The following is a 45,989-nucleotide window of genomic DNA, read 5'->3' as shown; positions in this document are numbered from 1 at the left end:
GGGCCGGCGGCATGTCCGCCAGGGCGGTTCAGGGCGACGACCCGAACTCCGGCTTGGACCCGAACTCCGGTTTGGGCGCGAGCTTCGGCTTGGATCCGAACTCGGCCGTGGACATGGAGAACCTCGCCTACGTCATCTACACCTCCGGGTCGACCGGGACGCCCAAGGGCGTGATGATCCGTCATCAGGCGATCTGCAACCGGCTGCGCTGGCAGGTCGACCTGCTGGGTCTCACGGGCGACGACGTCGTCCTGCACAAGGCGCCGCTGAGCATCGACATATCGATCAATGAGATCTTCCTGCCGCTGGTCGCCGGGGCGCGCATCGTGATCGTGCCGCCTGGGGCCGAGGCGGATCCGGGCGCGCTGCTCGAGATCATTTACGCGCATTCGGTGACGTTCTGCTATGTCGGGCCGTCCATGCTCGGGGCGATGCTTGAGCGTCCGGACGCTCGAGCGGCGGGACGTTCGTTGCGGCACGTCTGGTGCGGGGGCGAGGTCCTGCGCGACGAGGCATACCGGCGCTTGCGGGAGCGGTGGCGGGCCCGGCTGTACCACGGCTACGGGCCCGCCGAGGCGACGATCGGCGTCTCCTGCCGGGTGTTCGACCCGGACCAGGCCACCGCCCGCGTGTCGATCGGCCGGCCGAACCCGAACACCCAGATCCGGGTCCTGGACGCCGAGTACAACCCGGTACCCCTCGGCGTGGTCGGCGAGCTGTTCATCAGCGGGTTGCCGCTGGCCCGGGGCTACCTCAACGACCTGCGCCGCACCGCGGACCAGTTCTGCCCGACCCGTTCAGTTCGGAATCCGGCAGCCGGATGTACGCCACCGGGGACCTGGGCCGGTTCCGCGCAGACGGAGAGATCGAGTTTCTCGGCCGGGCCGACAACCAGGTGAAGATTCGCGGCTTCCGGGTGGAGCTGGAGGAGATCGAGAACGTGCTGTGCGGCCAGCCCGGAATCCGCCAGGCCGCCGTCGTCGTCCCCGGCGAGGCCGGGGAGGACGACGAGCTGCGGGCGTACTGCGTGCGCGCGGGGGCGAGCGGGCCGCCGAACCTGCGCGCCTGCCTGGCCGAACGGCTGCCGGAGCACATGGTCCCGGACACCTTCGTCGATGTCGCCGAGCTGCCGCTGACCGCGGCCGGCAAGATCGACCGGCGCGCGCTCGCCGCACCTGCCCCCCCACCGCAGCCGCAGCCGCAGCCAACGACCATTCCCGCTGGAGGAAGAACTCGATGATTTCGGACCAGACCACGGCGCCGCCCGGGTTCGACGACCTGGCTCGCCGGGTGGAGGCCGCCCAGCACGGTCCGGGCGCGCACGCGTTGGTGCGCTCGTTCGCGTCGAACCCCGCCTTCCGCCCGGCGCAGTGGGAGGAGCTGACCACCGAGGACGATCCGTACCGCCGCCTGGTCCGACCCGCCGACCTGGCCTGGCTGGACTACGCCACCGCGCTGGGGCCGGACGACACGCTCAAGCTCTCGGGCCTGCTCGGGCACCGGATGCTGCGCAACATCTACGATGCGGACCTGCTGTATCTGCCGCCGAACCGGAACGCGGCGGCCGATCGTGACGGCGCGGACTTCTACGGCGCGGCGAACCGGCTGCGCGGCGCGCTAGCCCAGCCGATCCTCGAACGCCACCTGTTCTCGTTCCTGGCGCACCAGCGCCCGAACCCACCGGCCGGTCTGTCCGTCGCCGGGTTGCTGGGCGAGCTGCGCGGCTACTGGGAGGAACGCCGGGACCGTCCGGGGGACGCGTTCGCGGTGCTGCGTGGCACCCGAGACCGGCGCGAGGCGACGACCTTCGCGCTGGTGCAGCTCTCGGCGTTCCTGCCCGCGGTACGCGCGGCGCCCGCCCGCGCGTCGCTCGGCGAGTACAACCCCACCCAACCGGTCGCCCGGGAACTGCTGCTCGACGACTATCGGCGCTGGGTGGCGGACTCGGATGCCTGGACGACGCTGCTCGCCGCGGCCGGGCTCACCCCGACGGTCGGGGCGTACTGGCAGCTCTGCCTGAACACCTCGTTGGCCCGCGGCAACTATCTTCACCACCTGTCCCGCGCGCCGCACCGGCACGCCGAACTGGTCGGCGCGTTCGTGCACCAGCGCATCGACGACGCGGTCGTCGCCACCGCCTGGGCGGACGCGGTCGAAGGCGGCCTCGGCGAGCAGCCGGCCTTCTTCACCTCGCGACCGCCGACGTTGCTCCCGGCCGTCCTGGACGACCTGGTCGACACGCTGCTCACCCCGCTGGTCGCGCTGTCGGGCGACGCGGCCCTGACCGCCTTCCGTGCCGGTTTCACCGACGCCGCCGAGCTCGCCCGCCGGTGGGACCGTGACCTCGCCGAGCAGTTGGCCTGGGCGGACTCGATCGAGGAGCACAAGGCGAAGGCGCGGGACATCGACACCTACCTCACGACCGAGGGGATCGAGGTGGACCTGGACACGTTCGTCGAGTCGTGTGACGAGACGTCGACGACGCACGTCCACGACGAGCACCGGCTGGTCATGATCGAGTCGGGTGACATGCACTTCTGGAACAACGTCACCCACAAGATCGCGTTGAGCGACGGCGACAAGATTCTCATTCCCAAGTCGCGGCTGCACGGATCCACGGTGCTGTCCGGATCGTGCACCTACCACCAGCCGATCATCCCGGACGACATGTACCTGAAGTTCTGATCGGGCCCGGACCTGCCCGACGCCGGCATTGATGGTTCTCGCTTCACCGTGCACAGATGGGAATGGTTGTGAGCCTGCGCTTTGAGGAATCCGCGCCGCCGGCCGGGTCGGCCGACCCGCCGACGACGCTCGAAGGCTGCAACGACGTCAGCCTGCCCGCGCTGACCACGACCGTCGCCGATCTGTTCACCGCCCAGGTGCGACGCTCACCGGACGCACCTGCCCTCGTGGCACCCGGGGTGCGGCTGACCTACGCCGAGCTCGGCGCCAGGCTGTTCCAGCTCGCCCGGGCGCTGCGGGCCCGGGGTCTCGGGCCGGAGGACATCGTCGGCATCCGGCTGGTCCGATCCGCGGAGATGATCGTCGCAGTGCTGGCGGTCATGGTCGCGGGCGGAGCGTTCGTCCCGGTCGAGCCGTCCTGGCCCGACCAGCGGCGCCGGCGGGTGCTGGCCGATGCGCGGGCCCGGCTGATCGTGACCGGTCCGGACGCGCCGACGCCGTCCGGCGGGCTGGTGGACTCGGGCGGGCTGGTGGACGGGGTGCCGGCCGTGCCAGTCGATCTCGGCGCCTGGGCCTGGGGCGCCGAATCGCCCGAGCCGCTCGACCTGCCGATCCCGCCGGCGGGGCTGGCTTACGTGATCTTCATGTCCGGGTCGGCCGGGACTCCCAAGGGCGTGATGATCCGCCATGACGCGATCGCCGAACGGCTGCGCTGGCAGGTGACGGATCTGTTCACCTTCGGCGCGGACGACGCGTCCCTGTTCAAGGCGCCGTTGTCGTTCGACATCTCGATCAACGAGATTCTGCTTCCGCTCGTCTGCGGCGGCCGGGTGGTCGTCGCGGAACCGGACGGTGAGCTGGACCCGGGATACCTGCTCGACCTCATCGAGGGCGAGCGGGTCACCTTCGTCTATCTGGTGTCGTCGATGCTGGACATTCTGTTGGAGGCGGCGGAGGGGAGGCCGGCGCTCAGCTCGTTGCGGCATGTCTGGTGCGGTGGCGAGGTGCTGACCCCGGCGCTTTTCGGCCGCTTCCGCGCCCAGGTCGACACCGCGCTCTACCACGGGTACGGCCCGGCCGAAACGACGATCGGCGTCTCCCACGTGATCTATCGGGACAGTGCCGAGCGGCTCGCAGCCTCGATCGGCCGACCGAATCCGCACACCCAGCTCCACGTCCTCGATGACGCGCTGACCCCCGTGCCGTCCGGCGCGGTCGGCGAGCTGTACGTGGCCGGTTTTCTGCTCGGCCGCGGTTATGTGAACAACGGGGCGCTGACCGCGTCGCGCTTTGTCGCCAACCCGTTCGCCGGTGATGGCGCGCGGATGTACCGGACCGGGGACCTCGCCCGGTGGAACAGCGCAGGCTGGCTGGAGTTCGTCGGCCGCGCCGACAACCAGGTGAAGATCCGCGGGATGCGCCTTGAGCTGGAGGAGGTCGAGGCGGCGCTGGCCGAGCATCCCCAGGTACGGCGGGCGGCGGTCGTGCTGTCCCGCGACGCCGCCGCGCCCCGTCTGCTCGCCTTCGTCGTCGCCGATGCCGTCGTCGCCGATGCCGCCGCCGTTCCCGATGCCGATCGGGCCGGTGGCGTGACGCTCGCCGGCGAAGTGCTGGCCTGGTGCGCCGACCTGCTGCCCCAGTACATGGTTCCGAGCGTCGTGACGGTGGTCGACACCCTCCCCGTCACCGCCGGTGGGAAGGCGGACCGCCGAGCACTCACGGTGTCGCCGCCCGCGGCTGCAGCGGCTCACGGACCTACCGGCGCGGTGGGCTCCTGATCGTCGCGGCGCAACCGCCAGCCGCGGGCGCGTTCGCGCCAGAATGCGGCGTACCGCCCGTCCTGGGCCAGGAGCTCGTCGTGCCGGCCGCACTCGACGACCCGGCCGCCGTCGAGGACGGCGATCTGGTCGGCCCGGACGATCGTGTCCAGCCGGTGCGCGATGACCAGGACCGTGCGGTGGACGGCGAGCTCGGCCAGGGCGGCGTGCACGGCGGTCTCGTTCTCGGTGTCGAGGGAGGCCGTGGCTTCGTCGAGGAGCACGATCGGCGCGTCCTTGCACAGGGCGCGGGCGATGGCGACGCGCTGGCGTTCGCCGCCGGACAGCAGCTGGCCGCCCTCGCCGACGCGGCTGGCCCAGCCGTCCGGCAGCCGGGCGACGATCGCGTCGACCCGCGCGCGGTGCGCCGCGTCGCGGACCTGCTCCGGGGTCGCGTCGGGGTTGCCGAAGCGGATGTTGTCCTCGACGGTGCCGTCGAGCAGGTAGACGTCCTGGAACACGAACGCGATGTGGTTGAGCAGCTCGCCGCTGGTGAGGTCGCGGACGTCGACGCCGCCGACGCGCACCGAACCGGAGCCGACGTCGAAGAAGCGGGCGATCAGCTTGGTGACGGTGGTCTTCCCCCCGCCGGAGGGGCCGACGAGCGCGGTGGTGCGCCCGGCCGGGATCGTCAGCGTCAGGCCGCTGAGCACCTTGGGGCTGAGCGCCTCGGGGCCCGGCGCTTCGGGACGCAGGTCCTGGGGGCCGCCGGGGTAGGCGAAGTGGACGTCGGTGAGCTCGATCCCGGCATGGTCGATCCGGCGGCTGGTCACGGGTTCCGGGAGTGGCTCGACCGCCAGGAGCTCATCGATCCGCCGGGGGCGGAGGCCTGGGCGGAGCGCAACGCGGCGCTGAGGCCGACCAGGGCGTCGAGTGGGCGCAGCAGGCTGATGCCCAGCACGACAAGGACGATCATCCGGGTCGGGCTGAGGTGATGATGCGTGGCCAGCGCGAGGCCGGCGAGGAACAGGGCGGTGAAGGCCAGCTGGATGCCGAGCTCACCGAGGTATTCGCCTGGTAGTGAGCCGACGACCTCGCGCCGGGCCGCGCGGTGCTGGGCGGCCAGCGCCGAGTCCAGCGCCGCCCGGCCGGCGGCGGTGTTGCCGGTGGCCCGCAGCGTCGGCTGGGCGCCGGCGAACTCGACCAGCCGGCCGCCGGCCTCGACGGTGGCGGCGTGGTTGGCCGCCTCGGTGCGCTCGGTGAGGCGGCTGCCGACCGAGAGCGCGACGAGCACGACCGGGACGGCGAGCAGCGCGGCGAGCCCGATCCGCCAGTCGAAGCCGACCAGGAACACCCCGATCGTGACCGGGGTCAGGACCGCGCCGATCAGGGCCTCGGCGAGGAAGACGGTGGTGGCGATGCGCGAGACGTCACCGATGATCAGTTGCGGGACCTGGCCGGCCGACGGACCGTCGAACCAGCCCAGCGGCAACGTCGGAAGCTTGTCGCCGATCCGCGCGTAGAGTGCGCGCCGCCAGGCCGAGGACAGCCGCAGCGCCCGCGATCCCAGGTAGTAGTGCGCGAACCAGCCGGCCGCCGCCGCGGCGGTGAGCGGGATCAGCCACCGGGCCGCGGTGGCCGTGCGGCCGTCGATCAGGGCGGTCAGCAGCGGGACGAGCACTGCGAAGGCGACGCCCTCGCTGACGGCGTAGCCGGCCACGGCCGCCAGGTACCGGCCGAGGGGCCGGTGCTGGTCGGCCGGGACGAGGCCGCGCAGGTGGCCGGTCACGCCCGACCGCCCTGCTGTGCCTGCTGTGCCTGCCAGAGCCGGGCGTAGCGGCCGCCGGCGGCGAGCAGCTCGTCGTGGCGACCGTGCTCGAGCAGGCGTCCGTCGTCGAGGACCAGGATCTGGTCGGTCTCGGTGACCGTGTACAGGCGATGCGCGATCACGAGCAGGGTCCGGTCGGCGGCCAGTTCGGCCAGCGCGTCCTGGATCGCGGCCTCGGAGTCGGGATCGGCGAACGCGGTGGCCTCGTCGAGGAGCACGATCGGTGTGCCGGCCAGCAGGGTGCGGGCGATCGCGACCCGCTGCGCCTGTCCGCCGGAAAGGTGAGCGTCCTCGCCGACCACCGAGTCGTAGCCTCGCGGCAGCGCGCGGATGCGGTCGTCGACGGCAGCCGCGCGGGCGGCGGCGCGCACCGCCTCCTCGGACGCCTCGGGGACGGCCAGAGCGATGTTGTCGCGGATCGAGCGGCGCAGCAGGACGACGTCCTGCAGCAGGAAGCCGACGTGGCGGTACAGGTCGTCCCGGTCGAGGTCGCGCAGGTCGACTCCGCCGAGGCGGATGGCGCCCCCGGTGACGTCGGCGAAGCGGGCCAGCAGCATCGCCAGCGTCGACTTCCCGGCCCCGGACGGGCCGACCAGCGCAAGTCACCGTGCCCGGCCGCAGCGTCGCGCTGACGCCGCGCAGGACGACGTGTCCGTCCGGGTAGCTGAAGTGGACGTCGTCGAGCTCCACCGTCAGCGGGGTGCCCACCGGACGGGCACGTCCGGGTTCGAGGACGGGCTGGCGGGGCTCGCGCAGCAGGTTGCCGATGCGGCCTGCCGCGTCCCGGGAGCGTTCCCGCAGGTCCTGGGCCAGGTAGATCGGGGTGATCTGGTCGAACAGCCCGACCACCGAGGACGCTGAAGGCCACGAGGTCCACCGGATCGCTCCACCCGGCCGCCACCAGCCCGGTGCCGACGGCGGCAACCACAAACACGATGGTCGCCGGGGCCACCGTCGCCCGGGCCACGCCGCGGGGCCGCAGGAAGATGCGCTGGGCCTGCTCGTCGGCATCGGCATACTCGGCCGCGGAGGCGGTGAACCGGGGCGCGCCCCGGCCGCGGGCGAACGCCTTGACGACGCTGATGCCCCGGACCGTCTCGAGCACGGCCGCGGTCAGCTCGTCGTTGGCCGCGGCGATACGGCTGACCTGATCGCTCGCGCGGACCGCGAGCCGCATCCGGATCGCCTGGGCTGCGGCGACGAGCGCCACCGTGACCAGTGCCAACGGCCAGTCGACCCAGAGCAGGTAGCCGACCACCACCGCCGGGCCGGCCACCGCCGAAGCCAGCTCCCCGCGGGCGTGGGCCACCGCGTGATGCAGCGTCGCCACGTCGTCCTGCACCGTCGCGCGGATCCGGGCCGAGACCCCGCCGGCGAACCAGCTCAGCGGTAGCGCGCTCACCTGCTCGGTGAGGCGACGGCGCAGCAGGTAGGCGAGGTCCGCGTCGGCGAGATGGCTGAGCAGGTTCGCCGCGGCGTACAGCGCGAAGCGCGCCACGAGCAGGCCGACCGCGAGCCAGGCCAGCGGCCACACGGGCCGCCCCGGTCCGCTCAGCAGCCGCCGCGCGATCTCCACCAGCACGACCGTCGGGGCGATCGCCAGCATCGTGGCCAGAGCCTGCAGCGCGGCCGCCAGCGTGACCCGACCTCGGACGGGACGTCGCAGCTCGGCCAGGTCGAGTGCGGCGGGGTCGGTCGCCATCAGGTGGCTGGGGCCGACGGCGAGGCCAAGGCCCCGGTCAACCCGTGGGGCGGGGCGGGTCGCGGCACTGGATCACTCCTCACAACCGATCTACGGGATGTTGAAGAGGTTAGGCTAACCTCATCCCATGTGCGCGGGATGGCGGTCCGGTGCTCGCGCCCCGCTGTCCGACCTGGGTGTCCCGCCTTCTGGGATCCGCTCACGGAGTCGAGTCACCCCGTCCATGGGTTGACGAGGCCGGAGTACTTAGGTTAACAATACCTAACTTTTATGGGCAGGCAACCGCTGCTTGCCGTCTCCGACCATGCGGGTACGCCACGGCATGCGGATGATCACGACAAACGAGAAAGTTGTGCTGGTGCGAAGAAGACTGAAACTGCTGGTCGCGGTGTTCCTGGCCGTCGCGGCGCTGGCTGTCGCAGCCGGCTGCGACAGCAGTGGCGGCGGCGGGACGTCGGCTGCGGCGAGCTCGTCGAGCGCCGCCTTTCCGGTGACGCTGAAGAACAAGTTCGGCACCGCGATCGTCAAGTCCCAGCCGAAGCGGATCATTGCATTCGGCTATGAGGAGGACACGCTGGCGACGCTCGGCATCACGCCGATCGCGTACGCGAAGAACGAGTACAAGTCCGACGGCGTCTTCCCCTGGCTGCAGGGGAAGATCGATCTGTCGAAGAGCGCCGCCCTCGACACCAGTGGGGACCTCAACCTCGAGCAGATCGCCGCGCTGCGCCCCGACCTGATCCTGGCCACGAACTTCTACAGCTTGGCCGACTACTACGACCGGCTCTCCAAGATCGCGCCGACCGTCGGCTACACCGACGACGCCGGCATCGCGACCTGGCAGGAGAACAGCACCATCATCGGCAAGGCCGTCGGCCGGAACGCCGACGTCCAGAAGGCGATCGCCGGAACTGCAAAGATCGTCCAGGGGGTCCAGGGGGTCCAGGGGGTCCAGGACGGCCTGCCCGGCCTGGCCGGCAGGACGTTCAGTTACTCCTTCTACTACGAGCCGGGTGGCCTGGCGGTCATCGATGACCCGAAGACGGTGTCGGTCCAGCTCTACGGCGAGCTCGGCATGAAGCTCGCGCCGGGGGTGACGACCAACGTGGTGGACCGGTCGCTGAGCATGGAGAAGATCGAAGCCCTGGACGCCGACTTCCTGCTGATCGGCTTCGCCACCCCGGCGCTGAAGACCGAGATGAACGCCAACAAGCTGTTCGCCGCGATCCCGGCGGTCAAGGCCGGCCGGGTCCTGCAGGTGGACGCCTTCATAGCGGGTGCGGTCAACAACCCGACGATCCTCAACATCCCGTGGCAGCTCGACCAGCTCAGGCCGACCCTGACGAAGGTCGCCGCGACCAGCTGACCTCCCGGACCCGGGGCTCGTGCGGCGCGCGCCCGCCACCGCACGCCGCACGAGCCCCGCTCCTCCCGGACGTCAGATCCGCGGGCGTCAGATCTGACCGGGGTCGATCTCCCTCGGGAGGGGAGCCGGGACCCTGACCATGCCGGGACCCTGACCATGCCCGGCGATGACGGCCCCGTGCTGGGAGGGGCGGTCGAGGAACGGTGTGGAACTACGGCCCCGGCTGGGAGGCGGTCCTGCTCGACGCCTACGGCGTGGACCCGGACGACGACCGCATCGCCTACTACCGCCGGCTGTGGCGCCTCGGTCCCTGACCCGCGGCGCAAGCCGCGTACCCCGGGCCTTGCCTTGCCCTTCCGCAGAGACGAATCGGGCGCGTAAGCCCGGAATGTCCTGTTCGGCTGGTAGTGTCCGCGACGGCAACGTTTGCGGGGTGCCTCGGGTGACCGGGGAGAATCGGGAAGCCGGTGCGAGTCCGGCACGGGCCCGCCGCGGTAACCGGGAAGCCGCCGTCCACGCGCGTCGCGCAGCCACTGGGCCTCCGGGCCTGGGAAGGCGGACGGCCTGGCGTTGATCCGGGAGTCCGAAGACCGGCCCCGCCTCGACGCCGCCCGCCCCTGCGCGGGTGGCCGGACAGCGGGAGCCTGCCTTGCCCAGCCATCACGACACCGGCACCACCCCCCGACCGGACTCCCCGGCATCGCCGGTCCCGACGGCCCGATCGGGCCCCGCGACCGGCTCGGGTGCCGACGCCCTCTACGACGCGATCCACCGTCGGCGCGACGTGCGCGGTCAGTTCACCGGGGCGCCGATCCCCGCCGACGTCCTCGGGCGCATCCTCGCCGCCGCCCACGCCGCGCCGAGCGTCGGGCTCAGCCAGCCCTGGGACTTCATCCGCGTCACCGACGACCGGACCCGCCGAGCCTTCCACGCGCACGTGCAGCACGAACGGACGGTGTTCGCCGCGACGCTGGCCGGTGAGCGCGCCGAACGTTTCGGCGGGATCCGGATCGACGGCATCCTGGCGGCGTCGATGTCACTGGTCGTCACCTATGACCCGGCGCGTGGGGAGCCGGCGGTCCTCGGCCGGCACGCCATCGCCGACGCGGGCCTGTACTCGGTGTGCCTGGCCATCGAGAACCTGTGGCTCGCCGCGACCGCCGAGGGCCTGGGGGTCGGCTGGGTCTCGTTCTACCGGGAGCCGTTCGTCCAGGAGCTGCTCGGCATCCCCGCCGGGATCCGCCCGGTTGCCTGGCTGTGCGTCGGCCCCGTGACCCATCTGGAGACCACACCTGACCTGGAACGACACGGCTGGGCACGGCGACGCCCCCTCGCCGACGCCGTCCACGCCGAACGCTGGCGCGGTCGCGACGATCAGCTACCGGTCGGATCTCGACGCGGGTGAGGCCACGGGCGGGGCGTCGGCTGGGGGGTGGGGCCTGGCCCGCAGGCCGTCGAGCAGGACCGTCGTGAGCGGGTCGTCGGGGCGGGCGCCGGGGCGGCAGACCGCCGTGTTGAGCAGTCCGACGACCTGCTCGCCGGTGAGGTCGGCTCGCAGCGACCCCTCGCGCTGGGCGTCCTCGACCATTGCCTGGAACATCGTGTTCAGCTCCTCGGCCAGGGCGGCGACGACGGGGTCGACCTGCGATCCGTCGGCCAGCGACTTGATCAGGGCGAGGGGCAGGCCGGCGCACCTGTCCACCATCCGGACCAGTGCCTGCCAGCGTGGCGCGGGGGAGGCCAGCTCGGACCGGCCCGCGGCGAGCAGCGTGCGCAGCGCGCCGGCGGCGACGGAGTCCAGCAGCGCCTGACGGTCGAGGAAGTGGCGGTAGAGGGTGCCGACGCCGAGACCGGCGGCGCGGGCGATTTCCTCCATGGAGACGGCCGCCCCATGACGGGCCAGGAGATCGAGTGCGGTGGTCGCGATGAGCTCGCGGTTGCGCTGCGCATCGGCTCGCACGGCCCGCTCCCTCCCCCCACCGCTCTTCGGCCTTCCGGTCAAACGGAGCCGAATATTCAGCTTAGTGTAGCGTTCCAACCTGAACCGGAAGGGCCGGTTCAGGTTGGAGTGATCATAAAGATCGGGCTTTACCTCGGTGGCGGCGGTCCGAGCCCGCAAGTCCTGATCGATCAGGTCCGGAGTGCGGCCCGAAGGGGACTCGACAGCGCGTTCATCAGCCAGCTGACGTCGTGGGACGCACTCACCGTCGGGGCGCTCGCCGCGGCCGCGGTTCCCGGGATCGAGCTGGGAACCGCGGTCGTCCAGACCTACCCCCGCCACCCGCTGGCATTGGCCGGCCAGGCGCTCACGGTGCAGGCCGTAGCGACGTCGGGCTTCACGCTGGGCATCGGACCGAGCCATCCACAGTTCATCGAGGGGCAGTTCGGTTACCGCTACGACCGCCCGGCCCGCCACATCCGGGAGTACCTGAGCGCGCTGCTCCCGCTGCTGCGCGGCGAGGCGGTCGACGTCCACGGGGAGACCGTCACCGCGGTGGGCCGGCTCGACGTCCCGGCGGCCACCCCACCGTCCGTGCTCCTGTCCGCGTTGGGACCGGTGATGCTGCAGATCGCCGGAGAACTGACCGACGGCGCGGTGACGGTGTGGCCGGGCCCGCAGACCGTCGGCGACCACATCGTGCCGGCGATCACCCGGGCGGCGGCGGCCGCGGGCCGACCGGCGCCGCGAGTCGTGTCCGGAGTGATCGTCTGCGTCGCCGCCGATCCGGACCGGGCCCGCGCCGAGGTGGCGGCGCAGGTGGGCTTCGCCTCCGACCTGCCCGCCTACCGCGCCATCCTGGATCGCCAGGGCCTCGCCGGCGTGCACGAGACGGTCGTCGCAGGCACGGCGGAGGTCGTCGAACGGGCCCTGCGCCGCTACGCCGACGCCGGCGCGACCGAACTGATCGTGAGCCTGATCGGCGCCCCGCAGGAGCAGGTGCGTACCCTCGACGTTGTCGCGGCCCTGCGCTCGGCCGGCTGACCACCTGCCCTGACCACCTGCCTGCCCGCCCCGCCTCGCCCGCCTCGCCCGCTCGGACCACCTCTGGGTGCCCACGGCCCGATCGGGGGTCCCCCGATCGGGCCAATGCCCGGTTCGCCGGAGCCGGGCGCGGCAGCCGCCACCGCCGACGCGCTCGGGGCCGTCCTGGCCGTTGAATGCTCGGGGCCACCCGTCGAGGTCCGGCGAGAGGCCGGCATCAGCGTGTCCGGCGCCCCCTCGCCAACCTGGACATGGACATCGCGCTCGTCACGGTAGGGCGTTCGTCAATGTCGGGATGGCCACGGTCGCGTTGGCCGGCTGCTCATGGTCCTCGGACGTCGCCCGGGCCGGGGCGGCGTGGGCCGGCCCGGCGATCGGGCGCGTGACCTTATACCCCGAGCGCGCTGTTTCCCCCGGTGATGAAAACCATATCTGCCCAGTTCCTCCTGCTCTCCAACGTCCGGCATTCTGACCAGGGACATCGCACACAGGAACCGCGGGTACCAGCTTCGGCCCGCGGGCACGCCTTTACCGGGAATGAAGGCGGTCCGCCGATGCCGGCGCGGAGATGACGACGTGTGCGTAGAACATGGGGTAACCCTTTCGGGCAGTGGATCGGGGCACGAATGCCGCGCCGAAATGACGGACGCACCGCCGTCCGCCGTTCACCGGCCGTGGCAACTCCGCGATCCGCGGAATGCGTGGGTCTGGCGTGATCGCGGCTGCACGGCCTGCCGTCGACTGCGCCGTCCTCGGCGCGGTCGCTGCTACAAGACGGGACCGGACGGTGCGCCGCGGGGGATGCTCGCAGTTCCGCCTGGAACCCACAGTGAAGCGGTGATGGCGTCGAGTGGCTAGAAGGCTGGGAAGTTCCTACACCCTGGAAGACCGCATCGGTCGGGGCGGTATGGGCGAGGTGTGGCGCGGCCACGACGAGGCGGGCAATGTTCTCGCCTTCAAACTCCTGCTGCCCCACTTCACGTCGGATCCGGGGGTGGTCGCCCGATTCATGCGTGAGCGCGCGATCCTCATCCGGGTCCAGTCGCCTTATGTGGTGGCCATTCATGATCTGGTGGCCGAACGCGGCGACCTGGCCATCGTGATGGAGTTCATCGAGGGTTCGGATCTGCGTCGGGAGTTGCAGCGGCGCCGCACGATGCCGCCCACGGAGGCGGTCGGCCTTATGATCGACATTCTCGCCGGGCTCGGGGCGGCCCATCGACTCGGCATCGTCCACCGCGATCTCAAACCCGAGAACGTGCTGCTCGACCGCAGCGAGGAACGGTTCCGGCCGAAGATCTCGGACTTCGGCGTCGCCGGCCTGACGGCGTCCGCAGCGACGAGGTTGACCATTCCTGGCGGGATGCTCGGCACCCCTCTGTATATGGCCCCCGAAAGCGTCGACGGTGGCCCCATCGGGCCGGCCGCGGACATCTACGCCGCCGGCACCATGCTGTACGAGATGCTCTGTGGTGTCGCGCCGTTCGCCGGCCGGGAGATGCTGTCCATCCTGCGGGCCCACGCCGATCTGGCGCCGGGCCGGCCCATAGGCATCCCCGACGAGCTGTGGGCCGTGGTGGTCGCGATGCCCGCCAAGAACCCGGACGAGCGCCCCGGTGTGGATCGGCTGCAGGCGTTGCTGCCAGGCCTGGTGGGTCTGCCGGCACTGCCACCGCTGCGTACCCCGCCATCCTCGGCATTCTCGGCGTCCTACGCGTCCTACGCGTCCTCGATGGCCTCGGCGTCCTCGGCGGCGGCAACCGTGGTGATCGCAGGCCGTCCGAGTGGCCCGGCTGGGCCATCCGGGGCGGGACCTGCTGCCTCGGCGGGATCCTGCGAACCGGTGGGATGGTTCACCCCGTCCGGGCCACCCTCTCCGGGTGAGCCTGCCGTGTTGGCAGCTCCGATCGACTCGGCGGACGGGGAGTTCGACGATCCGATCACCACGCCGGTGCCGGTGTACCTGCCCGTAGGGGCAGTGTCGCCGGGATCCGGTGGGCTGGCCCCGCCCGGCTTGCCGGATCGGCGCAGTGCCGACCCGGCGACGCCCACCGCCCCGGCGAAGGCTGCCGATCTGGCGAAGGCTGCTGCCCCGGCGAAGGCTGCTGTCCCGGCGGAGGCACCCGACATGGCGACGACCCAGGTTTCGGCGCGCCCGGCCGGTGCGGTGCAGCCCGGTCGGGTGAGTGCGAGCCTGGCCGGTTCGGGGAAGGCACCGCGGTCCGGCCCGGTGGGTACGGGTCTGCCGGGCGAGAGCACCGGGGTGCCGCCAGTGCGGAGACCGCCCGATCCGGCGGGGGCCGGGATGACCGCAGGGAGATCCGACGAGTCGGGTGACGGGACCCCGGATGCGCCCGGTCGGCGGCGGTCCCGAATCCTGGCCGGGCGGCGTGGCCCTGCTGCTCGGCCTCGCCACCGCGGCTGTCGCCGCGGCGGCAATCCCCTCCGACGGTTCGGACCCGGCCCCCGCATCGTCCGCCCGGGTGACCGCCAGCACCGCCGGTGCGTCCCCGAGCGCCGGCCTCACCACCCCAGGGCCGATCGGTGCCGGCGGTGGGGGCGGCAGCTGGTCCGGCTTTGCGGTGGCGCCGGGTGCGAGCGCGGGGGGCATGCTCGCCGCCCCCGGAGCTCCCGTTCCGGGCGCCTCTGTTCCCGGTGGCGCTGGGGGACCCGGCCCGGCCTCGGGATCCGCAGGATCGCCGTCGCCGTCCCCGGGTGGGGCGCCGCCCAGCCTGGGTGGCACCGTCACGCCACCGCCACCGGTTCCGCCCGCGACACGCTCGCCGACCCCCGCGCCGCCGTCACCGTCAGCGGAGCCCTCGTCCAGTCCGCCGACGCCCAAGCTCACGCCGAAACCCAAGCCGACAAAGACCTGCAAGGGGTCCTGCGGCAGCTCCCCGTCCAGCCGGCCCTCGCCCTAGGAGCCACCCACCGGTGCTCCGTGAGCCACTACGCCGAGTAGCGGACCGCGCGATTCCCCGCGAGACCATGGTCATCCGGATGTGCTTCGGGTCGTGTGGGCCGAGAGTGCTAGAGGTTGATGACGGGCCCCCTGGCCCTTGGAACCGTCATCAACCCCCAGCATGTCTCTGCGCACACCTGAGTAGGCAAGGATGCCGGCGGTCTCGCGGCGGCCAGGATCCCGAGCCGCGAGCTACCGATCATCCGGAACCGTGGCGCGGCCCCGACCGCTCTGTCGCAGAAGGAACACCCAGAGCTCACTTGTCTAACAGGCGGGCGGCGGAGCCGTCGCCGTGCCTGCCAGCCCGGCTGTCGGGCAGCTCGTGGGCGAGGCCGGGGCCGAGGCACTCGCCGACGGCGACGGCTCGCCGCTCGGGGAGGCACCGGACGTCGGCGTCGGCCGCTCGGTCTGCGGTGAACTCGGTTCGATGCTCGGCGGGACGGTCGCCGTGGCCTGGTCCTGCGGAGCTGTCGGGTGGGGCTGCGGCCCGCCGGACAAGGGCTCAGCGGCCGACGGCGGAGGTAGCGGCCCGTGAGCCCGGCCTGCGGGCGTCCGCCGCGGCCCGCCGGGCCCCAGCGGATCGGAGCGGATGCCCGGGGCCGGTGCTGTCCAACGTCGGCACACCCGGCGGCTCCACCTGCGGATCCGAGCCGCCGGTGCCGACGATGACTGCGATGATGCCGACCAGCAGGACGACCAACAGCGCCCCGCCGGCCAGCGGGACAGACCGCCGCCACGGCGGGGGCAACCAGCCGAACGCGGCGTCCAGCGGGCTTGCGCCGCGGGCCATCCCACCCGCGACTCCCGCGCCGACGCGCGGGCCGCTGGAACCTCCCGTGCCGGTGCGCTGGGCGCCGGAACCCGACGCGGCGGCCAACGCGAGGCGTCCGGCAGACGGGCGGCGCTCGGTCGGGTGCGAGACGTCGACGAGCTGGCGCCCGAGCGGATCCGGGCCGTCGGCGGCCGGCGCCCCGTCGCCGCCCGCGGTGGCATCGGACCAGGGTGGCACGGGGAAGGTGCCGATGGAGCGGTCGCTGCCCGGCGGCGGGGTGGGGCGCAGGGCCAGCGGGTGAGTCGGCTGGTCGGGCTGGTCGGGATCGAGTGCCGCACCGGCTCCCGCGGCCCCGGCCGCCCCGATGGCACGGACATTGCCGGCGGCACGGACATTGCCGGCGGCGACGGCGGCGACGGCGGCGCCGGCCTCGTCGGGGGCGGCGAGCGGCGGACGGGACTGCCAGGGGGTGAGGGCCAGCACGGCGGCCCGGTCGGCGTCCGCGGGCGTGGCGACCCGCGGGTCGGCGACGAGTCGGCGGACGAGGTCGGCCGCGCTCGGTCGATCCTCCGGGCGGCGGGTGAGCGCGGCGCGCACCAGCGGGGGGAGCCCGTCGGGCACCCCGGCGATGTCCGGCGGGCGGTCCTGGCGCATCCGGGTCAACACGTCGGCCTGATCCGAGTCGAACGGTGGATGGCCGGTGGCCGCATACGTCACGCAGGCGCCCCAGGCGAAGATGTCCGCCGGCGGCCCGGCCCGTTCGCCGCGCAGCTGCTCGGGGGCCATCCAGGCCAGTGTTCCGATGAGGATCCCGGTGCGGGTGTGGCTGGGCACTCCGGTGGCGCGGGCGATGCCGAAGTCGATGACCTTCGGGCCGTCCCAGGCCAGCAGGATGTTCGACGGCTTGAGGTCGCGGTGCACGACCCCGGCGGCGTGGATGGCGATCAGGGCGTCGGCCAGTCCGACGCTGAAGCCGTGCAGCAGCCGCTCCTCCATCCGCCCGTGGCGCAGCACCGCGTCCGCGAGGCTGGTCCCCTCCACGTACTCGGTCGCGAGCCAGGGGGCGACGGCCTCCGGGTCGGCGTCGAGCACCGCGGCCACCGCGCGGCCGTGCACGCGCCGGGCGGCGGCGACCTCGCGGCGGAAGCGTTCGCGGAACTTGGGGTCATCGGCAAACCGGGCGTCGGGCACCTTCACCGCCACGGCCCGCCCGTCGGCGTTGAACCCCAGGTAGACGGTGCCCATGCCGCCCGCGCCAATCCGATTGTGGATGGCGAAGGGGCCGACCCGGCGCGGGTCGTCCTCGACCAGCGGTGTCAACATCGTGACGCCGCCCCGGCCGCCCGCCCCCACCGGCACCGTGTCCGCCGCCGGGTCCGGTGACGCCACCCGGACCGCCCGACCTGCGCCGAAATGGTCACTCCCCTGATCAGCGTGGGCCCGGGCTGGCCCGCCGCCCGTGGGCCGCCCGCCGGGGCCGCCCTGTTCGCCGCAGGACCGTGTTCCCCGAACCGTAATGCTTCCAGGGAACCGTAATGCTTCCAGCCGTCTGAATGCGGCCGGTCGCTGGGGTGGGCGCGTCGTCCCCGGCGGCCGACCACGGCCCGACTACCGTCGGCTGCCGGCGGCGTTCGGATCATTCGACGGGATCGGGTCGAGGGTGATGAGACTTGTCCCGTTCCAGCGGAAGCGTACGTCGGCGTGGCCGGACGGGGAGCTGATCGAGTCCTGCGGGTCGTAGGTGTCATAGCGCAGCACGACCTCGTGGTCGTTGCGCTGGTTGTGGAAGGCGACGTGGGCGCTCGGCGCCGAGGTGTCGGTGCCGCGGTACTTGCCGTCGGCGAAGACGAAGGCGAGCTGGCGGGGCGTGTCGCCGGCCGCAGGCGCGGTGCTGATCACCACGCTGAGCTGGCGATCCTCCTGGCAGGTGCGCATGTCCGGCTCGTAGCCTTCGTTGCGCACGAGGGTCGCCGCGTCGTCGGTGGACAGCGTCGCGGGACTCGCCGACGCCGACGGCGACGGGCTGAGCGAGGGCGAGAGGGGCTCTGCGGCGGGGAGGTGACGCCCGTGCCCGGTGCCGCGCCGCCCGGTGCCGTGCCCGCCGTGCCGTCCGCGCCCTGCGTGGTCCCGACGGGCGGGGCGGTGTTGTCGTCGTTCCCACCGCCGCCGCTGAGCGCGACGGCTGCCGCGATCCCGCCGCCGAGCAGCAGCGCGATCAGGATGGCGACCGCGACGACCGCGCCGCGTTGGCCGCCTCCCGAACCGCGCCCGCCTCCTGAACCGCCGTAGCGGTTCCCGGCCTGGTTGTCATATCCGGTGTCGTAGCCGGTGCGGCCGTCGTAGCCCGGCGGGGCGTTGTAGGACGACCGGGGATCGTAGGACGACCGGGGATCGCGCACCGTCGGATCCGGGTAGGCCGCGCCGGCGGGTTCGGGGCGTCCTGCGACCGGGCCATACCCGGCGTTGCGCAGCCCCCGGGGCGGGCCGGCGTCCGGCGGCAGGGTGGGCGGCAGGGACCACACCTGGGCCAGGGCGGTCTCGCTGGCCTCGTCCGAGTCGGCGGGGGACCGCACGGCGCGCCCGAGGAGCCGGGCGAGCAGCTCGGTCGCCGTGGGCCGGCGGGCGGGCTCCTTGTCCAGCGTGGCGCGCACGACGCCGAGCAGGTCGGCCGGCAGGTCGCCGAGGTCGGGTTCGGCGGTGAGGATCTGCATGCCGACCGCCTCGGCGCGTTCACCCCGGAACGGGGGGCGCCCGGCGGCGGCGAACGCGACGCAGGCGCCCCAGGCGAAGATGTCGGCCGGCGGCCCGGCCCGGTCGCCGCGCAGCTGCTCGGGGGCCATCCAGACCAGCGTGCCGATCAGCATCCCGGTGCGGGTGTGGCTGGTGCTGTCCCCCGCGTGGGCGATGCCGAAATCGATGACCTTCGGCCCGTCCCAGGCCAGCAGGATGTCGCAGGTTTGAGGTCGCGGTGCACCACGCCGGCGGCGTGGATGGCGACGAGGGCGTCGGCGAGCCCGATCGCCAGCCCATGGACCAAGCGGTCGTCGAGCTCACCTCGGGTGGCGACGGCGTCCGCGAGGCTGCGGCCCTCGACGTACTCGGTGGCCATCCAGGGGCGCTCGCCGGTCAGGTCGGCGTCGAGCACCGCCGCCACGGAGCTGCCCCGCACGCGCCGGGCGGCGGCGACCTCGTGGCGGAACCGGGAGCGGAACTCGGGGTTGTCGGCGAGCCCGGCGGAGGGGATCTTGACGGCGACCGGTTTGCCGTCGTCGCCGAAGCCGAGGTAGACGACGCCCATGCCACCGGCGCCGATGCGGTTCGCCAGCCGGAAAGGTCCGATGCGGTCTGGGTCGTCCGAGGTCAGGGGCGTCAGCACACCGCTTCCTATTCTCCGAGCTCTCCGCCGGCGGGTGGGTGGTGCGGGGATCGACGGGGCCGGGGGAGGCTATCCGATCACGCATTGGTGGGGCACGCCCCGGGGCAGTGCAGGGAATGAGCCGATTGTCTCCCGGCGCGGTGGTGATCCTCACCCGCTCGTCGGTCAATCACGCTCCGCTTATCTTTAAGGCACTCTCCGTGTCAGAGGTGTCCGAGGTGGTCGATGTGACGAATCGTCGGCTGGATCTGCCATCAACGGGATGATCAGATCGCAATCTGAGGCAATACAAGAATATTGAAGATTCAATGCGACTTTCGAGGGAAGATATTCGCCAGGGTTGAGGTCGCGCGGGCGGGTGCCGCTCGCCGCGATCGGTAACGGAGGGAGTCTGGATGGCTGTCCGCGTTCCACGAACCACCGGGCGCCCGGCCCGCCTGCCCGGATCCGGCGCCCTGGCCGAATCCACCGTCCATCTCGTCGAGCCCGCGGCGGTGCCGGTCGGGCCGCCCGTGGCGGCGGGTGACGTGCTGGCCGTCCTGCGCCGTCACGTGCTCGTCGACGGCCTGGACGTGGTCTGTGATCTGGCCGAGAGCGCCGGCAGCGTCCTGGTCGACGCCCGCGACGGCCGGCGCTACCTCGATCTCTACAGCTTCTTAGCGTCGGCGCCGCTCGGAGTGAACCCGCCCGAGCTGGCCGGCGACCCGCGTTTCGTTGATCGGCTGGGCCGCGTCGCGGTCAACAAGCCGGCGAACCCGGACATCGCCACCGCCGCCTACGCCGAGTTCGTGCGCACCTTCGCCCGCGTCCTCGGCGACCCCGAGCTCCCGCACCTGTTCTTCGTCGAGGGTGGCGCGCTGGCGGTGGAGAACGCGCTCAAGTGCGCGTTCGACTGGAAGAGCCGGCACAACGCCGCTCACGGCCGGCCCGCCCGACTCGGTCGCCGCGTGCTGCACCTGCGCCACGCCTTCCATGGGCGCAGCGGCTACACGCTGTCGGTCACCAACACCGATCCGGTCAAGACCGACCGGTTCCCCGTGTTCGACTGGCCGCGCATCGACTGCCCGGCGATGACCTTCCCCTGCACCGGCGCCGCCCTCGACGCCGTCGTCGCGGCGGAGCGTGCCGCGCTGGCGCAGGCCGAGGCGGCCTTCGCCGCCCACCCGCACGACATCGCCTGCTTCCTCGCCGAGCCGATCCAGGGCGAGGGCGGCGACAACCACCTGCGCGCCGAGTTCCTCGCCGCCATGGCCGCGCTGTGCCTGCGCCACGACGCACTGTTCGTTCTCGACGAGGTCCAGACCGGGGTCGGCGCGACCGGGTCGGCCTGGGCCTACCAGCAGCTCGGCCTGCGTCCCGACATCGTCGCGTTCGGCAAGAAGGTCCAGCTCGGCGGGATCATGGCCGGGCGGCGGGTGGACGAGGTCGCCGCCAACGTCCTCGCCGTCCCCGGCCGGATCAGCTCCACCTGGAGCGGCGGCCTCGTCGACATGGTCCGCGCGACCCGGATCCTGGAGGTCATCGAGGCGCGGGGGCTCATCGGGCGGGCCGGTGAGCTCGGCGCCGGCCTGCTGACCGAGCTGACCGCGCTCGCGGCGGCCCATCCCGGGCTGCTGACCAACCCGCGCGGGCGGGGCCTGCTGTGCGCGGTCGACCTGCCCGACCGGGCCACGCGCGACGAGGTGCTGCGCCGGCTGCGGATCCGCGAACATGTCCTCGCGTTGCCCGCGGGCGTCTCCACCCTGCGTTTCCGCCCGGCGCTGACGGTCAGCGCCGACCAGCTCAGCACCGGTGTCACCGCGCTTGCCCGGGTCGTCGCCAACCTGGCGGAGGGGAGCCTCTCATGACGCTGGTGCGGCCGTGGCGCGTCAGCGCCCGCATCGACGGACGTACGCACGGCCTGTGCGCGACCGTCGGGGATTCCGCCGGCGGCGCCGAGGTCGAGCCGGCGCCGGTCCGCGTCGTCGCCTCGACCGACCCGGCCCACCTCGACGACGTCGTCGCCGAGGTGGAACTCGCCGGCCCTGAGACCATCCTCGCCGCCGCCGTCGCCGCGCAGGCGGCCGCACGGTCGTGGGCCGCGGTGCCGGCCCCCGTGCGCGGGTCGGTGATCGGCAGCTTCGGCCGGCTCGTCGCGGACAACGCCGACGCCCTCGTCCGGCTGGTGACCCGCGAGGTCGGCAAGCCCGCCGCCGAGGCCCGCGGCGAGGTCCAGGAGATCATCGACACCTGCGAGTTCTTCCGCGGTGAGGGTCGGCGGCTCTACGGACAGACCGTGCCGTCGGAGATGTCGGACCGCCAGCTGTTCACCTTCCGCGAACCCCTCGGGGTGATGATGGTGATCACCGCCGGGAACTTCCCGGTGGCGGTGCCGTCCTGGTATCTGGTGCCGGCGCTGGTCGCCGGGAACACGGTGGTGTGGAAGCCGGCCGAGTACGCCGCCGCCTGCGCGCAGGCGATGGTGGAGCTGCTGACCGCCGCCGGGGTGCCCGCGGGTGCGGTGAACCTCGTCCCCGCCGACGGCCGGGCGACGGCGGCGGGCCTGGAACGGGCGCTGGCCGCCGGGGCGGTGGACAAGGTCGGCTTCACCGGATCCACCGAGGTCGGCCGGTCCATCGGCGCCCTGTGCGGGCGGCACCTGCAGACGCCATGCCTGGAGCTCGGCGGCAAGAACCCGATGGTCGTCACGGCCGACGCCGACCTCGACGCCGCCGTCGAGGCGGCCGTGTTCGCCGGGTTCGGCACCGCCGGGCAGCGCTGCACCTCGCTCGGCACGGCGATCGTGCACGAGTCGGTGCACGCCGCGTTCGTCCGCCGCCTCGATGCCGCCGTGTCCGCCGCGGTCATCGGCGACCCCACCGGCGACGTGCTCTACGGGCCGCTGCTCGACGCCCGGTTCGCCGCCGGCTTCGAGCGCCACCTCACTCTGCTGCGCGAGCACCACCGCCTGTCCGGCTCCACCGCACTCGGCCGCATCACCGCAACCGCTCCGCGACGGGGCTTCGTCGGCGACCCCGACCGCGGGCTCTACTACCATCCGCTGATCGTCGACGGGGTCCGCCCCGATGACGAGCTGTTCCGCGAGGAGACTTTCGGTCCGATTGTCGGCGTTACCACCTATTGTGACCTCGACGAGGCGATCGAGCTGGCGAACCTGCCCGGCTACGGCCTGTCGTCGTCGATCTACACCGCGGACGCGGCGAGTGCGTTGCGGTTCCGCCGTGGGGTGCGCGCCGGGATGGTCAGCGTCAACGGGTCGACGACCGGCGCCGAGGCGCACCTGCCCTTCGGCGGCAACGGCCGCTCCGGCAACGGCAGCCGCCAGTCCGGGATCTGGATGCTCGACCAGGTCACCCGCTGGCAGTCGCTGAGCTGGGACTACTCCGGCCGGCTGCAGCGCGCCCAGCTCGACACCGTGGTGCCCGCCGCCGACCTGACCTTCCGCCTGCCCGGCTGACCCGCCTGCCCGCCTGCGGGCTTCCTCGGGTGCCCGGTGGATGTCCGAGGTGTCCGATAGGGACCGTCCTGTCACCTGGTGTTCGAATGCGCGTCGACTACGGGCCGGCCGGTTTCCGTACGGTTGGCCGGGCCGGCTGCCCCGGCTCTGCGGATCCGCGCTGACGGCCGGTGCCGCCTGGGTGGGAACAGCCACCCGGTGCAGCTTCGTTGTCCGTGCGGGAGGGAATTCAGCGTGACCCACGTCGAACGGGTGATCCCCAAGGGTGCTGACGACCAGGCGGAGCCGCTGGTGCGCGGCATCGTCGACGGTATCGGCGGGTGGCTCGGCGCGGCCGGCCTCGCCGAGCGGGTCGGGGTCCACGCGGAGAGCCTCGCCGGCCTGCGAGTCCTCGACGAGGACGACGACGAGGCGACGCTGCTGCGGCCCGACGGCACCCCCGTCGACACCTGGCGGGAGAACTACCCGTACGACACCCGCCTGGCCCGCGCCGACTACGAGCGCGACAAGCGGCTGCTGCAGATCGAGTTGCTGAAGATGCAGTACTGGGCCAAGGAGACCGGCCAGCGCATCGTGCTCGTCTTCGAGGGCCGCGACGCCGCCGGCAAAGGCGGGACGATCAAGCGGTTCACCGAGCACCTCAACCCCCGCGGCGCCCGCGTCGTCGCCCTGGAGAAGCCGTCGCCGCGCGAGCAGCAGTCCTGGTACTTCCAGCGCTACATCGCGCACCTGCCCGCCGCCGGCGAGATCGTGATGTTCGACCGGTCCTGGTACAACCGGGCCGGCGTCGAGCGGGTCATGGGCTTCTGCTCGCCGGACCAGTACCGCGAGTTCCTCCGCCAGGCCCCCGAGCTGGAGCGGATGTGGACTCGTAGCGGGACCAGGGTGATCAAGCTGTGGTTCTCGGTCTCCCAGCGCGAGCAGCAGACCCGGTTCATCGTCCGCCAGATCGACCCGGTTCGGCAGTGGAAGCTCAGCCCGATCGACCTCGCCGCCCTCGATCGCTGGGATGACTACACCGACGCCAAGGAGGCGATGTTCTTCTACACCGACACGTCCGAGGCGCCGTGGACGGTGGTGAAGAGCAACGACAAGAAGCGGGCCCGGCTGGAGACCATGCGCCACGTCCTGCACGAGCTGCCCTACACCGGCAAGGACTCCGACGTCGTCGGCACTCCGGATCCGCTGATCGTCGGCCGCGCGGTGAACCTGCTGGAGACCGGCGAGAAGGCCGACCGCACCTTCCCCTCGCTGCACTGATCGTCGGCGCGTCGCCGTGCCGTGCCGTGCCGCAGGCTCGGCTACCTTGCCGTTGTGGGGGGCTTCCTGTCCGTTTCGTCCCCCCCGGAAGGGCAAGGTGGACGGCGAGGGCAAGGTGGCTGGCGAGGGCAAGGCGGACGGCGATCGCGAGCCGGGAGGCCCGGCGGTGGGGCGGCTGCTGTTGCCGACGTTGCCGTCACCGGTGGAGGAGCTCGCCGACGAGCGGCTGATCGTGAAGGGCGTCGGCCTGCTGCTGAAGCGGGACGATCTGATCCACCCGGACATTCCCGGCAACAAGTGGCGCAAGCTGCGGGGCAACCTGGACGAGGCGCGTCGGCTCGGCCACGACACGCTGTTGACCTTCGGTGGCGCCTACTCGAACCACATCCGGGCGGTGGCGGCGGCCGGCCGGCTGTTCGGCGTCCGGACGGTCGGGGTGATCCGCGGCGAGGAGCATCTGCCGCTCAACCCGACGCTGCGGTTCGCCGTCGACGCCGGCATGCGGCTCACCTACCTCGACCGGACCTCTTACCGCACGAAGACGTCGCCCGCGATCGTCGACCGGCTGCGTGCCGAGTTCGGCGCGTTCTACCTGCTGCCCGAGGGCGGCAGCAACGCGCTCGGGGTGCGTGGCTGCGCCGAGTTGCCCGCCGAGATCGACCGTCCCTTCGACGTGATCTGCTGCTCGTGCGGCACCGGCGGCACCCTCGCCGGCATCGCTGCGGGCCTCGGATCGGGCCAGCGGGCCCTCGGCGTCCCGGTGCTGCGGGGCGCCAGGTTCCTCGCCGACGAGGTCGACGCCCTCCAGCGCGCGGCGTTCGGTGCGAACTCCGGCAACTGGACCATGGCCTACGACTTCCACTTCGGCGGCTACGCGAGGTCGACCCCGGCGCTGGCCCGCTTCATCGCCGACTTCCACGACCGCCACGGCCTCGCCCTGGAACCGGTCTACGAGGCGAAGCTGCTGTACGCCCTGCTCGCCCTTGCCGAGGCCGACGCCTTCCCGACCGGCACGACGGTCGTCGCCGTCCTCAACGCTATGGCGGGCGGCCCTGGACCCGACGCCCGGAGGGAAGATCGTCCGCCGGGCTGACCAGGGGTTTTCCGCGGCGACCGTGGCACGTGATCGTGTGGTCATACCCGGTTATACTGAGCGCATGAAGACTGCGATCTCGATCCCGGATGAGACGTTCAACGAGGCTGAGCGTCGCGCGGCCGCACTCGGCGTGAGCCGCTCCGAGTTCTTCACGACAGCCGCGCGCCGCTACATCGAGGAGCTCGACGCGCAGTCCCTCACCGAGGGCATCGACGCCGCACTGGAGCTCGCGGGTACCGACGACTCGTTCGAGGCCGCGGCGCGCGCCGGCCGGCGAGCACTGGGCGACAGCGAGGACTGGTGATCAGCCGGGGCGACATTCACTGGGTCGACCTCGGTGAGGCGGAGGGCAGTCGCCCCGCGAAGCGCCGCCCGGTGGTGGTCGTCCAGACCGCGCCCTACAACGCGAGCCGGTTGGCCACGGTCGTCGCGGTTGTCATCACCTCGAACACCGCGCTTGCCACCATGCCTGGCAACGCCTTCCTCCCCGCCGCGGTGACCGGCCTTCCACGCGACTCCGTCGCCAACGTGACGGCCATCGTCACCGTCAACAAGGACGAACTCGGGCACGCTGTAGGCGCTGTCCCGGGGGGCCTTATGCGAGACCTGGACCGAGGACTACGCCAAGTACTCGGGCTCTGACCGCCCTCGCCGGCGAACCGGGGGCGGCCTCTCCCTCGGCCGGCGCACATTGTTCCGTCGACGATGAGATCGTCGCTCGGACCGGGCCTGCCGGAAAACGTGATGCCCGCATCTGCCCGGGCTGCCACCATGGCCCGATGGGCTGGTCCAGCACCGAAAACACGACGGATTGCCCCGGACGCCGGCCCGGCCGGCGGTGCCGGGCGGCGTCCGGGACGGTAGGTCAGCCGGCGGTGGGCTGGGTGGGTAGGGGTGCGGGGGAGTCGTAGCGGGGGCGAAGGGGCTGGCCGGAGCGGCCGGCGTCGGGGCGCACCGCGAGGGTCTGGTGGATCTGGGACTGGCCGGACTCGAAGCTGAGCGCCGAGCCGGCCATGTACAGTCGCCACACCCGGGCCCGCCCGTCGCCGACCTGCGCGACGGCGGCGTCCCAGTTCTCCTCCAGCCCGTGCACCCACGCCCGCAGGGTCAGGGCATAGTGCTCGCGCAGGTTCTCGACGTGACGGACTTCGAAGCCGGCGGCCTGCGTCAGCGACGTCATTAGGCCGATCTCGTGCAGCTCCCCGTCGGGGAAGACATAGCGGCGCAGGAAGTCGCGGCCCTTCGGCAGCGGGATCGGGCCGAGGTGGGGCTGGTGGCGGTGCGCCCCGGCCGGGTCGCCGGGGAAGGAGATGCCGTGGTTGAGCAGCCGGCCGCCGGGCCGCAGCAGCGAGTACAGGCCGGCGAAGTAGGTCGGCAGCATCGCCCGCCCGACGTGCTCGACCATGCCGACCGAGCTGATCGCGTCGAAGGGACCGTCGGGGATCTCCCGGTAGTCCTGCAGGCGGATCTCGATGGCGTCGGTGAGGCCGGCCTCGGCGATCCGGCGGCGAGCCTCCGCCGCCTGTTCCACGGAGATCGTCACCCCCACGCCGCGGACGCCGTGATGGCGGGCGGCGTGGATGAGCATGCTGCCCCACCCGCAGCCGACGTCGAGCAGCCGCTCGCCGGGGCGCAGCCCGAGCTTGCGGCAGACCAGCTCGTGCTTGGCGTCCTGGGCGGCGTCCAGGCCGCTGGCCGGCGACTCCCACACCCCGCACGAGTAGGTCATCCTCGGGCCGAGGAACAGCCGGTAGAATGCGTTGGACACGTCGTAGTGATGGGAGATCGCCGCGGCGTCGCGGTCCCGGCTGTGGCGGCGCCCGCCCCACCACCACAGGAGGCTCGCCTACGCGGGCGCCGAGCTCGCGCAGCAGGGTCAGCAGGGCGGGCCCCGTCGCGGCGGTGAGGCGGCGGGGGATGGCGGACAGGTGGTTGCGCAGCGCCAGCGCGGCGAAGATGTCGCCCTCGACGTCGAGATCGCCGGCGACGAACGCGCGGGCGAAACCGAGCTCGCCGGGGCGGAACAGGGCGCGGCGCATCGCCTCCGGCGAGCGCACCGCGACCTGGGTGGGGGTGTCCGGGCCGAGCGCGGAGCCGTCCCACAGGACGATCCGCACCGGTGGCGCGGTCCCGATGAAGGTCTCGAGCAGGGTGCGGGTCGCCCGTACCAGCTCCGGCGACCACCGCGGGTCCGGAACAGGGCTGGTCTGGGCGGCGGGCTCGTGCTCCTCCAGTTCTCGACTGATCGTCAAGGTGCATCCTCCGGGTCGTGTGCGCGGTCCCTTCGGCTGGGACGTCGCCGGAGTCTGCCCGGTCGGCACCCGCCCGACCGCGAGCCACGCCCACGCCGGGTCCTGCCCGGTCGGTCGACTGCGGCCCGTGGTCGGCCCAGCCCCGCGGGGCGCGGTCGCACCTGGTTACCTGGCTCCCATCGTCCCCCAGAAACACCGTGTCCGAACGGTGTCCGGTGTCGCATGCCGGTATCCCCGTTCGTGGGAATAAAACGGCCCTTTGACGACAGCGAACCCGCAGGTGACGGCGGGTGCGGCCGCGGTGCGATCAGGCGACCGCGGCGGCGCCGAGCAGGGCCTTGAGGTCGCCCATCAGCGCGGGGGTGCGCTGGACCTTGTAGGCGTCGTCGAGGCGCAGCAGGGTGGTCTGGCCGGGGGTCTGCACCCGCAGGTGCACCTCGGTCGTCCCCGGATGGGTGCCGAGGACCTCGCGCAGCCGCTCCACCGTCGGCGGGTTCACCCGGGCCGCGGACATGGTGATCACCACCGGGGGGCTCAGCGCCGCGTCGCTGAGGTCCGGCACGGTCAGCTCGGCGGCGATCAGGCGCGGGGTGTCCTCCCGCTTGTCCAGGCGACCCCGGACGATGACGACGGCGTCCTCGGCGAGCTGGGTGGAGCACACCTCGTAGGTCTGCGGGAAGAACATCACCTCCAGCCCGCCCGCGAGGTCCTCGACCGTGGTCAGCGCCCACAGTTTGCCCTGCTTGGTCACCTTGCGCTGCAGGCTGGAGATGATGCCGGCGATGGTCACGGTGGACCCGTCCGCGTACTCCCCGCCGGTCAGCGCGGCGATGCTGCAGTCCGCCCTCGCGGTCAGGATGTGCTCGACCTCGCGCAGGGGATGGTCGGAGACGTAGAGCCCGAGCATCTCCCGCTCGTGGGACAGCTTGACCGCCTTGTCCCACTCCTGGTCGGAGAACTCCTGCACACCGAACGCGGGCGCGGTACCCGGGTCGTCGTCGGCGTCGAGGGCGAACAGGTCGAACTGGCCCTCGGCGTTCTTCTTCTTGACGCCCATCACCGCGTCGACGGCCTGCTCGTGCCGTTCCACCAGGCCGCGGCGGGTGTGCCCGAGCGCGTCGAACGCGCCGGCCTTGATCAGCGACTCGATGGTGCGCTTGTTGCAGACCACCGCGTCGACCTTGTCGAGGAAATCCGGGAAGGAGACGAAACGGGTCTTCGACCTGCGGGTCCGGACGATCGACTCGACGACGTTGGTCCCGACGTTGCGGATGGCGGCGAGGCCCACCCGGATCTCGGCGTCGCCGTGCGCGGTGTAGTCGGCGTTGGAGCTGTTGACGTCCGGCGGGAGCACCCGGATGCCCATTCGGCGGCACTCGTTGAGGTAGATGGCGCTCTTGTCCTTGTCGTCGCGCACCGACGTCAGCAGCGCGGCCATGTACTCGGCCGGATAGTTCGCCTTGAGGAACGCCGTCCAGTAGGACACCAGGCCGTAGCCGGCGGTATGCGCCTTGTTGAAGGCGTAGTCGGAGAACGGGACGAGGATGTCCCACAGCGTCTTGATGGCCGCCTCGGAGTACCCGTTGGTCTTCATCCCCTCGGAGAAGGGGACGAACTCCTTGTCGAGGATCTCCTTCTTCTTCTTGCCCATCGCCCGGCGCAGCAGGTCCGCGCCGCCGAGGGAGTAGCCGGCGACCTTCTGCGCGATGGCCATGACCTGCTCCTGGTACACGATCAGGCCGTAGGTCGTGTCGAGGATGTCGGCGAGCGGCGCGGACAGCTCCGGGTGAATCGGCGTGCGATCCTGCTGGCCGTTCTTGCGCAGCGCGTAGTTGATGTGCGAGTTCGCGCCCATCGGCCCCGGCCGGTAGAGGGCGATGACGGCGGAGATGTCCTCGAAGTTGTCCGGGCGCATCATCCGCAGCAGGGAGCGCATCGGGCCGCCGTCGAGCTGGAACACCCCCAGGGTGTCGCCGCGGCTGAGCAGCTCGTAGGCGGCGGAGTCGTCGAGGGTGAGCCCGAGCAGGTCGATGTGGACGCCGCGGTTGGCCTCGACGTTGCGCACCGCGTCGTCCATGACGGTGAGGTTGCGCAGGCCCAGGAAGTCCATCTTGAGCAGGCCGAGGGTCTCGCACGTCGGGTAGTCGAACTGGGTGATGATCGCGCCGTCGGCGTCGCGGCGCCACACCGGGATGTGGTCGATGATCGGCTCGGCGGACATGATGACGCCGGCCGCGTGCACCCCGGCCTGGCGGATCAGCCCCTCCAGGCCCTTCGCCGTCTCGATGACCTTCTTGACGTCCGCGTCGGACTCGTACAGCCCGCGGATCTCCCCGGCCTCGCTGAAGCGGGGATGCTGCGGGTCGAAGATCCCGCCGAGCGGAATGTCCTTGCCCATCACGGCCGGCGGCATCGCCTTGGTGATCCGGTCGCCGACGGCGTACGGGTAGCCGAGCACCCGCGAGGAGTCCTTGATCGCGGCCTTGGCCTTGATCGTGCCGAAGGTGACGATCTGCGCGATCCGGTCGTCGCCCCACCGCTCGGTGACGTAGCGGATCACGTCGCCGCGGCGACGTTCGTCGAAGTCGATGTCGATGTCGGGCATGGACACGCGCTCGGGGTTGAGGAAGCGCTCGAACAGCAGCGAGTGGGGGATCGGGTCGAGGTCGGTGATGCCGAGTGCGAAGGCGACCATCGACCCGGCGGCGCTGCCGCGGCCCGGCCCGACCGGGATGCCCTGGCCCTTCGCCCACATGATGAAGTCCGCGACGACCAGGAAGTACGACGGGAACCCCATCTGCAGGATGATCCGGATCTCGTACTCGACCCGCTCGCGGTGTTCGTCGTCGAAGCCGTCGGGGAAGCGCCGGGCCATCCCCGCCCAGGTCTCCTTGCGGAACCAGCTCTCCTCGGTCTCGCCGCCCGGCACCGGGAAGCGGGGCATCAGGTTGCGCTTGGTGAACATGCCGCTCGGGTCGACCCGCTCGGCGATCATCAGCGTGGTCTCGCAGCCCTCGCGCCAGATGTCCGAGGAGTCGATCCCGTACATCTCCTCGGCGCTTTTGAGGTAGTAGCCCGAGCCCTCGAACTGGAACGCCGGGTTGGCCACCGTCGAGGCCGTCTGCACGCACAGCAGGGCGGCGTGGGCCTCACGCTCGGACTCGTAGGTGTAGTGCGAGTCGTTGGTGACGACGAAGCGCATGTCCAGCGCGCGGGCGATGTCGACCAGCCCGTCACGGACCCGGCGCTCGATGTCGAGCCCGTGATCCATGATCTCGCAGAAGAAGTTCTCCTTGCCGAAGATCTCCTGATAGGTGGCGGCGGCCTGCAGGGCGGCGTGGTACTGGCCCAGGCGTAGCCGGGTCTGCACGATGCCGGACGGGCAGCCGGTCGTCGCCATCAGCCCGTCGGCGTGCTCGGCGATGATCTCCTGGTCCATCCGCGGCCACTTGATGTAGTGGCCCTCGATCGACGCCCGCGAGTTCAGCCTGAACAGGTTCTTCAGCCCGTCGGCGTTACGCGCCCACATCGTCATGTGGGTGTAGGAGCCGCCGCCGGAGACGTCGTCGCCCTTCTGGTGCGGCTCGCCCCAGCGGACCCGCTGCTTGAGCAGGCGTGACTCCGGCGCGACGTACGCCTCGCAGCCGATGATCGGCTTCACGCCGGCGGCGGTGGCCTGCTTGTGGAAGTCGTACGCCCCGTACATGTAGCCGTGGTCGGTGACGGCGACCGCCGGCATCTGCTGGCGCGACACCTCGCTGAACATGTCCTTCAGCCGAGCCGCCCCGTCCAACATCGAGTACTCGGTGTGAACGTGCAGGTGGACGAAGGAGTTTGACACGTCGGACCCTCCCGCGCGCTGGGCACGCCGGTCGAAGCGAGGGCCGATGACCCCGGCACGGGCGGACGGCACACCGGCGCGCCGGGTGCGCTCGCCACGGGGATCGGCCGGATGGACGGGGCTTTCTCCGGCAGCCTAGCGGCCCGCCCGAGCCCGCCTTCGCCTCCACCGCCGTGTCGGCCCGACCATCACAAAGGGACACCGCCGGGGTGCGGATCGGCGTCACGGGGGCGGGGCGGCCGGGCCGGCCCGGCCACCGCGTCGGCGATCGCCGCGACCGCCCGGTCGATCTCCCGCCGCGTCGTCGCCCAGTTGCTCACCGACAGTCGCATCGCGGCGCGGCCCCGCCACACCGTGCCGGTTACGTACGCCTCGCCACCCGCCGTCACCGCCGCGGTGACCCGCCGGGTCAACAGGTCGCCCCGCGCCGCCGGCCGGGGGTCGTGCGCGCGGTCGACCGCCGGGCTCGGATCGTCCACCCGGATCAGGACCTGGTTGAGTGCGACGAGGGGCCCCGGGCCGCCGCGGTCGCCGGTCGCGTTGAGCACGGTCACCCCCGGCAGCGCGGCGAGCCGGGTGGCGGCATCGTCGGCGAGGTCGCAGCAGCGGTCGACGAGGTCGCGCAGGCCGGAGCGGCCCAGCGAGCGCAGTGCCGCGTAGACGGCGAGGGCGCGGGCCCGCCGGCTGAACTCCGGCGTCCAGTCCACCGGGTCGAGCTGCCCCGCCGAGTCGAGGACGAAGTAGTCCGCCGACGCCGACATCGCCCGCCGGTGGGCCGTCCGGTCGGCGACGAGCGCGATCCCGCAGTCGTACGGGACGTTGAGCCACTTGTGACCGTCGGTCGCCCACGAGTCGGCGAGCTCGGCGCCCGCGACGAGGGCGCGGCGCGGCGCCGACGCCGACACCTTCGCCCACAGGCCGAAGGCGCCGTCGACGTGCACCCAGGCGCCGTGCACGTGGGCGAGCGCGCAGATCTCGGCGAGCGGGTCGAACGCGCCGGTGTTGATCTCTCCCGCCTGGGCGACGACGATCGTCGGTCGCTGTGTGGCGGCGGTTGCGGTGAGGGCGGTGCGCAGGGCGTCGGGGCGCATGCGGCCGAGGGCGTCGGTGGCCACCTCCACGGTCGTGCGGGTGCCGAAGCCGAGCAGGCGCAGCGCGGCGTCGACGGTGGCGTGCCGGTCTGCACCGGCGAGCACGCGCACCGGCGGCGCCCCGGTCAGGCCGTCGGCGGCGACGTCCCAGCCCGCGTCGGCTAGCACCCGCTGGCGGGCGGCGGCGAGCGCGGTGACGTGCGCCATCTGGGTACCGGTGGTGAACCCGACGGACACGCCCGAGGGCAGGCCCAGCAGCTCGGCGACCCAGCGGCCGGCGACGGCCTCGGCGGCGCTGGCCGCGGGCGACAGCGACGCCAGCGCCGCGTTCTGGTCCCAGACGACGGCGAGCAGGTCCGCGGCGAGCGCCGCGGGCAGTGTGCCGCCCACGACGTAACCGAAGAAGCGGGGCGAGCCGGTGGCGGTCAGCCCGCCCCCCACCGCCTCGACGAGCGCGTCGACGACGGCCACCGGGTCGCTGGGGCCGGCCGGCAGCCGGCCGTCGAGCCGGGCCAGGACCTCGGCGGCGCCGTGCGCCGGGCGCACCGGACGCTCGGCGAGGCCGGCGAGCCAGGCGTCGGCGTGCCCGGCGGCGGCGCGCAGCGCGGCCCGCAGCGCGTCCCCCGGATCGGCGTCCACGGGATCGGCGTTCCCGGTCAGCTCCCCACCGCCGGCAGCGGGGTGAGGACCGGGGCCGCCGGGGTGGTGGGACGGCGGGCGCGTTCGGCCGCCGCGCGGCCCTCGCGGCCCAGCCAGTCCGCCATGAGGTCCGCGGTCAGCTCCGCGGCCTCGAGCATCGGCACGTGGCCGAGGCCGTCGAGGATCTCCACCCGCCAGTCGGGCCGTTGCGCGGCGACGTTGCGGGCCACCGCCACCGGGATCAGCCGGTCGGCGGAGCCGTGCAGCAGCAGCGTCGGCTGCGGCATGGTGCGGACCATGTGCGCCAGCGGTGCCGGGCGCAGCAGCGACCACACCACCGAGCGGGCCGCGCCCACGAACGCCTGGTCGGCGTCGGGTAGCCCGCCGCGCTCCCGCTGGGCGCGTTCCATCGCCGCCAGGGCCGACTCGGGGATCGAGCCCGGGTCGGCGGTGAGCCGCACCAGGCTCTGGTCGACGAGTTCGCGGGGGGTGAAACGGGTCCGGCGGCGGGCGAGGACCGCGGCGCCGAGGCGGGGGATGAACAGGCCGGCGAAGATGCGGGCGATCTCCGGATCCGGGCGCACGCCGCGTGGGCGGGGCAGCGCCGGGTCGACGAGGATCAGGCCCGCGACCGAGTCGGGTCGCCGGGCGGCCTGCATCACGCTGATCATGCCGCCCATCGAGTTGCCGACGAGGATGGGCGGGGTGTCGAGGACCTCGGCCAGGAAACGGTCGAGCAGACCCTGGTTGGCCAGGACGTCGGTGCGCCGGCCCGCGGCGGGGGTGCGGCCGTGCCCGGCCAGGTCGACGGCCATCACCCGGTGGGTGGTGGTGAGCAGCGGGGCGAGCGGGAGCCAGTTGAGATAGGAGCCGCCGAGGCCATGCACGCACAGCAGCAGCGGACCGTCGGCCGGACCGCCGAAGTCGACGATGTGTACCGGGCCGTCGAGCTGCGCCCAGGACGACCGGAAACCGTCGCCGCCGGCCGACGGGGTGAGGCGTTCGTGCCCCGTGCCGGCCGGCCTCGGCTCCGTGGACCCGGTGGATGCGGTCGGTCCGGCTGCACGCGAAGTCGTCCCGGGGCTGCTCATCCCTTGACCGTAGGACCACGCCGACCCCGGCCGGAAGTCGGTGTCGGTGAGATGAAACGCAAGGTCGGCCGCCCGACGGCGGCCGACCGGGAGAAATCCTGACCGGGTGGGGGTCAAAGCGAGCGGGAGACTCCGAGCCATAGCCGCTTCGGATTCGCGACGGGACCGAATGCGATCTTCTCGGTGGTGATCTCCGCAACCTCCACCGCGTCGACGGCGCCGGGGACGATGTCCCGCTGGCCGGGCCCGGAAAGCTCCGAGGTCAGCTGGGTCGACTGGTTCTGCTCCATGTGCACGCTCCTTCCATCGATATCGACACTCATTCCTAAAACGGTATCGAGCGGACGGGGCGCACAAAGACCTCGGGTGGCGCTGCTCACACCACGGATCCGGACTGTTTCGTCACGTGTTGGTGTCCCGTGGCTGATGACGGGCCTGCCGCAGGTAGTCGACCGGTGCGGACGCGGCGGCCCTGCGGTGCAGGGTGACTGGCCGGCCGGCGCCAGATCACAGCCGGCGGCGCCGCCCTGACGGGTCAGGGCGGCGGCGCCGGTGTTGGGAGCGGGCGACTGCGGCTGGTTCAGACCGCGGGTCGGGTCAGGCTGTCGGTCTGGTCAGACCGACGGAGCCGGGGCTGCGGAGGTCGGCGCCGCCGGGGCGGCGCTGCGGCCGACCGTGCGTGGCCCCGGACCGGCCGAAGCGGTGGCCGCCGTCGCGACGGCGGTGCTCGCCGTCACGGCCGCCGCCGGTCCGGGGTGCGCCGACACGCGGCCCGCGCCCACCGGTCGAGCCGGCCATGCGGGCCTGCGGGATCTCATCCTTGCTGACCCGGGGGGCCGGCGGGCCGGCGAGCTCCAGGACGATGGGGTCATTCGGCGTGGTCGGCTCGGGGCGTGCCTCGATGCCGACCGCGCGCAGCAGCCCGCGGACCTTCCCCCGCTCGGCGGGCAGGGTGACCAGCACGTCGGCGCCGTCCGCGCCGGCGCGCGCGGTCCGCCCGCCACGGTGCTGGTAGGTCTTGGCGTCCTCCGGCGGGCCGAGGTGCACGACCAGCCGGATGCCGTCGACGTGGATGCCGCGGGCGGCGACGTCCGTGGCCACGAGCACCCGGTAGAAGCCGTCGGTGAAACCGGCCAGCGCCCGGGTCCTGGACCCCTGCGGCATTCCGCCGTGCAGCGGCTCGGCCGGCACGCCCGCACGGCTGATGGACTCGGCCACGCGGTCGGCGTCCCGCTGGGTCCGGACGAAGACCAGGGTGCGGCCCGAGCCACCGGCCAGCGCGGTCACCAGCGCGACCTGGGCGGCGCGGTCGGGCGCCTCCAGTGCGTGGCGGACCAGCGTGGTGACCTGGGAGGTCTCCGAGTCGATCGCGACGAGGACCGGGTCGGGCAGGTAGTCCCGGACCAGGACCTCGACCTCGCGGTCGAGCGTCGCGCTGAACAGCAGCCGCTGCCCGGTGGACGGGGTGGCGTCGAGCAGCGCCCGTACGGCGGGCAGGAAGCCGAGGTCACACATGAAGTCGGCCTCGTCGAGCACCGTCATCTCGATGTCGCCGAGCTCGCAGGCGTTGCGCTCGACGAGGTCGGTCAGCCGGCCCGGGGTGGCCACGACGAGGTGCACGCCGCGGCGCAGCGCCGAGATCTGCCGGCTGATCGACGTCCCGCCGTAGACCGGGGCCAGCCGCAGGTTGAGCGCCCGGGTCAGCGGCTCGAGCGCGTCGCTGACCTGCTGGGCCAGCTCACGGGTCGGGACGAGGACCAGGGCACGGGGGCGGCGCGGCTGCACCGGACCGCCGCTGGCGAGCCGGGCGAGGATGGGCAGCCCGAAGGCGAGCGTCTTGCCCGATCCGGTCTTCGCCCGGCCGAGGACGTTCTCCCCGGCGAGGACGTCGGGCAGGGTCGAGGCCTGCACTGGGAACGGCGCGGCGATGTTCCGGTCGGCGAGCGCCTTGATCAGACGCTTGGGCAGGCCGGCGGTCTCGAACGACTCGGCCGGGGGCCGGGGTTCGCGCGTCGTGATGAGGGGAGCGGTTGGGCGCGCCGGGCGGCCGAAGCGGGAGCCGCCGGGCCGGGGACCGCGGCCGCCGCGTCCGGCACCACCTGCAACACCGCGGCCGCGGGCCGCGCGAGGCTGGCGATGGGCAACATGGGACTGGGAGTTTCCGTGCTGAGACAGAGGGATCCGCCGATCAGGTCAGGGCCACCATGAGATCATTTGGACGGGTGAGGAGGTCCACACCAGCCCGCTGCATCGTCCGGCGGCCGGGGTACGGCCGGCTCCGCGACCAGACCCAACGGCGGGTGATTCCCGCTATGGCGCTCGCACCGACCTCGCACACCCGACCATTCAGCCGGGCGCGGACAGCCGCTCGGGCCGTCGTCTCCTTCACGGTACATCGACGACCCGGGCTTGGGGATAGGGCCGCGGCACGCAACGAGCCGTTGCATCCCCCTCTGCGCCGGTTCGGGCGGTCACTGTGCGGCGACGTGCCGGTGCACGTCCGCACGGTCGTCCGCCCGTCTCGACTCTGCCCGCCGATCGACGCCATCGCCGCGGCGGCGGTGGTTGCGCAGCGTGTCGGGTTGTTCCGCACTGCATCGCGGAGCTGTGCGAACATCCTGGCGAAGGTGCCACCAGGCCGATGGCGTGTGCACCCACCGCTTGCATCACAGCAGTAGGCGCGGGGTCATCACCATCGGTGTGGGTCGAGCGGGGCGGGGACGCGATAAGGGTCACCCTCGGGAACGTCGGCCTGCGCCGACCGGCGAAAGGCCCGGCCGCGTGCCCGCTGAACAGGCAGAACCGGATCAGGGAGGCCGGGATGACCGCGGTCACGGCCGGTTCGAGCCCGGTGCGGTGCCGCGGCGGTGAGCGCAGGGTGGGAGGGACCGGACGGCCACCCGTGAACGGGTCGACCGGCATGGGGCTGCGGGGACCTTCGGGTGAGGCGCCCGGCCGCCGGCAGGGCGGCCGCGGCCCGTGCGGGTCAGAAGGCCAGCTCGGTGAGGGCGTGAATGATCAGCCCGACGAGGGCGCCGACGACCGTCCCGTTGATGCGGATGAACTGCAGATCCCGGCCGACGTGCAGCTCGATGCGCCGCGAGGTCTCCTCGGGCTCCCAGCTCGCGACCGTGTCGCCGATGATCGCGGCGATGTCCCCCTGGTAGCGGTGGACCGCCCGGGCGGCCAGGTCGGACGCCGCCCGGTCGACGGTGCGGCCGAGCTCCGGGTCGGTGGCCAGCCGCGCCCCGAACGCGGCCAGTTCGTCGGCGGCCCGGACCCGGGCGGTGCTGGTCGGATCGGTGGTGAGGTCGAGCAGGATCGTCCGTGTCGTCGCCCAGATCGCGGCGACGGCCCGGCCGACCTCCGCGTGTCCCAGGAGCCGTTGCTTGATCTGCTCGACCTGCTCGGCGAGGCTCGGGTCGGTGCGCAGGCGGTCGGCGAACTCGTCGAGGAACCGGTCCACCGCCTGGCGCACCCGATGCTCCGGGTCGGCGCGCAGTTCCGCGAGTGCCTCCAGCGCCTTGTCATAGGCCTTGACCGCGACCGCTTCATCCAGCCACTGCGGCGTCCAGCTCGGCGCCTGATCGACCACGAGCCTGGTGAAGACCTCCGGGTTGCGGGCGAGCCACTCGGAGACCTCGGCGACGATCACGTCGACGAGCCGGACGTGCAACCGGTCGTCGAGCACTCGCTGCAAGGCCGCGCCCAGCACCCCCGCCCAGGGCCGCTCGACCACCCGGGGCAGCACCGCCTTCTCCACGACCTCGCGGACCAGGTCGTCGCTCATCCCGGAGATGGCCGAGGTGAGCCGCCCGGCGACCTCGGCGGTCACCCGTTCGGCGTGGCGCGGTTGGCGCAGCCAGGACCCGACGCGCACCGAGACGCCGATGCCGTCGACCTTCTCCCGGATCACGTCCTCGGCGAGGAAGTGCGTGCTGACGAAGTTCTCCAGGCCCCGGCCGAGGGCGTCCTTACGCTCCGGAATGATCGCCGTGTGGGGGATCGGCAGGCCCAGCGGGTGGCGGAACAGGGCCGTCACCGCGAACCAGTCGGCCAGCGCGCCGACGACGCCGGCCTCCGCCGCGGCGGCCACATACGCCACCCAGCGGGGGCCGCCGTGGCTGCGCCAACTCTCGGCGAGCAGATAGACGGCCACGACGGCGGCGAGCATGCTGGTGGCGATCAGGCGCATCCGGCGCAGCGCACGACGCAGTCCGGGCTCGTCCGCAGTGCCGCGAGGGAACCCGGCCGGTGCCGACCGCCCGCCGCCCGCCGGCTCGCTCATCGGCCGCCGTCTCTCTCTCGTACCAGCTCGATGCCCGTGCGGGCCCGACGGATCTGATCAGCCGATCCCCGGACACCTTATGCGGTCGGAGCGGGACATCGTCACGACGGGCGGGCCGGCGCTCATCGTCACGGCCGCAGCGGTGGGGGCGGGGGCCGGCGCGTATGAGAACGCTGGTGCAGCCGGCGCTGGATGACGGCGAGGTCGACGATGGCCACCAGAGCGAGCAGCGCGAGCACTCCCGCGGCGGCGGGCTGGTCGCGTGAGGCGAACATCCCTGCGGTGACGCCGCAGAAGACCAGGCCGAACACGGCGAGTACCCGGCGCAGCCCGAGGGCGCTGCGGGCCGGCGGCGCGCCTCCCGGTCCGGGGGACAGCCGTTGCCACCAGTGCCGACGCCGCAGCACCTCGCCCTGGTCACGCTGGCGCGGCAGGGAACTGGTCACGATCCCGGTATGCCCGGCCACGCCCCGCTGAACCGGCCGTCCTGGCTGCGCTCGGCGGGCCGGCAGACCGGCGGGGAGACCGGTGCGGGGCGTGGTCGGCTGGTTCAGCCCGTCCGCGACGACGCCGCGCGACCAGGTAGCCGAGCGGTCATCGCAGCCTTGGCCTCCGCCGAGGCCAGCCGCTCGGCGAAGATCGCGCCTTCGGCGTCGATCCGGGCGAGCACCGGCGCTGTCCCGCCGTCGTGGAGCAGGGCGCGGGTGGCGGCCAGGGCACCCGGTGGCTGCGCCAGCAGCGCCGCGACCCGGTCGTCGACGCGGGCGCGCAGCGCGTCGGCGTCGGGCAGCACCTCGGTGACGATCCCTAGGTCGGCGGCCTGCGCGGCGCCGAACGGCTCGCCGAAGTACGCAAGCCTGGCCGCCGCCGCGGGCCCGACCCGGCGCGGCAGCAGCAGCGAGGAGCCGAACTCGGGCACGACGCCCAGGTTGACGAACGGGATGCCCAGGGTGCTGCGTTCGGTGGCGTACACCAGGTCGCAGTGCAGCAGCAGCGTCGTGCCGATGCCCACCGCCGGCCCGTCGACCTCGGCGACGAGCAGCTTCGTGCCGCGGGCGACCGTCCGGATGAACGTCAGCGTCGGGCCGTCCGGGGCCAGGTCTGCCGTGGCCAGAAAGTCGGCGAGATCGTTACCGGCGGTAAACGATCCGCCGCTGCCGCGGATGCGGATGATCCGCACCCCGGCGTCAGCCTCGCCCGCCGCGAACGCCTCGGCGAGTGCCGTGTACATCGCCTGGGTGAGGGCGTTGCGCTTGTCCGGCCGTGCGATGCGCACTGTGAGCACGCCGTCGGCGATCTCGGACTCGATCTGGCTGCTCACTGCGGCCTCCTCGGCGGTGATGACGCTCACTGTGTCACTGTGCCGGCCCCGGGTGAAAGCGCTGTGCGGTCGGGTCCGGTCGGATGACCCTGGCGCATGGCTCGATCGGGCCTGCCAGGATGAGAACGTGACAGCCCAGCACGGACCAGGCATCCCGCCACGATCCGCGGCCGACCTGCCGACCCGGCTCCGTCACGGGGACGACGGTCCGCGGGGGGCCGATGGAGCTCGCGGTGACCTCGGCCGCGACGCCACCTCTCTCGCCGGGTTGCTCGGGCTGACGGTCGACCCGGGAGAGTACCGCGGCCGCTTCGTGGCCGACGCCCATCTGCTCAACACGCGGGGCACCCTGTGGGGCGGCTGCGGCCTCGCCGCCGCGATCGCCTTCGTCCAGGCCTGCGGCGGCCGGGACTGCGTGTGGGCGCACACCCAGTTCCTCGCCCCGGTGCACGCCGGCCAGGAGGTGGAGCTCAGCGTCGACCCGGCCACCGGTGGCTTGTCGCAGGTCGTCGTGCGGGCCACCGCGGCCGGTCGGCTGGTGTTCCTCGCGGGCGGCACGTTCAGTCGGGTGAGCGGCGCCGTCAACCGGTTCGGCCCGGCCGGGGACTGGGCGCCGGATCCCGACGGCTGCCCCCCGCGGGAGTACCCGACCTGGCTGGACTTCCCCCGCGACGGCGTGATCTCCCTCGTCGAGCAGCGGTGGGCCCGTCCGGCGAGGACCGACCTCGACGGGCGTCCGGGCGGCGGGAGCAGCGCGCTGTGGCTGCGGCTGCGCCCCCGGCTGCCGGTGCACGCCGCGGTGCTCGCCCTGCTCAGCGACTTCGCCCCGGTCGGACTCATCGAGGCCACGGGAGAGATGGCCGCCGGCACGAGCCTCGACAACAGCCCACGGATCGTGGCCGCCCCGACCGGCGAGTGGGTGCTGCTGGACGTGCGGGTCGAGGCGATCGTCCGCAACGTCGTGCAGGTGCGGGGGCGGATGTACGACCGCACGGGTGCGCTGGTTGCCACCGTGAGCCAGACGACGCTGGTCCACCGGGCCCCGGCGAGCCGGCACGGTCGGCCGTCACCCGCCCCGACCGGCTGACTCGATCGCCGGTTGAACTGGCGGTCGGTTCCTCCCGCGCCCGCCGTGCGCCCGCGCTGCCCGAACATGCCAAGACCTGACGAATCGGCTGGATTGGAACGCCGGCGGCCGGGGTATGTGCTCTGCGCGGTAGGCGCCGCGTGGGTGGGAATCGCCAGGTCACGTCGGGGCGGGGAAGTCCCGGGGCGAGTTCCGTACCAGTCGGCGGAGAGCGCGTTTAGCATCGCGGCCGGCGGCTGCCCACGTGGCCCGACCTTCGCTGCCCTAAAGAAGAGGTCGAATTAGGCCGCTCTGGGTAGATTTGATCCGGTGACGTTGACCGTCTGGTCGACTAGGGCGTTGTAGATGGCGAGCAGAACCCCAGATTTCCTGTTCGGCCAGGTCAGGGGACTGCCCACGCAGCGGCCGGCCCGACCCCCGCAACGTCGACTTGACCGACTTGTACGTGAGTTCAAGTCGACCACTCACAGTGCACCCGAAAATGGCGCGTCGTCGGCTGGCGGGGTAGGCGTCGTGGCCGAGCAGGGTGGTCAGGACCCGGTACCGGCTGGTGGTCGTCTTCCCGGCCTGGTCGGTGACAGTCACGGTGAACTCGGCCAGCCGGGCTGCGAGGTCGTCCAACCGCGGCGCCCTCGGTTCACCGCTGGTCTTGCGGCGGCCAACGCCGCCCGCACTCCCGCCGGCGTGGCCACCAACGCTAACGGCCCCGGCCCCGCCGCGGCCGACGCCGACACCCCGACACCTGGGCCAGTCAGGACCACCTCCCGCAACAGCCCCGGCGACCCGGAGGAGGGCATGACAGATTGGGGCACCGAAGCTCCTGGTTTCGACGGGCGGTCTCAGCAACCCGCCTTCTACCAGGAGCTTCGCCACATCTCCGCCCGGGGCAGCCCAAACCCCAAAGATCGCTACCGGATCGACACCGAGCCACCCACTATCAGGGCAAAACACCCGAATCGACCTCATCTTTAGGGCGGTGGGCCCGACCTCGGCTGTGCGTCCCGGGATGTGTGGATGTGTTCCGGGCAGCATTCGCGTGCGTGTGTTGTCACTGGTCGATATTTATGTCACCAAACTCACGCCGCCGGCCGGGAGGCTTGGGCTGGTTTCTGTCATCTGCTGCTCATTAGTGCTCGTTCCGGCGTCTGGACGTTGACTGATCCGCATACGTCGATTTCCATTAGGTGCGGCTGGCCTATCGCACTTCGCGAGTCAGAACGAATGTCTCGTCACACGGTGCAACGCCGTGATGCTATTCCGGTTACAGGGTCCCGCCCCTAACGTGGGCGCTGCATTCGCCCGCTAGAGTCGTCGGCGCCACGGAAACATCCACCCGATGCCTGGGCCTCACGCTCAAGATCCGGGTCTGGGTGTTGTCGCGTGTGGTCTTTCGGGGACAGGACTCGTTGAACTCGAACACTCACCCCGCACATGAGGCACCCAACTCCCCGGGTGTCGGACGAGAGGACCGGATGCTCCGGAATTGGCCCATCCGCTCGAAGCTCGTGGTGATTCTGGTGGTCCCCCTGGCCGCGTTGGCGGTGCTGAGCGCGATACAGGTGCGGGGGAACGTCGACAACATACGGACCGCGAACCGCATCAAAGCGCTGGCCGCCTTCTCGATCAAGGGCAACGACCTAGTCGCCGCACTCCAGGCCGAGCGCTACGCCACGAACTCCTATGTCGGTTCCAACTACCTGGCGGTCAACCCGGGACAGGCGAGCATCGCCGCCCGTGGCCCCGTTGATCAGGCCCTGGGGGACCTACCGGGCCGGTGAGGCCGGGCTTCCCACGGCCGCCAGGGACACTCTCGCGACTACCCTGGCCTCGATCACGACGCGGCTGGACCGGCTCCCCGCGCAGCGCCGAGCGATCGACGCCAGACAGGCCCGGGTCGACCAGAACAGCACCTTCTACAACGACCTGGTGCACGATCTTCTTTCGCTCAACGCCAGCGTCGCCGCCGGCAGCCGTAACGCCACGCTGGTCAACGGCACTACCACGCTGGTGGGAATCTCGCGAGCGAAGGAGGAAGCCGCCCAACAGCGTGGCTCGATCGCTCGAGTGATCATCCTCCGCCAAACGGATACGGCGACCCTGCGCCAGATCGAGTCCTCGGCCGGCGCCGAGGAGGCCTGGCTGCAGCAGTTCCGGACCACCGCCACGGCGGATGAGCAGGCGTTTTGCAACGCCACGGTCGACCGCACCATCTCGGCCGCCACGGCAATGCGTGACGATACGGTCAACGCGGTCCAGAATGGCCAGCCGCTCACGATTACCCAGCAGACCTGGCTGCAGACCGTCGACGCGAAGATCGTGGCGATGCGCCAGGTGGAGCGGCGGATCGCCACGGACCTGGGTTCGACCAGCCAGCACATCGCCAGTTCAGCTGCCCGTGACGCGGTGCTCGGCAGTATCGGCGTCGCGCTGGTCCTGGTCGTGTCCGTGGTGATTTCGCTGGTCGTCGCGAGCCCGATGATCCGGCAGCTACGTAAGCTGCGCCGCGGCGCGCTCGAAGTCGCCAACGAACGGCTGCCCGAGGTCGTCGACTGGCTGCACCGGGGTGAACAGGTTGACGCGACCGCAGAGGAATTCCCGGTCGAGGTGAAGAGCACCGACGAGATCGGCCAGCTCGCCGAGGCGTTCGCCACCGTGCACGCCGTCGCGGTGCGCACCGCGGTGGAACAGGCTGCGATGCGTAAGAGTATCGGCGACACCTTCCTCAACCTCGCCCGCCGCAGCCAGGCCCTCATCCACCGTCAGCTCAAGGTCATCGACGCGCTGGAGCGCAAGGAGACCGACCCGGACGAGCTCGAGGAGCTGTTCCGCCTCGACCACCTCGCCACCCGCATGCGGCGCCACGCCGAGGACCTCATCGTCCTGTCGGGCTCCAAGCCCGCGCGTGGCTGGCGCCGACCGGTCGTGGTGAAGGACGTCGTGCGCGGCGCTGTCGCCGAGGTCGAGGACTACACCCGGGTGAAGGTGATGCCCATCGACGGCGGGGCCATCAGCGGGCATGCCGTCGGTGACGTCATCCACATGCTCGCCGAGCTCATCGAGAACGCCACCTCCTTCTCACCACCGCACACCCCGGTCCAGGTCAATGGGCACGAGGTGTCCAACGGCTTCGTCATCGAGGTCGAGGACCGCGGCCTGGGGATGAGCCCGGAGGACTCAACGAGCGGCTGGCCAACCCGCCCCCCTTCGACCTGTCGGCCAGTGAACGGCTCGGCCTGTTCGTCGTCGGCCGTCTGGCCGAGCGGCACGCCATCGCGGTGGAGCTGCGTCCCTCTCCCTACGGCGGCACGATGGCCATCGTCCTGGTGCCGACCGCACTGCTGCGCCAGCCCGAGGGAGACGGCGACACCCGCCCGGGGAGCACCGCCACCGTCCGGGCGCTGCCCGTCTCCGCCGTACCCGTCCTCGACGGTCCGGCGATCGACGAGGACGGGTACGGCGGGCCTCTGGTCGACGCGGGCGGCAATCTGACCTCCGCCTCTGCGCAGCGCGCCGAGGCACCTCGTGGACACCAGAACGAGACACTCATCGACGACCTGCCGGTCTTCGCCACCGTCCGGTCGAGCTGGTTCGTCGCGGACCGTCCCCGGCACCGTTCTAACGGCCGCCGGCCCGATGGCCCGTCCCGCCCGACCGGCTCGCGGCCCGTCACCGGCCCGGACGGCGAGCCCGGTCAGGGCGGCGGCGACCTGCCCGACCTGCCGACCCGCCACTCGCGTGGCGGCACCCACGGCGCCCCGCCGGCCCTCCCGCCGGCCGAGACCGACCGGTGGTCGCCGGAACCGCCGTCGCCCGATCCGGAGCGCCGGGCCCCCTCCCTGTTCGGGCCGCCCCCCGTGGTGCGCGACCTGCCCGGTGGTTCCCGGGCCAGCAACGACCCGTTCACCTCGCCGATCAGCCGCCCGATCGGGCCCCATCGCGGCGACACCCCCGCCGCGGGCCTGCCGGAGCGAAGCGGTCAGGCGCCTGAGGAGCACAGCGAGGTGGGCCTGCCACGGCGCACCCGACGGGCCAGCCTCGCGCCTCAACTACGGCGGGACAGCCCCGAGGAACAATCGGGCATGCTCGCGGCGCAGCGCAGCCCGGAAGAGATACGCAGCATGATGTCGTCCTTCCAGAGTAAATTCGGTCGCGGGCTGGCGGACGGCCAGGTTTCCAACGACGGCGACGATGTGGGAAAGGTGACCTGAGATGCGTCCGCTGGGGCTGTCCGAGAACATGAGATGGTTGCTCAACAATCTCGTCAAGAAGGTTCCGGAAGTCACTTACGTAATTGCCCTGTCCTCGGATGGTCTGCTGCTCGCGACCTCGTACGGAATGGACCGGGCGACCGCGGACCAGCTCGCGGCGATTGCCTCCGGGTTCAACAGCCTCGCCCGCGGCGCGGGCCGGTTCTTCGGCGGCGGCAACGTCCGCCAGACCATCGTCGAGATGGACCAGGGTTTCCTGTTCGTCACGGCGGTCGGCGACGGTTCGTGCCTGGCGATCCTTTCCAACAACGGGGCGGACATCGGTCTCATCGCCTATGAGATGGCCCTGTTGGTGACCAGGGTCGGGGAATTCCTCACCCCGGAGCTGCGCGCCCAGATGCAGTCCGCGCTGCCGCTGTAGGCCGCGCCGCGGCGGTCGGCGGGGGCGCGACCGCGAATCTGGCCCACCGGTCGACCCCTGCCCGTACCGACCGGACCGCAACGTGAACCGTCATGGCAGCGGAGCTTTCTCGCAGGCAGGAGGACCGGTATGTCGCACGACGAGGAATGGTTCGACGAAGATGCGGGTCCGGTCGTCCGCCCTTACGCCGTCACCGGCGGTCGGACCCGGCCCACCAACCGGGCGCTGGAGTTGGTGGCGCTCGTGACCACCATGCCCAACAGACGACTGATGGGCGTGGCGCTGGAACCGGAGCAGCGCTCGATCGCGCTGCTCTGTCAGCGGGTGCAGTCGATCGTCGAGATTTCGGCGCGGCTTGATCTGCCGCTCGGCGTCGTGCGGGTCCTCGTCAGCGACATGCTCGACGCCGGACTGGTCACGGTGAATCGGCCAGCCCACGCTTCCGACCGCCCTTCCGCCGCCCTCATCGAAAAGGTGCTCGATGGACTACAGGCCCTCTAGTAGGA

The 45,989-nt window shown here is 72.3% G+C and carries 35 protein-coding genes, 2 pseudogenes and 1 riboswitch; of the genes and pseudogenes, 21 read left to right on the top strand and 16 right to left on the bottom strand.

The window, feature by feature from the left end:
- The 4 genes from G6R25_RS02960 to G6R25_RS02945 all read left to right on the top strand — a co-directional run.
- Positions 1-899, top strand: an 899-nt coding sequence (locus G6R25_RS02960; RefSeq protein WP_205446824.1) for an AMP-binding protein, incomplete at its 5' end; no start/stop codon positions are given.
- Complete coding sequence (locus tag G6R25_RS02955) at positions 896-1,240, top strand: AMP-binding enzyme (RefSeq protein WP_163551590.1); 345 nt, start codon at positions 896-898, stop codon at positions 1,238-1,240. The genes G6R25_RS02960 and G6R25_RS02955, both read left to right, overlap by 4 nt.
- Positions 1,237-2,685, top strand: coding sequence for a cupin domain-containing protein (locus G6R25_RS02950; RefSeq protein ID WP_163551589.1), 1,449 nt, complete (start codon positions 1,237-1,239; stop codon positions 2,683-2,685). The genes G6R25_RS02955 and G6R25_RS02950 overlap by 4 nt, the downstream gene beginning before the upstream one ends.
- 56 nt (positions 2,686-2,741) lie before the next feature.
- Entirely contained in the window at positions 2,742-4,463 is a 1,722-nt protein-coding gene (locus tag G6R25_RS02945; protein ID WP_163551588.1) for an amino acid adenylation domain-containing protein, read from the top strand.
- On the opposite strand, the gene G6R25_RS26075 is transcribed toward G6R25_RS02945, so the two are convergent.
- From G6R25_RS26075 to G6R25_RS29270, 3 genes are read right to left on the bottom strand one after another with little or no spacing between them, the layout of a single operon-like run.
- Positions 4,433-5,275, bottom strand: coding sequence for an ABC transporter ATP-binding protein (locus G6R25_RS26075; RefSeq protein ID WP_235947271.1), 843 nt, complete (start codon positions 5,273-5,275; stop codon positions 4,433-4,435). The genes G6R25_RS02945 and G6R25_RS26075 overlap by 31 nt on opposite strands.
- A complete protein-coding gene (locus G6R25_RS26070) occupies positions 5,272-6,231 on the bottom strand; it encodes an ABC transporter transmembrane domain-containing protein (protein WP_235947267.1) in 960 nt (319 codons plus the stop codon). Before G6R25_RS26070 ends, G6R25_RS26075 begins: the two co-directional genes overlap by 4 nt.
- Positions 6,228-6,827, bottom strand: coding sequence for an ATP-binding cassette domain-containing protein (locus tag G6R25_RS29270; RefSeq protein WP_272871445.1), 600 nt, complete (start codon positions 6,825-6,827; stop codon positions 6,228-6,230). Before G6R25_RS29270 ends, G6R25_RS26070 begins: the two co-directional genes overlap by 4 nt.
- On the opposite strand from G6R25_RS29270, the gene G6R25_RS26055 reads away from it, so the two are divergent.
- Positions 6,799-7,131, top strand: coding sequence for a hypothetical protein (locus G6R25_RS26055; protein ID WP_235947264.1), 333 nt, complete (start codon positions 6,799-6,801; stop codon positions 7,129-7,131). The genes G6R25_RS29270 and G6R25_RS26055 overlap by 29 nt on opposite strands.
- Positions 7,132-7,180: 49 nt before the next feature.
- On the opposite strand, the pseudogene G6R25_RS26050 reads toward G6R25_RS26055, so the two are convergent.
- Positions 7,181-7,876, bottom strand: a pseudogene (locus G6R25_RS26050) (ABC transporter transmembrane domain-containing protein); the annotation flags it as partial.
- Between the two features lie 454 nt (positions 7,877-8,330).
- Here G6R25_RS26050 and G6R25_RS02930 point away from each other — a divergent pair.
- Both G6R25_RS02930 and bluB read left to right on the top strand, forming a co-directional pair.
- Positions 8,331-9,338, top strand: coding sequence for an ABC transporter substrate-binding protein (locus tag G6R25_RS02930; protein ID WP_235947261.1), 1,008 nt, complete (start codon positions 8,331-8,333; stop codon positions 9,336-9,338).
- A gap of 416 nt (positions 9,339-9,754) precedes the next feature.
- A riboswitch (cobalamin riboswitch) is annotated at positions 9,755-9,951 on the top strand.
- Between the two features lie 36 nt (positions 9,952-9,987).
- Positions 9,988-10,743, top strand: coding sequence for a 5,6-dimethylbenzimidazole synthase (bluB, locus tag G6R25_RS02920; protein WP_268904084.1), 756 nt, complete (start codon positions 9,988-9,990; stop codon positions 10,741-10,743).
- On the opposite strand, the gene G6R25_RS02915 is transcribed toward bluB, so the two are convergent.
- Positions 10,717-11,298, bottom strand: a complete 582-nt coding sequence (locus G6R25_RS02915; RefSeq protein ID WP_163551587.1) for a TetR/AcrR family transcriptional regulator — start codon at positions 11,296-11,298, stop codon at positions 10,717-10,719. The genes bluB and G6R25_RS02915 overlap by 27 nt on opposite strands.
- Before the next feature lie 114 nt (positions 11,299-11,412).
- Between G6R25_RS02915 and G6R25_RS02910 the strand changes: the two genes are divergently transcribed.
- From G6R25_RS02910 to G6R25_RS26045, 3 genes are all read left to right on the top strand, one after another.
- Positions 11,413-12,321: a TIGR03564 family F420-dependent LLM class oxidoreductase gene (locus G6R25_RS02910; protein ID WP_163551600.1), complete on the top strand. Its 909-nt coding sequence runs from the start codon at positions 11,413-11,415 to the stop codon at positions 12,319-12,321.
- Positions 12,322-13,171: 850 nt separating this feature from the next.
- Entirely contained in the window at positions 13,172-15,283 is a 2,112-nt protein-coding gene (locus G6R25_RS24915) for a serine/threonine-protein kinase (protein WP_205446822.1), read from the top strand.
- Positions 15,284-15,575: 292 nt separating this feature from the next.
- Positions 15,576-15,818, top strand: a complete 243-nt coding sequence (locus G6R25_RS26045) for a hypothetical protein (protein ID WP_235947259.1) — start codon at positions 15,576-15,578, stop codon at positions 15,816-15,818.
- Here the strand turns inward: G6R25_RS26045 and G6R25_RS02900 are convergent.
- Both G6R25_RS02900 and G6R25_RS30090 read right to left on the bottom strand, forming a co-directional pair.
- Positions 15,786-17,444 (bottom strand): serine/threonine-protein kinase, encoded by a 1,659-nt coding sequence (locus tag G6R25_RS02900; protein ID WP_235947256.1) that lies wholly within the window; start codon positions 17,442-17,444, stop codon positions 15,786-15,788. The two genes, G6R25_RS26045 and G6R25_RS02900, sit on opposite strands and share 33 nt — an antisense overlap.
- 219 nt (positions 17,445-17,663) lie before the next feature.
- Positions 17,664-19,431 (bottom strand): annotated as a pseudogene (locus G6R25_RS30090) (protein kinase domain-containing protein).
- 395 nt (positions 19,432-19,826) lie between these two features.
- Between G6R25_RS30090 and lat the strand changes: the two are divergent.
- From lat to G6R25_RS02865, 6 genes are all read left to right on the top strand, one after another.
- Positions 19,827-21,278, top strand: a complete 1,452-nt coding sequence (gene lat, locus G6R25_RS02890) for an L-lysine 6-transaminase (RefSeq protein ID WP_163551585.1) — start codon at positions 19,827-19,829, stop codon at positions 21,276-21,278.
- Entirely contained in the window at positions 21,275-22,888 is a 1,614-nt protein-coding gene (locus G6R25_RS02885; RefSeq protein WP_163551584.1) for an aldehyde dehydrogenase family protein, read from the top strand. Before lat ends, G6R25_RS02885 begins: the two co-directional genes overlap by 4 nt.
- 234 nt (positions 22,889-23,122) lie before the next feature.
- Complete coding sequence (ppk2, locus tag G6R25_RS02880) at positions 23,123-24,148, top strand: polyphosphate kinase 2 (RefSeq protein ID WP_163551582.1); 1,026 nt, start codon at positions 23,123-23,125, stop codon at positions 24,146-24,148.
- Between the two features lie 97 nt (positions 24,149-24,245).
- The gene (locus tag G6R25_RS02875) at positions 24,246-25,241 is read left to right on the top strand and encodes a 1-aminocyclopropane-1-carboxylate deaminase/D-cysteine desulfhydrase (protein WP_235947252.1); all 996 of its coding nucleotides are present in this window, start codon (positions 24,246-24,248) and stop codon (positions 25,239-25,241) included.
- Positions 25,242-25,305: 64 nt separating this feature from the next.
- The gene (locus tag G6R25_RS02870) at positions 25,306-25,548 is read left to right on the top strand and encodes a ribbon-helix-helix domain-containing protein (RefSeq protein ID WP_163551581.1); all 243 of its coding nucleotides are present in this window, start codon (positions 25,306-25,308) and stop codon (positions 25,546-25,548) included.
- Positions 25,545-25,886 carry a type II toxin-antitoxin system PemK/MazF family toxin gene (locus G6R25_RS02865; protein ID WP_272871444.1) on the top strand — a complete coding sequence of 114 codons (342 nt, stop codon included), beginning with the start codon at positions 25,545-25,547 and terminating at the stop codon, positions 25,884-25,886. The genes G6R25_RS02870 and G6R25_RS02865 overlap by 4 nt, the downstream gene beginning before the upstream one ends.
- 223 nt (positions 25,887-26,109) lie before the next feature.
- Here the strand turns inward: G6R25_RS02865 and G6R25_RS02860 are convergent, their stop codons facing one another.
- The 9 genes from G6R25_RS02860 to G6R25_RS02825 all read right to left on the bottom strand — a co-directional run bounded on the left by G6R25_RS02860 (position 26,110) and on the right by G6R25_RS02825 (position 39,797).
- Positions 26,110-27,012, bottom strand: a complete 903-nt coding sequence (locus G6R25_RS02860) for a class I SAM-dependent methyltransferase (RefSeq protein WP_235947249.1) — start codon at positions 27,010-27,012, stop codon at positions 26,110-26,112.
- A 791-nt stretch (positions 27,013-27,803) separates the two neighbouring features.
- Positions 27,804-31,337 (bottom strand): DNA polymerase III subunit alpha, encoded by a 3,534-nt coding sequence (dnaE, locus tag G6R25_RS02855; RefSeq protein WP_163551580.1) that lies wholly within the window; start codon positions 31,335-31,337, stop codon positions 27,804-27,806.
- Positions 31,338-31,525: 188 nt separating this feature from the next.
- Positions 31,526-33,067 carry a pyridoxal phosphate-dependent decarboxylase family protein gene (locus G6R25_RS02850; RefSeq protein WP_235947247.1) on the bottom strand — a complete coding sequence of 514 codons (1,542 nt, stop codon included), beginning with the start codon at positions 33,065-33,067 and terminating at the stop codon, positions 31,526-31,528.
- A gap of 17 nt (positions 33,068-33,084) precedes the next feature.
- On the bottom strand, positions 33,085-34,158 hold the full coding sequence (locus tag G6R25_RS02845; protein WP_163551579.1) for an alpha/beta fold hydrolase: 1,074 nt from the start codon (positions 34,156-34,158) through the stop codon (positions 33,085-33,087).
- A 113-nt stretch (positions 34,159-34,271) separates the two neighbouring features.
- Entirely contained in the window at positions 34,272-34,448 is a 177-nt protein-coding gene (locus G6R25_RS24910) for a hypothetical protein (RefSeq protein ID WP_205446820.1), read from the bottom strand.
- A gap of 307 nt (positions 34,449-34,755) precedes the next feature.
- The gene (locus G6R25_RS02840; RefSeq protein WP_163551577.1) at positions 34,756-36,069 is read right to left on the bottom strand and encodes a DEAD/DEAH box helicase; all 1,314 of its coding nucleotides are present in this window, start codon (positions 36,067-36,069) and stop codon (positions 34,756-34,758) included.
- A 1,075-nt stretch (positions 36,070-37,144) separates the two neighbouring features.
- The gene (locus G6R25_RS02835; RefSeq protein WP_163551576.1) at positions 37,145-38,446 is read right to left on the bottom strand and encodes a DUF445 domain-containing protein; all 1,302 of its coding nucleotides are present in this window, start codon (positions 38,444-38,446) and stop codon (positions 37,145-37,147) included.
- 128 nt (positions 38,447-38,574) lie between these two features.
- A complete protein-coding gene (locus G6R25_RS02830) occupies positions 38,575-38,892 on the bottom strand; it encodes a DUF6343 family protein (RefSeq protein ID WP_163551574.1) in 318 nt (105 codons plus the stop codon).
- Between the two features lie 104 nt (positions 38,893-38,996).
- On the bottom strand, positions 38,997-39,797 hold the full coding sequence (locus tag G6R25_RS02825) for an enoyl-CoA hydratase-related protein (protein ID WP_235947245.1): 801 nt from the start codon (positions 39,795-39,797) through the stop codon (positions 38,997-38,999).
- A gap of 97 nt (positions 39,798-39,894) precedes the next feature.
- Between G6R25_RS02825 and G6R25_RS02820 the strand changes: the two genes are divergently transcribed.
- From G6R25_RS02820 to G6R25_RS02805, 5 genes are all read left to right on the top strand, one after another.
- Positions 39,895-40,854, top strand: coding sequence for an acyl-CoA thioesterase (locus G6R25_RS02820; RefSeq protein ID WP_235947243.1), 960 nt, complete (start codon positions 39,895-39,897; stop codon positions 40,852-40,854).
- 1,472 nt (positions 40,855-42,326) lie between these two features.
- Positions 42,327-42,632, top strand: coding sequence for a hypothetical protein (locus tag G6R25_RS29405; protein WP_235826587.1), 306 nt, complete (start codon positions 42,327-42,329; stop codon positions 42,630-42,632).
- On the top strand, positions 42,589-44,343 hold the full coding sequence (locus tag G6R25_RS29400; protein WP_336500432.1) for a sensor histidine kinase: 1,755 nt from the start codon (positions 42,589-42,591) through the stop codon (positions 44,341-44,343). The genes G6R25_RS29405 and G6R25_RS29400 overlap by 44 nt, the downstream gene beginning before the upstream one ends.
- A 720-nt stretch (positions 44,344-45,063) precedes the next feature.
- Positions 45,064-45,483 (top strand): roadblock/LC7 domain-containing protein, encoded by a 420-nt coding sequence (locus tag G6R25_RS02810; protein ID WP_163551571.1) that lies wholly within the window; start codon positions 45,064-45,066, stop codon positions 45,481-45,483.
- Between the two features lie 129 nt (positions 45,484-45,612).
- Entirely contained in the window at positions 45,613-45,984 is a 372-nt protein-coding gene (locus G6R25_RS02805) for a DUF742 domain-containing protein (RefSeq protein ID WP_163551570.1), read from the top strand.
- Positions 45,985-45,989 lie beyond the last annotated feature (5 nt).

Source organism: Candidatus Frankia alpina (assembly GCF_902806485.1).
GTDB lineage: Bacteria > Actinomycetota > Actinomycetes > Frankiales > Frankiaceae > Frankia > Frankia alpina.
This window is presented reverse-complemented; position numbering and strand designations above follow the sequence as displayed.

Bases quoted from the DNA above. Each gene is read 5' to 3' on its own strand.
- G6R25_RS02950 (WP_163551589.1), top strand. From the start codon at position 1,237: ATGATTTCGGACCAGACCACGGCGCCGCCCGGGTTCGACGACCTGGCT.
- G6R25_RS02945 (WP_163551588.1), top strand. From the start codon at position 2,742: ATGGGAATGGTTGTGAGCCTGCGCTTTGAGGAATCCGCGCCGCCGGCC.
- G6R25_RS29270 (WP_272871445.1), bottom strand. From the start codon at position 6,827: ATGCTGCTGGCCCGCTTCGCCGACGTCACCGGGGGCGCCATCCGCCTC.
- lat (WP_163551585.1), top strand. From the start codon at position 19,827: ATGGCTGTCCGCGTTCCACGAACCACCGGGCGCCCGGCCCGCCTGCCC.
- G6R25_RS02885 (WP_163551584.1), top strand. From the start codon at position 21,275: ATGACGCTGGTGCGGCCGTGGCGCGTCAGCGCCCGCATCGACGGACGT.
- G6R25_RS02870 (WP_163551581.1), top strand. From the start codon at position 25,306: ATGAAGACTGCGATCTCGATCCCGGATGAGACGTTCAACGAGGCTGAG.
- G6R25_RS02845 (WP_163551579.1), bottom strand. From the start codon at position 34,158: ATGAGCAGCCCCGGGACGACTTCGCGTGCAGCCGGACCGACCGCATCC.
- G6R25_RS24910 (WP_205446820.1), bottom strand. From the start codon at position 34,448: ATGGAGCAGAACCAGTCGACCCAGCTGACCTCGGAGCTTTCCGGGCCC.
- G6R25_RS02835 (WP_163551576.1), bottom strand. From the start codon at position 38,446: ATGAGCGAGCCGGCGGGCGGCGGGCGGTCGGCACCGGCCGGGTTCCCT.
- G6R25_RS29405 (WP_235826587.1), top strand. From the start codon at position 42,327: ATGCTCCGGAATTGGCCCATCCGCTCGAAGCTCGTGGTGATTCTGGTG.
- G6R25_RS02810 (WP_163551571.1), top strand. From the start codon at position 45,064: ATGCGTCCGCTGGGGCTGTCCGAGAACATGAGATGGTTGCTCAACAAT.
- G6R25_RS02805 (WP_163551570.1), top strand. From the start codon at position 45,613: ATGTCGCACGACGAGGAATGGTTCGACGAAGATGCGGGTCCGGTCGTC.